38 protein-coding genes (1 of these 38 running past the window's edge) are annotated in these 43,015 nt (G+C 36.8%); 30 read left to right on the top strand and 8 right to left on the bottom strand.

The window, feature by feature from the left end:
• Together QWT87_RS12005 and QWT87_RS12000 are read left to right on the top strand one after the other, a co-directional pair.
• Positions 1-723 (top strand): RHS repeat-associated core domain-containing protein (locus tag QWT87_RS12005; RefSeq protein WP_302716283.1); only part of this gene is annotated, 723 nt, incomplete at its 5' end.
• Positions 724-1,606: 883 nt separating this feature from the next.
• Entirely contained in the window at positions 1,607-1,759 is a 153-nt protein-coding gene (locus tag QWT87_RS12000; RefSeq protein WP_302716282.1) for a hypothetical protein, read from the top strand.
• 49 nt (positions 1,760-1,808) lie between these two features.
• On the opposite strand, the gene QWT87_RS11995 is transcribed toward QWT87_RS12000, so the two are convergent.
• Entirely contained in the window at positions 1,809-2,072 is a 264-nt protein-coding gene (locus tag QWT87_RS11995; RefSeq protein WP_302716284.1) for a helix-turn-helix domain-containing protein, read from the bottom strand.
• A 362-nt stretch (positions 2,073-2,434) separates the two neighbouring features.
• On the opposite strand from QWT87_RS11995, the gene QWT87_RS11990 reads away from it, so the two are divergent.
• The 6 genes from QWT87_RS11990 (at position 2,435) to QWT87_RS11965 (ending at position 7,900) form a co-directional block, all read left to right on the top strand.
• Positions 2,435-3,253, top strand: a complete 819-nt coding sequence (locus tag QWT87_RS11990; protein WP_302716281.1) for a hypothetical protein — start codon at positions 2,435-2,437, stop codon at positions 3,251-3,253.
• A gap of 172 nt (positions 3,254-3,425) precedes the next feature.
• Complete coding sequence (locus QWT87_RS11985; protein ID WP_302716280.1) at positions 3,426-3,821, top strand: hypothetical protein; 396 nt, start codon at positions 3,426-3,428, stop codon at positions 3,819-3,821.
• Between the two features lie 7 nt (positions 3,822-3,828).
• Positions 3,829-4,563 (top strand): CsgE family curli-type amyloid fiber assembly protein, encoded by a 735-nt coding sequence (locus QWT87_RS11980; protein WP_302716279.1) that lies wholly within the window; start codon positions 3,829-3,831, stop codon positions 4,561-4,563.
• An 11-nt stretch (positions 4,564-4,574) separates the two neighbouring features.
• Positions 4,575-4,982 (top strand): curli production assembly/transport component CsgF, encoded by a 408-nt coding sequence (locus tag QWT87_RS11975; protein ID WP_087712102.1) that lies wholly within the window; start codon positions 4,575-4,577, stop codon positions 4,980-4,982.
• Between the two features lie 31 nt (positions 4,983-5,013).
• Entirely contained in the window at positions 5,014-6,378 is a 1,365-nt protein-coding gene (locus QWT87_RS11970) for a CsgG/HfaB family protein (protein ID WP_302716278.1), read from the top strand.
• Between the two features lie 10 nt (positions 6,379-6,388).
• Positions 6,389-7,900: a carboxypeptidase-like regulatory domain-containing protein gene (locus QWT87_RS11965; RefSeq protein ID WP_302716277.1), complete on the top strand. Its 1,512-nt coding sequence runs from the start codon at positions 6,389-6,391 to the stop codon at positions 7,898-7,900.
• A 213-nt stretch (positions 7,901-8,113) separates the two neighbouring features.
• Here QWT87_RS11965 and QWT87_RS11960 read toward each other — a convergent pair whose 3' ends face one another.
• From QWT87_RS11960 to QWT87_RS11930, 7 genes are all read right to left on the bottom strand, one after another.
• Positions 8,114-8,761, bottom strand: coding sequence for a response regulator transcription factor (locus tag QWT87_RS11960; protein WP_087712167.1), 648 nt, complete (start codon positions 8,759-8,761; stop codon positions 8,114-8,116).
• A gap of 229 nt (positions 8,762-8,990) precedes the next feature.
• The gene (locus tag QWT87_RS11955) at positions 8,991-9,458 is read right to left on the bottom strand and encodes an OsmC family protein (RefSeq protein WP_302716276.1); all 468 of its coding nucleotides are present in this window, start codon (positions 9,456-9,458) and stop codon (positions 8,991-8,993) included.
• Position 9,459: 1 nt separating this feature from the next.
• Entirely contained in the window at positions 9,460-10,365 is a 906-nt protein-coding gene (locus QWT87_RS11950) for a hypothetical protein (protein WP_302716275.1), read from the bottom strand.
• A gap of 100 nt (positions 10,366-10,465) precedes the next feature.
• The gene (locus QWT87_RS11945; protein ID WP_302716274.1) at positions 10,466-11,884 is read right to left on the bottom strand and encodes a T9SS type A sorting domain-containing protein; all 1,419 of its coding nucleotides are present in this window, start codon (positions 11,882-11,884) and stop codon (positions 10,466-10,468) included.
• Positions 11,885-11,964: 80 nt separating this feature from the next.
• Positions 11,965-13,524 carry an Rne/Rng family ribonuclease gene (locus QWT87_RS11940; protein ID WP_116099359.1) on the bottom strand — a complete coding sequence of 520 codons (1,560 nt, stop codon included), beginning with the start codon at positions 13,522-13,524 and terminating at the stop codon, positions 11,965-11,967.
• A 365-nt stretch (positions 13,525-13,889) separates the two neighbouring features.
• On the bottom strand, positions 13,890-14,180 hold the full coding sequence (locus QWT87_RS11935; RefSeq protein ID WP_027388329.1) for an HU family DNA-binding protein: 291 nt from the start codon (positions 14,178-14,180) through the stop codon (positions 13,890-13,892).
• A gap of 140 nt (positions 14,181-14,320) precedes the next feature.
• Positions 14,321-14,992: a LuxR C-terminal-related transcriptional regulator gene (locus tag QWT87_RS11930; protein ID WP_076392021.1), complete on the bottom strand. Its 672-nt coding sequence runs from the start codon at positions 14,990-14,992 to the stop codon at positions 14,321-14,323.
• 180 nt (positions 14,993-15,172) lie between these two features.
• On the opposite strand from QWT87_RS11930, the gene tssO reads away from it, so the two are divergent.
• The 22 genes from tssO to polA form a co-directional block, all read left to right on the top strand.
• On the top strand, positions 15,173-15,709 hold the full coding sequence (tssO, locus tag QWT87_RS11925) for a type VI secretion system TssO (RefSeq protein WP_302716273.1): 537 nt from the start codon (positions 15,173-15,175) through the stop codon (positions 15,707-15,709).
• A gap of 11 nt (positions 15,710-15,720) precedes the next feature.
• Entirely contained in the window at positions 15,721-16,248 is a 528-nt protein-coding gene (locus tag QWT87_RS11920; RefSeq protein WP_087712127.1) for a type VI secretion system transmembrane protein TssO, read from the top strand.
• A gap of 59 nt (positions 16,249-16,307) precedes the next feature.
• Positions 16,308-17,216, top strand: a complete 909-nt coding sequence (locus QWT87_RS11915; RefSeq protein ID WP_076392027.1) for a PKD domain-containing protein — start codon at positions 16,308-16,310, stop codon at positions 17,214-17,216.
• A gap of 54 nt (positions 17,217-17,270) precedes the next feature.
• Complete coding sequence (gene tssR, locus QWT87_RS11910) at positions 17,271-19,670, top strand: type VI secretion system protein TssR domain-containing protein (RefSeq protein WP_302716272.1); 2,400 nt, start codon at positions 17,271-17,273, stop codon at positions 19,668-19,670.
• A gap of 93 nt (positions 19,671-19,763) precedes the next feature.
• Positions 19,764-20,267 (top strand): DUF4280 domain-containing protein, encoded by a 504-nt coding sequence (locus QWT87_RS11905; RefSeq protein ID WP_302716271.1) that lies wholly within the window; start codon positions 19,764-19,766, stop codon positions 20,265-20,267.
• 20 nt (positions 20,268-20,287) lie between these two features.
• Positions 20,288-22,423 carry a DUF5675 family protein gene (locus QWT87_RS11900; protein WP_302716270.1) on the top strand — a complete coding sequence of 712 codons (2,136 nt, stop codon included), beginning with the start codon at positions 20,288-20,290 and terminating at the stop codon, positions 22,421-22,423.
• Positions 22,416-23,675, top strand: a complete 1,260-nt coding sequence (locus tag QWT87_RS11895) for an SH3 domain-containing protein (RefSeq protein WP_302716269.1) — start codon at positions 22,416-22,418, stop codon at positions 23,673-23,675. Before QWT87_RS11900 ends, QWT87_RS11895 begins: the two co-directional genes overlap by 8 nt.
• Before the next feature lie 152 nt (positions 23,676-23,827).
• Positions 23,828-24,355 (top strand): hypothetical protein, encoded by a 528-nt coding sequence (locus QWT87_RS11890; RefSeq protein WP_302716268.1) that lies wholly within the window; start codon positions 23,828-23,830, stop codon positions 24,353-24,355.
• A gap of 252 nt (positions 24,356-24,607) precedes the next feature.
• Positions 24,608-25,570 (top strand): hypothetical protein, encoded by a 963-nt coding sequence (locus tag QWT87_RS11885; protein ID WP_302716267.1) that lies wholly within the window; start codon positions 24,608-24,610, stop codon positions 25,568-25,570.
• A 189-nt stretch (positions 25,571-25,759) separates the two neighbouring features.
• The gene (gene tssD, locus QWT87_RS11880; protein ID WP_076392041.1) at positions 25,760-26,164 is read left to right on the top strand and encodes a type VI secretion system tube protein TssD; all 405 of its coding nucleotides are present in this window, start codon (positions 25,760-25,762) and stop codon (positions 26,162-26,164) included.
• A 258-nt stretch (positions 26,165-26,422) separates the two neighbouring features.
• Positions 26,423-28,918 carry an ATP-dependent Clp protease ATP-binding subunit gene (locus QWT87_RS11875; RefSeq protein ID WP_302716266.1) on the top strand — a complete coding sequence of 832 codons (2,496 nt, stop codon included), beginning with the start codon at positions 26,423-26,425 and terminating at the stop codon, positions 28,916-28,918.
• 48 nt (positions 28,919-28,966) lie between these two features.
• Entirely contained in the window at positions 28,967-29,839 is an 873-nt protein-coding gene (locus QWT87_RS11870) for a lytic transglycosylase domain-containing protein (protein WP_302716265.1), read from the top strand.
• A gap of 34 nt (positions 29,840-29,873) precedes the next feature.
• Positions 29,874-31,811: a type VI secretion system Vgr family protein gene (locus tag QWT87_RS11865; protein WP_302716264.1), complete on the top strand. Its 1,938-nt coding sequence runs from the start codon at positions 29,874-29,876 to the stop codon at positions 31,809-31,811.
• 3 nt (positions 31,812-31,814) lie between these two features.
• Positions 31,815-33,494 (top strand): T6SS phospholipase effector Tle1-like catalytic domain-containing protein, encoded by a 1,680-nt coding sequence (locus QWT87_RS11860; protein ID WP_302716263.1) that lies wholly within the window; start codon positions 31,815-31,817, stop codon positions 33,492-33,494.
• A gap of 55 nt (positions 33,495-33,549) precedes the next feature.
• On the top strand, positions 33,550-34,542 hold the full coding sequence (locus QWT87_RS11855) for a DUF2931 family protein (RefSeq protein WP_302716262.1): 993 nt from the start codon (positions 33,550-33,552) through the stop codon (positions 34,540-34,542).
• A gap of 369 nt (positions 34,543-34,911) precedes the next feature.
• A complete protein-coding gene (gene tssD, locus QWT87_RS11850; RefSeq protein WP_084196398.1) occupies positions 34,912-35,319 on the top strand; it encodes a type VI secretion system tube protein TssD in 408 nt (135 codons plus the stop codon).
• 232 nt (positions 35,320-35,551) lie between these two features.
• On the top strand, positions 35,552-37,591 hold the full coding sequence (locus QWT87_RS11845) for a type VI secretion system Vgr family protein (protein ID WP_087712151.1): 2,040 nt from the start codon (positions 35,552-35,554) through the stop codon (positions 37,589-37,591).
• Between the two features lie 6 nt (positions 37,592-37,597).
• Positions 37,598-38,488 carry a hypothetical protein gene (locus QWT87_RS11840; protein ID WP_087712153.1) on the top strand — a complete coding sequence of 297 codons (891 nt, stop codon included), beginning with the start codon at positions 37,598-37,600 and terminating at the stop codon, positions 38,486-38,488.
• Between the two features lie 233 nt (positions 38,489-38,721).
• Complete coding sequence (locus QWT87_RS11835; protein ID WP_302716261.1) at positions 38,722-40,311, top strand: hypothetical protein; 1,590 nt, start codon at positions 38,722-38,724, stop codon at positions 40,309-40,311.
• Positions 40,312-40,316: 5 nt separating this feature from the next.
• Positions 40,317-40,712: a hypothetical protein gene (locus QWT87_RS11830; RefSeq protein ID WP_302716260.1), complete on the top strand. Its 396-nt coding sequence runs from the start codon at positions 40,317-40,319 to the stop codon at positions 40,710-40,712.
• Positions 40,713-40,811: 99 nt separating this feature from the next.
• On the top strand, positions 40,812-41,162 hold the full coding sequence (locus tag QWT87_RS11825; protein WP_076392061.1) for an immunity 51 family protein: 351 nt from the start codon (positions 40,812-40,814) through the stop codon (positions 41,160-41,162).
• 678 nt (positions 41,163-41,840) lie between these two features.
• On the top strand, positions 41,841-43,015 hold the beginning of the coding sequence (gene polA, locus QWT87_RS11820; RefSeq protein WP_302716258.1) for a DNA polymerase I. 1,663 nt of this gene lie beyond the right edge of the window; only the first 1,175 of its 2,838 coding nucleotides appear in the window; its start codon is at positions 41,841-41,843; the stop codon falls past the right edge of the window.

The following is a 43,015-nucleotide window of genomic DNA, read 5'->3' as shown; positions in this document are numbered from 1 at the left end:
GGCATGTATGATTATGGGGCAAGGTTTTATATGCCTGACATTGGAAGATGGGGCGTTCAAGATTTATTAAGTGAACTTTACTATTCATACTCACAATATAATTATGTTGGTAATAATCCCATTATCAGGACAGATCCAACAGGAGCAGATTGGTACACAGACAAAGATGGTAATTACCAATATAATTCCAATCTTAATAAAGATAACGCAGATAAGTTCTTTAAAGACAATAAAATTGAAGAAGCAAAATATTTCGCGGCTAGTGGTAAAGCTATTTCTGGATATAATTTAGGAAAAGATAATCAAGAAATTACTTCAAGTTATAATTTAAATAGTGATGGCTCGGTAACTGATAATATTTTAGGTAAAAACATTGATGCTGGTTCAACAGGACAATTAGGAGAAACAGGTAAATCTGTGACTGCTGTGGATGATAGACCAACAGGTGATTTAAATAAGAATGGTGATAAATTTTATTCGAATGATAAAAATACATATCAATTAAATAATAATCATTGGGTTAAATTATCTGGTCAAATGGTTGATGCAAATGCTCTTCATGCTGGTGGAATGGGATCTATTTATTCAACTCACAATTCTATTACCTTAGTAGATCGTGCTATTTATAATGATAATTTAACAACCATTTTTGATTATACAATTGATTTAAAAGGATTGGCAGTTGGTATGGGTTTATCTTCTATAGAGAAAGGGGAAATTTGAAAAACCTTCTATAAAAGGTCTTGCAATTGGGTTTATTTATAATTTTTATTCAGGAACTTTTTAATCAATTAAATTCAATAAGAGAACATGATGAAAACGCTGAGAAAAATATAAATCAGAATAAAAAGTAATGATAAACGGTAGAATTATTATAAGAGTAATTATATATTTATTGAAATTTTGTGGAATTATCATAGGGATTGATATTATATATAATATTATAGTGCATCATCAATTAAAATCAGTTAATATAATATTTGATATTATTTTTGGCTTTCTTTTTTGGATACTATTTCTTTTTTCTGACAGATTGCGGTCTCATAAATTTTGATATTCCCGATCCCCCGATCTCGCGGATTTATAATCCGTGAGCAACAATAAAGAACCCACCGCTTTGCGAGGTCACTGAAAAACCTTGCATCTTACGCCAGCCTATTCATTTAGGATGAAAAATAAGAGCTTATTACAAGATTTAAAAATCCGTAATAAGCTTTTTATTTTTTTGGGAAGTTGTTTTTTTGATTTTTTTGAGTGGTGATTTTAATCTTATTACAATTGATTTTGAAAATTCGGTACAGAGATTTATTTTCTCTACAATAATTTCAGGATTCTCTTCAGATTGACTACGAAAACAGCCATTGCGCCCTGCATCTGCATGTTTTCTATGCCGTAAGAAGTGGCTCTTTGATAGCCGTGTACATTTTTCAGTTCGCTGCCGCTTTGCGGTGGGTTTTGTTATTTAACGTGAATTCGGAGAAAAACATGAGGTGCTTAATGTCTAAAATTAATATTTTAGAATTGAACAAATACTAAAACACCTCATGAAAAACAAAGATATGCTTTTTGACGAAAATCTATTGATAGAAATCCTTTAATAGAGAGTGTGAACGATATTTTTACTTCCGTCTTTGATCTGGAGCATTCCAGACACCGAAATCCCGATAATGCTTTAACCCATATGATCTCTGCCATATGCGCCTATTGTTTTTACCCGGAAAAACCATCGGTAAATTTCCCGAACTGGATAAATGCATAGATGGCAAGGACAACTAAATATAATTCAATATTTTAGAGTCGAGTTCACGTTATTTAGTGAACGCCTGTTTCGTTTTAAAATTTTGGATAATGTTATCCACGAGAAAGAACAGATGTTCTTTAGTTTCAGTATCAAGCTTGTCAATATCTTCAATGCGCTTCATTACTTCTTTATCATAAGAAGAAATCTCGCCTTCCCCAATTAAATAATCTACCGTTACATTAAAGGTTCTTGCCATTTTCATCAGTACTTCAATAGAAGGAGTATTTGCATTGCGTTCGTAGTTCCCGATGATGGTTCTGGAAACTTCAATCCTTTTGACAAGATCTTCCTACGAAATATTAAAAAGAAATGTCATGAGTCTTTACAGAATATTGGTTTTATAGTCTAAGAATACAACATCCAAATTAAGAATCATTTGAATTTAATCAAATCCTAACAAAGTTCTTATAAATTCGTTCCCCCAAAATATTAGAAATAAATAACGATAAAACCTCTATTCTTTAGCCAACCCGTATTTTCCCCTAATCAGAACCCGTGATGCAATAAAAACAGCAAACGGTGATAAAACCGTACTGTAATTGGTGATTTTTAAAATTTACCATTTTATTGTGGTTCGCGGAGTTGCTGTAGAGTCTACCTTTGTCTTACTATTAACCAATTAATTTTTATAATATGAAAAACTTAGTTACAGGCGTATTTACATTAATGGCCATGGGATTCACATTTGCACAGGCAAATATGGATATGAGTACTCAAAACGGAAACATGAACGTTGCTACAGTAGACCAGACAGGTCTGATGAACGTAAATCAATTGAATCAGGATGGTAACAGAAACACTGCGGATATTGATCAGGTGGGAATTTTAAACACCAATGAGGCAGAAAGCTTAGGAAACCGAAATGCTGTAGACGTAGAGCAGACTGGTGTCGGAAATTCAAATCTTACAAGCCAGACCGGAAATCGTAACGAAGCTACAACTTGGCAGATAGGTATGCTTAATTCTACACAGCAGACACAGCTCGGAACAAGAAACGAAACATTTTCTACACAGTGGGGAAATATGAATACCGCTGTTCAGTATCAGGACGGAGAAAGGAATGATGCTTCCTCTTTCCAGTGGGGGAATAGCAATGCTGCTACCCAGATCCAGTTAGGACAGAGAAACGAAGCTTCTTCCACTCAGGTAGGTGATGAGAACACTTTGCTGCAATATCAGCAGGGTAATGATAACAGTGCAACAAATATTCAGACAGGCGATAACAACATTGCTGCAGCCTTTCAGGTGGGAGACGATAACATGGCAATGGGAACCCAGACAGGAGACGACAACCTGTTGGTTCAACTGCAGATCGGAAATGGAAACAGTGCTATGAATACACAGACGGGTGACGGAAATCTGGCGGCGGTAAGCCAAAGCGGAGATGCACACATCCACATAGGAAATCAAATAGGAAACAATAATTCTTTAATGGTTAATCAATCAAATTAGTACTTCTGTAATCTGAAGTTTGGGAGAGACGACAGTCTCTCCTTTTTTATTTTTTAGCCGTAGTTTATAATCCGTGTTTATACGTAACTGTAAGCAGTGATTTTGACGGATTACCAATTATACGTGTTTTATAGCAAGTTACATTAGACTAACTTTATCAAAATTAATAATCATGTTTACTCTAAGATGGGTTTTCTTTACAATGTTCTTCTTCATATCTGTAAAATCTCAACAGATAGATTGGGACAGGATTAACAGCAATAATGTTCTCAGCCTTATCGCTGTACAGAATCAGGATCTTGTGGCTTCCTCGGATATTATTCAGATGGGTAACGGTAATCATGCAGAGTTTTCCATCAATGCTAAAACAGATATTGTGGTAAGACAGTCGGGAGATTATAATACGCTTTATTTTGTGAATTCATTTTCGGAAGCCGAAACAAAAACTGCAATTACAACTCAAGGTAATAACAATATTATTGATATCACAGGAAGCAACAGGATATCCGAAGGTTTGCAGATCCACGTAAAAGGAGATAACAAAACCATCTTCATGAGGAATTATTAAAAATAGGATGATGAAAAACAGGTTTCCCCTTATTTTGTGTACTTTTCTTATCCTTCTGTCACACACCACTTTCGGGCAGGAGGATAAAAAAGTCACTGCAAAGATAGAAAGCAGAATTGTGGAAGATCAGATTCAACTCAAAGCAGTGGTTGCCAACAACACTCCAATCTATGCAGAACTCAATTATCTTCTCATTTCAATAAAAAAGGGAAACGGAGGAAATCTGTCTAACAATAAGCAAAACGGTAAATTTTCTATCAATCCTAATGAAGTAAAGGTTTTGTCTGAAATAAATGTAAACCTTGAGAAAAAAGACGCTTTAAAAGCTTTTCTTTATGTAAAAGATGAAGAAACACAGAAACTTATTGCGAAAGACAGCCTCGAACTTAATGGAGATTTATTCAGAAAGAAAATAGCCGGAATTGAAGAAGATGTTTTTTTCGAGTTAAAAGGTTTAACCATTGATGAAACCAAAAGCAAAGTAGGAAAGGACTTCTATGATATGTTTTACATGACTTACAGCCAGATTAAAGATAAACTGAATGCCGCTGTAAAAATCTCAGAACTTCCCGTCCGCGGAACCAACGGACAGATCAATATCGAAATTGAAGATAAAATTATATATAGTTTTATAACCAACCCAAGCGAAGATTACCTGAAAGAACAGTTGGTTGCCACTTTAAAGTATATAAAAGAATTTAATGCTAAAAAAAATCTGATAAAGAATGAATTCATCTATTAATAACATCAGTCATGAAAACTCTTATTATTCTACTGAGCATTTTTGCGGGAATTTTCTCAGGAAAAGCACAACAGCTCGTTTACAAGCCTATTAATCCCGCTTTTGGAGGAGATACGTTTAATTATCAGTGGCTTTTGAGTTCAGCAAACGCTCAAAATCAGTTTGATGATAAAAAAAGCAACAGCTTACTTGATAATTTTAATTCTCTCGACAGCTTCAGCCAGAGCCTTAACCGTCAGGTTTTGAGTGAACTGTCCAGAAAATTATTTGCAGACCAGTTCGGAGAAGAAACTATTCAGCCGGGAAATTACCTGTTCGGCTCTATGTATTTACAGATTACCGCTACCGCTCAGGGACTGCTGATTAATATTTTGGATACCAAAACAGGTGATCAGTCCGAGATTGTTATTCCAAAATAAAGAAGATTACCAATTACTAATTTTTTTGACCATGAGATCCACAACCTACACCAGAATTTTTTTCTGGGTAACGATGCTGTGCATTCTGCAGGCATGCAGCTCTTTGCTCGGATTGCCCTCCAGTCCGGAAAAGTCTACGCTTGGCGAAAACACATCGTATACCACAGAACTTAAAAATTTACCCTTGCCCAAGGAAAAAATCGTGATCGGAGTATACAAATTCCGGGATCAGACAGGGCAGTACAAACCTGCAGAAAACGGAAATAACTGGAGTACAGCCGTTCCGCAGGGAACCACAACCATTTTAATTAAAGCATTAGAAGACAGCAAATGGTTTATCCCGATTGAAAGAGAAAATATTGCCAATCTTTTAAACGAAAGACAGATCATCCGTTCCACAAGGCAGGAATACCTTAAAGATGCCGATAAAAACACTCAGGCATTGCCTCCACTCTTATACGCCGGAATTTTACTCGAAGGAGGCGTTATTTCCTATGACAGCAATATTATGACGGGCGGATTGGGTGCACGATACTTCGGAATCGGTGCTTCTACACAGTACAGACAGGACAGGATTACCATTTATCTGCGTGCCGTTTCCACATTAAATGGCGAAATTCTTAAAACTGTCTATACTTCAAAAACCATTCTTTCCACGAGCGTTAACGGAAGTTTTTTCAGATATATCGATACCGAAAGATTGCTGGAAGCAGAAGTCGGTTTAACGCAGAACGAGCCTGTTCAGCTTGCCGTAACAGAAGCGATTGAAAAAGCCGTAAAAGGATTAATTGTGGAAGGAATTAAAGATAAAATATGGGGGAAATCAGCCGATAATATCGAGAATTATCAGGCAATACTGGATGAATACGACAGAGAGCAGAAAAATAATGTAAACAGAGCGATCGGAAATAAATTTCCGGGCAGTTACCGAAAGAATTTTGCCGTTTTCGGAAATGTTGAAGCACAAAAAATTAAAGACGATTACGTAAATCCCAAAATGAATATTGGCGGAAAACTGGGCTTTAAATATTTCATGAATCCGAATTTCAATCTTGAATTCAATTCAAATGTATTTACGTTAGAAAATGAAAACATCGTAAAAAGAACTTTCATTGTTCCCGAAATTAACATCGAATATCTGCTTTTCCCGAAATATAAATTTACACCCTACATTTACGGTGGGGCAGGAGTGATGTATTCTGAGATCAAACCTCAGTACAAAGCACAGTTTGGCGGCGGCTTCGAGTATATTTTTGCTAAAAATATAGGCTTAAGAGCATTTTCTCAGTACGATCTGGGTTTTAAAGACAAATGGGAGGGGCTTATCAACGGGCAAAGAAAAGATCAGGCACTGAGATTTTCGCTGGGACTTAATTTTTATATCGGTAACCAATAACCCCTGAACTATGAAAACAATATTTAAAATATTCAGCATCTTTCTTCTTTCTTTACTTCTTTTTTCCTGTAATGAAGAGCTTGTAGATCAGGCACAGACAGGAACGCTGAAAGGAAAAGTAGTAAAAAGGGGAACCAATGTCCCAATTGCCAATGTGAAGATTTTCACTTCTCCCAGCACACAGACTGTATTTTCCGCAGCAGACGGATCTTTTGAAATTGCAGGAATGCCTATCGGAAATTATTCTGTAAAAGCAGAACTTACCGGCTACGTTACCAATTATCAGGCAGTTAATATTCAGACCAATGATCAGGCAGTAAGTGTGGTTTTTGAAATGGATGACGACAAATCTTTAAATTTTCCTCCCACAGCTCCGGTATTACTCAGTCCTGTTGATAATGCGGTAAGCCAGCCTTTAAGTGTAGAACTTACATGGAACGCAAGCGATCCGGATACCAAAGATGAACTTAAATACAGTTTAACAATTAAAAATAATATCAATACAAATGTTGTTCAAGTAAATGATTTAACGGTAAAACATTACACCCTTTCCAATCTTAATTACGGAGTAAGCTATTTCTGGCAGGTTTCTGTTTCAGACGGAATCCATCCTCCGGTGATGAGTGCCATCGGAAAATTTACCACCAGTACAGTTCCGACGAACAGATATCATTATGTTAAAAAACTCAATGGGAATCTTGTGATCGTTTCCAGTGATGCCTCAGGAACGAATTTTCAGTTTACCAGTTCTTCTTTCAACAGTTGGCGTCCTAGAAAAAACAATAATTCTGGGCTGGTTGCTTTTTTAAGAACAGAAGGCGGCAGCAATCATATTTACACTGCAAATCCCGACGGTTCCAATCTTTTTAAAGTAACCACAGTGCCGGTTGCAGGCTTCAGGAATGATGAGCTGGATTTTTCCTGGAGTACAAACGGACAGGAGCTTTTATTTCCAAATTTTAATAAATTATACAGAATTAATAAAGACGGAAGTGGTCTCAGTCTCGTGTACACCACACCCGATGGCAGCATGATTTCCGAATGCGACTGGAGCTACGACGGATCTAAAATTGCTTTAAAAACAAATGATTACAGCGGTTATAATTCAAAAATTTATGTGATTGATATGCTGGGAAATGTTCTTAAAACTGTTCTCACAGGACTTCCCGGAGCCAGTGGCGGACTGAATTTTTCTGTAGATGGGCAAATGCTGCTTTACTCTCGGGATATTTCAGGATATCAGGATACTTCCGGAAATTACAGACAATTGGATTCCCATGTTTTTGTCTATAATCTCACAACAAACACAAACCACGATATTTCGGCAGAAAGCGATAAGATGATGGGAACTAATGACCTTGATCCCAGATTTTCGCCGAACAATGCTCAGGTAATTTTCATGAATACTTCTAATGATAACATCTCCCAACGGAATGTTATGGTTATTGATCTGAACAGCTCGATGACGGATCTCACTAGAGCTGTTCTTTTCAGTAACGCGGAAATGCCGGATTATGAATGATATTGATGAGGTTACTTTTTGTGAATAGCCAATGAATTCACAGGTACAGAATGGTTAGCTGTCAGTCCTTAATTACCATTTGTCTGTGTCGCAAAATTGGCTGTTCACCTTTTTTTAAGAGATAACATTTTTTTGATTTTTTCATTGTTCTTAAAAGGAAATTCCAAACCCGTAAGTTTGGAATTTTTTTTAATGAAAAATTGGAGCTGCTGTTTAATCTATAATATGATTTTCCAATGCATATTTTACAACTCCTACCGAATTTTTTACATTCAGTTTAAGAAGAATTCTTTTTCTGTGTGTTTCTACCGTGTTTATACTTATGAAAAGTTTTTCAGAGATGTCTTTGCTGCTGAGTCCGTCGCAGATAAGCTTCAGGATTTCCATTTCGCGCCTCGTTAACGGATCTTTTATTTGGTTTTTGCCCGTGTCCTGCTCATTGCTGATGAAGTTAATCATTCTGTCTTTTGCATGATTGCAGACATAGATTTCATTGGAAAGAAGTGCTTCTATAGATTTTATAAATTCATCGTAGCTGCTGTTTTTATCCAGATAGCTTTTAATTCCTTTGTTGAATAATTTTCGGATATCGATCACGTCATAATCGTTTCCTATAATAATAATCTTAATCGCTTTATTTTCGGTGGTAATATTTTCCACAGATTTATACAGTTCCGTAAAAATCAGCATATTGGCACTGATCATGAGAAATTCCGGCGGATCGTCCTTCAAAAGTATTTTTAATGCTTCCGGGCAGTTGCAAATATCAATTGTTGTGAAAATTCCACTTTGTTCGAGAAGTTTTGAGAGCCCTTCCGTATACAACAGAGGCTCGTCGAAGATGGTTAATCTTGGTCTCATCATGATTAGTTTTAGTTTATATAAAAATAAGAAAAAAACTTAATATTTATATAAATATAATCAAAAAATATCTAATTACATTGATTAAATTGTTAAAATAATACAGTTATTTATGATTATTTGATAAATAATTCCCTTTGGTTTGATTTTTAAGGGCTATTTTTAGAGTTATTGATTGTAAATGCCTTTATTTATCATGCTTCTCAATGGTCTGTTTTAATTTGAAAAATTATTTAACTAACACTTTTGGGATATGTTTTATCGGAAAATTTACAGAATTGGCGATGAAACAGAATTCATTTGCTTTTTGATGAAGTTCTGTTGCTTTTTCAATCATAGACTCTTCCAAAACCGTAACTTCTGGATGAAGAATTACTTCCGTAAAATGTCCGCTTCCGTTTGCCAGTTCTGTCATTATACCTGTAGGAAAATCGCTATAATCCGTCACTACAACTCCCGCTTCCGAACAAAAGTGAAGATACCAAAGCATATGGCATGAGGAAATTGAGGAGAGAAGCATTTCTTCGGGATTATATTTTGTCTTGTCACCACGAAATGCCGGGTCGGATGAAGCCTCGATTAGAACTTTATTTTCTGCAGAAATTTCATGACTTCTTTCGTAGTCTCTGTAAGAACTGGTTCCTTTTCCTGTATTTCCGGTCCAGCGAACGGTTATTTTGTATTGGTGATTTTTCATTTTAGTTTTTTAAAAAAGCATAGAATTTAGAATCTTTAAGAATATTTTTTACTATTTCTGCCCGATCTTTTTTAGTTGTTGTATCATACAGTTTCCAATACGGCAGTGTTACATTTCTGTCTAAGAATTTAATGCTGTATGCAGTATACTTGTTTGTCCCGCTCATTTTCTTTTCTGAAATCAAATTTTTAAAAGCCTTTTCAAATTTTATTTTTAAATCTTCTTTTGTATTATTTTTTAAAAGAAGATCATAAGCTTGCTTAATGATTTCAGAATTATCAGCCAAACCGTTTTCTATCAATAATGGGATTAAAATATCCAGTGCTTTTTCATTTTCCTTTAGTCCGATATAACATTTACTGTATTTTTCTGCCATGAAAATCTCCCTCATTGCAATAGCATTACCACAAAAAGACTGAAAAGGATGTTCATTCGCTTTGTCCAGAAATTTTACTGCCTCTGTAAAGTTATTATTTTCAAGTTCAATGTCTGCAAGGTTTTTATAAATTTGATTTAGATATGAATTTTTAGAAGAAGAGAGAAATTGGTTGTCATGCTCTTTACCGTTTTTTTGATCTTCTGTTAATTTTAAACAAAAAAGATAGGATTTTTTTGCATTATCACGTTGATTTAGACCTTGCTCATTCGATGCTTTGCCTAAAAATGCAGTAAATAAATATTCAGAATTCGGATAAGTTGCAATGAACTGATCATATTTTAAAAGAATTTCGCTTTGAATATGCGAAATACTTTTTGAATCAATAGAAATTGTATCATTTTCAGAAATAATTTTATTCAGTAAAGAATCTTCAATTTTAAATATTTCGCTTATCGCAACAGAATCTTCCTTCTGCCCAAAGGCAAAAAATGAACACAGTAGTAAGAGTAAAGAGAAAATGTTTCTCATTTCAGGTATTAGTTTTTATAATAAGCGTGTAAAATTATGAAAATCAGTCCATAAAAAATCTCCGTATTTTTACGGAGATTTTAAATTTTATGCGTTAAAATTAATTTTTGATAAGTTTTTTTGTTAAGATTTTTCCATTTTCAAAAGTGGTTTTTGCAATATAAACACCCTTTTGAAGCTCGGAAACATTAGAATTGTTTTCTCTAACGGTCTTTAGAAGCTTTCCGTCAATAGAATAAATGTCTATTTTGCCTATTTTTTCTTTCGATTTATAAACTAAATTTTGCTTTACAGGATTCTCAAAAGAAATATCATTCTCAGCTTTTGTAATATTTAGAGTTGATAATGTAGTCATATTAAATAAATATTTTACAATACTTCCGCCGACATTTGAAATAATATTATTGTTGTTGACTATTATTTCTTCAACACTAGCAAAAGAGCTGTCCTCATAAAAACCAAAATTAGAAGCTATTGAGCCGCCTTGAGTGAGTTTTGTGAAAAAAACAGGAGATTCATCTGATCCGTAAGGAATATATGGATGAGAAGATTGGTTTCCTCCAATGTAATAATGCCCATCTTTTTCAATAATGCTTTTTGCTAAAGCAGTGGGATGTATTGCAGATAAAGCACAATTAAATGTGGTATCAAGAGCTCCATCAGGGTTAAGTCTAAAAACTTCATTACCGGCAGGATTTGATTTTGAAATAACAATCTTATTATTGCTGTCTATAATTGCTGTACTAAAAGGAGCAAAATCTAAATTAGACTGTAAAACACCATTATTTCCAAAGTTCATTAGCGGCTGTCCATTCGGATTGAATTTTTCAATGATGCCATTACTGTAGGGTGAGTTGATTTTAGTAAGACAAATAATATTAGATTGATTATCTAGTAGTACAAACGCGCCGTAGTAAAAGTTTCCCTGAATTGCTACGGAACCATTAACTCCGAATGAAGTATCCATACTTCCGTTAGCATTAAGCCTGTAGATAGCAGTAGAATTATAAATGAGTATTTTTCCATTTTGTAAGAGTAGTCCTAAAGAACGACCATTTGTATCACTGTTAAAATCATTAGATATAATAGAGACTCCATTAGTTCCGAAAGTGGTATCTAATTGTCCGCCTGGAAGTATTCTGTATACAATTTCTACATTGGCAGAACCGGAAATTCCCCCACTGACATTACCGTAACCAAAAATTACAAGCTTTCCATCAGGTTGCATTTTGGATTGACATTGATAAGTGTAATAAGGTAACTGAATTTTTCCATTGTTTCCAAAATTCGAATCCAGAATTCCATTATTTGTAAGCTTATATACAAAGGTTTCGTTACCATTCGGCACAGAATAAGATGAATAAATACTGCCATTGGAATCTTGAGTCATAGTCCATGAATAGCTGTAATTGGCAACATCAGATAGTCCGTTTGAACCAAAAGAAAGATCTTTGGAAATAATCTGTGCAAAAGTAAGATGTACTACAGTAAGCAGCACAAGAAATAATAGTTTTCTCATTTGTGTTTAAAATTCTTTTGTGTAATCTGATACAAATATATAAAAAAACCTCTGGTTCTCCAGAGGTTTAAAATTTTGTATCAATTAGAATATCCTATCAATTCTTCTTTGTTGGAATTGTAAATTCTGTATTCTAAATATTTAAAAGAATCCCTTGGAATAACGGTTACCCACTTTTTGTATTTCATAAACCATTTCATCTGGATGCTTTTTATTCCTTTCGTAAGGTAAGCTTCCACAAACGGATGTACATGCAGGTAAAGTTTTCCTTTTTCCTTCTGCATAATGGTTCTCAGGGTTTCTCCCATTCTTTCCACAATAACGATCGGAGCTACGATTTCTCCGTCTTTATTCGGGTTTTCTTCTTTGGTGTCGATCTGTTTTTCCGGACGGTTTCTTTGTCTGGTAATCTGAATGAGCCCGAATTTACTAGGCGGAAGAATTTTATGGCGGGCTTTATCACGCTTCATCTCTTCCTTCAGATGTTCGTACAGATCTCTTCTGTGTTCGGGGTTTGGCATGTCGATAAAATCGATCACAATAATTCCACCCATATCACGGAGACGCAGTTGTCTTGCGATCTCGGTTGCTGCCATTTTATTCACCTTTAAGGCGTGTTCTTTATTTACGGCAGTTCCGGTTGTGATGTTGTTTCCGGAGTTTACGTCGACTACGTGAAGTGCTTCTGTGTGCTCTATCACCAGATAAGCGCCTTTTGAGCTTGGGATATTGACGTGTTTTCCAAAGCTTTGTTTGAGCTGTTTTTCAACATTGTAATATTCCAGAAGAGGAATATGGGAATCGTAAAAATGGACAATGTTTTTCCTTTCCGGAGCGATAACTTCCAGATAGTTTTTCATCTCTTCCACCATCTGTTCGTCGTCGCAGGTAATGCTCACGAAATCTTGGTTGAAGTTGTCTCTTAAAATAGCTGAAGCTTTATCGTCTTCGCTTAAAACTCTGGACGGAACTTTATTCTTCTGTATATTTTTGAAGGTTGTTTCCCACTTCTGAATCAACTGATTCATGTCATTGTGCAGGTCTGCAACTTTTTTACCTTCGGCTACGGTTCTTATAATAACCCCGAATCCTTCAGGCTTGATGCTTTCGATTAACGTTCTCAGTCTCTCTTTTTCTTCGGAACTTTTTACTTTCTTGGAAATTGAAACCTTGTTATCGAAAGGGATGAGTACCAGAAATCTCCCTGTTAAAGAAACCTGAGTGGAAATTCTCGGTCCTTTGGTAGAGATCGGTTCTTTGGTAATCTGCAGCAGCACAAGATCGTCTTTCGCGATTACCTTGTCTACCGTTCCGTTTTTGTCTATTTCGGGCTGTATCTCGAAATTTTTTAAGCTTGAAGTATTTTGTTTCTTGGAAATCGTATCCCGTAAAAATTTTCTGTACGTGAGATATTGCGGTCCCAGATCCTGATAATGCAAAAAGGCATCCTTTTCGTATCCTATGTTTACGAAAGCTGCATTAAGGTTTGGTGCCAGTTTTTTTACTTTCCCAACAAACAAATCTCCAACTATAAAATCGCTTTTGTCCTCTTGCTCATGAAGTTCACATAGTCTTCCGTCTTCCAGCAGTGCAATCTTTGTAAGATCATCCTCATGCGAAACTATTAGTTCTTTCTTCATTTTGTTGTAAGATAAAATTGTTAAGATTGTAGGAAAAGAGTGTTTTTTTCATCAAATAAATTTTAACCTTAAGTTAAGCATAACAATTGAATGAATGATATTTTTTTTGATAAAATATAAAACGTTCTTTTCCTTAGACATCTTATAGTTGCAAAACAAAATATAGTCGGTGAGGCTTTAAAATTTAAAATCACCAACTATATCTTTATATTGTAAATCCCGAGAAAAAGAGATTATTTCTTCTTATGTCTGTTCGCTCTTCTTCTTTTCTTTCTCTTATGAGTTGCAACCTTGTGTCTTTTTCTTTTCTTTCCGCTTGGCATAATTATAATTTTTTAGTAACTAGTTAATATTCAGTTAATTTCTTATTTTACTGTAACTTTCGTTTTTACTTTCTCCACAAAAGATTTTGATGGTTTGAAAGCAGGAATGTTATGAGCAGGGATTTCAATGGCAGTGTTTTTAGAGATGTTTCTTCCTGTTTTTGCTGCTCTTGTTTTAATGATAAAAGATCCAAAACCTCTTAGATAAACGTTATCTCCATTATACATAGAAGTCCTGATTTCTTGCATAAATGCCTCTACAACTTTCTGTGTTTCATTCTTTTCGGTTCCCAACTTATTTGAGATGGTGTTTACCAATTCTGCCTTTGTCATTTCCTTATTTTAATTTTAAATTTTAGGTGTGCAAATTTAGTTAAAAAAATTGAATATTAGCAAATTAGTGGTAAAATATTTTTTGATAAGAGGTTGAGAACTTAGTATTTATTCTGTAAGCATATTATATTAAGTCACCATTACATACTGGAATTGTAGTAACCATTCTCCACACAGAAGCGGATGAGGTGAAGTTTTGTCTTTAATCCGAGCTTTTCTGTAAGACGGTTGATGTACGTATCAATTGTTCTTGTGCTGAGATTCAGTTTTTCTCCTATCTCCTTGTTACTGAAGCCTTCATAGCAGAATTTCATCAGTTGAATTTCGGTAGGAGAAAGCTCTTCCTGGCTTTTTTTCTGGCGGTTCATATAATCCATTACCGCCAAAGGCTGTTGTTCCCACTGTTTTGTGTACGCTTCATAATCGAAGCTGTCTGAGGTTATTTTTCCTTTGATAATTTCTTTAATAATCGTACTTTTTTTCTGGCAGTAAAAAGTATTGGGAATTTTAGAAAGAATTTCCGCCATATCTTCCTGATAAGTTCCGGAATACGTAATAATCGGGGTTTCAGAATCGCTTTTCCGGATGTATTTAATGGCTTCCAGCCCGCTGAGAACAGGCATAAAAAGCTCTACAATAAATACATCTTCCTGCCTTCTGTAATTCCTGCTGATCAGTTCATGCCCGTTGTTGCAGTCGTTCAGCAGCATGTAGAACGGATTTTCCGTCAGCGTCTTGATCATTATTTTTTTAAAATAAAAATCACTGTCGGCAATAGAAAATCGCACAGTATTGGTTAATATTTTGCTCACTTTTAATATCGATTTGGTGGATGATAATTAAAATTCAGATCACTAAATTAGGAAAATATGCTGAAAGTGAAAATTAATCTTAATTTAATTCGAAAAATAGAATTATTTAATGTAAAAACTTAAATTTTGTGCATAAATTATTTTTTTATAATTTCACAGAACCAAACCAAATCACAAAATATGTCTTCGATCAGGGAGAAAAAACTAAACAAAGCAGACGTTAGGGTAGGCATTTGGAAATTTGTTCTATCATTCATTGTCTTATCAGGTGTATCCTTCATCTGTGTCTTTTTCTTTTTTAAAAGCTATGATATCCAGCGGGAAGGAATCAAAAAACAGGCGGATGACTACCGCGAACTGCTCACCAGAAGCGACCTTCTCAGAATTCATGTAGACAGCATCCTCTATCGTATGGATCAGCTCGACATCAATAAAGTGGATAACGATATTTTCCTCCGCAACTACATCATGGATAACGTAAGAGATGCCAAAAACATCATGGGAAAAGACAGTGCCAATAATTTTAAGCATTATTCCATTCTCATGAAGCAGATTGAGCCAATGCTTGCCCTGAAAAATCAGATCGTGAACGTTTCCTATAAAGAGCAGAATGCTTTACGGGATCTCAGCGAATGCCGCGGTAAAGTAGGCATTGTAAACCACGAACTCAGGGTAGATCCTACAAGAAAATTTTCGGGAAGCCGACGAAGAAGATAAAAACTAAAATTATGCAGGGACAAATCACACTATCTAAAAAAGAAAGGCATTACCAGTTTTTATATTTAATTGTAATGCTTTTTGCAGCACTTATTTTTCTGGGAATTATCTTTTTAAAAGGTTTTGAATCTCCGTTTTCAGACGAAGACATGATCTCGGTACAGAATCTTGAAGAAAAGGCAAAATTTGATCAGAAGCAGAAATTTTCTTACAAAACTTTAGACAGTACCTTTTCTATGATTAATAAGCTGACAGACGAATCGCCGCAGCCTTTCGTGGAAAGCAATATCATGTACGGAATTAACGACGTTGCCAATTACTTCCAGAACGGAGATAATATTTCAGACATCAGAAAAGATGCATATCCGCAGATTGCGAAATTCTACAAAATGTATTTCAACGATAAAAAATTAATTTCCAGCAAAACAGAAAACATTAAAAGCTTCGAAAAACAATTTGAAGAATGCTCCATTGGCTTTAAAGAAAAGAAAAGTCAGCTTTTTCAGAGGGAAACCGCTTTAAAAGCAAGAACTCAATAAATTTTATCTTTTCATAACAACACACCAAATAAAACACATCCATCACACAATCATTAACTATGAATTATTTTCAAAAAAACAAAAAAAACATTATCATCGGTGTTATTGCGACGCTGCTCATTGCAGCACTGGTTGCATTGTGGCTGCAGAAAAAGGTAATACACTCCGCAGATGATATTGTAGGAGTTGTTTATCCCTCTTCCCTGAAAGTAGGAGACACCCTTTTGTTTGAAGACAAAACCCAGTTTGCGAAAACCAAAAAATGGATCTTCGGAGACGGAACTTCAAGCGATAAAAACAGCGGCTTCCACTTTTACAACAGACCGGGATATTATCAGGTAACGTTGATTATTGATAACAAATATTCCAAATCTTTTCCTGTAATGGTTTCCGCGAGATCAATTCCGAAGCCTGTAGATTCTGCAAAAACAAGAACTTTAATCGACGCGCAGACTCAGGCAATGCAGTTTGAAAACGTACAGTTCCGCGCGATTTCCGATGCCAAACAGTTTACCTGGAAGTTCGGGGAAACCGGAAATATCGATTCTAAAGATAAAATGGCAATCTATTCCTACAAAAAACCGGGAGATTATGTCGTAACACTTTACACCGACGAAAGTGCAGAGCCGATTCTTCATCAGATTAAAATTCTTCCCGCTTATGATGCGCTTGAAGAAGAGGTAAGTGTAGAAGACGCCTATGCTAAAATTGATAACGATTTTAAATATCATCTTCAGCAGATCGCCAACGGAAACAGCTTTAATATGCATTACAATTATTTACTGAGAACCTATCTGTGCAACAATGAAAATACCGTGGTAAAGGTAAGTGACAGCAAAGTCAATAACTTTTATATGTACTGTGCAGGTCTTCAGTTTGATAAAAATATGGTCATTCAGACCGTAAAGGTAAACTTCGATGATGCGCAGAACTGTGTAACCAAAGTTGATATTAACCAAAGTAAATAATTTTCCGTTCAGAAATTTTCTTGAACCAACACACCAATCATTAAATAAATCAGGATGAAAAATAAACTTCCTCTAGCAGCATATTATATCGGAGTTTCAGTAGTACTAATAAGCTGTCAGGTAAAACTGCCGTCGAAAAGAACTCCCGAACCCACCCATTACGGACAGGTTGATAATTCACCGGTCGTCAACGGTTTTCCTAAAAAATCAGTTCCGTGGATTGCCATATCCGACAGATCCAGAAATACCGCATATCTTGATAAAAGCGATGAAAAATCCTATAAGGAAGTTAAATTTTTAGAGCCTTTAATGGTGTTAAAAAATCGCGACGGAATGGTAAAAGTAGCAGAATACATTCCGGATGCGCTCATGAAAAAAGTATCTTCCAAACAGATTAAAACCTATGGCTGGATTCCTGAATCTGATCTTCTTTTATGGAGCAATTCCTTAAAAAGCGAAAAGACAGGCTTTCCGGTAAGAGTGGCCATTGTTCCGAGCAACAGTGAGGTCATCAAAAACTCAGAAAGATATTACAAGAACGATTCTATTATGGTTTTTAATTCGCCAAGTCTTATTGAACAGGCAGATGTGAAAATTCCGAACGGACAGATCGTATACGTCTACAAACAGGCAGAAAACAACAAAAGATTTCTGGTGGGTAAAAAACCAAACATTGATATCGACAGCATCGGTACAAGTCTGTACGGATGGGTAAGTTCCAATGTGGTTTCTACATGGGGAGAACGTTCTGCCGTAAAAATGAAAAATACCACAGGAATTACAGAAACAACGCTGGGAATTCATGAAGGTTCTCCGGGAGGAAACGATACCGAAAACAGGACTGCTGTTTTGTTGACAGACGTAAACAAAAGAACGCCGCTTGAAAATATTTTTCCTGTAACATTACCCTTAAATGAACCGCTCACTCCGGATTCTAAAACAAAGTATTTTACCAATATTTTAGATTACAGTAAAAATTACGTTTTCAATGTATTGGGAGAGCCGATTTATTTCGACCGTTATCGGGAAATTACAGAAAAAAATAAAAAAATAAATATCGTATTTGCTTTAGATATCAGTGCTCCGAATGCACCTTATGCTCCGATTGTGAAATCTTTATTACAGGATTTACAGTTGAGATTCGAGAAACCATCTTACTTTAATCAGGTAAAATACGGAGTTGTTTTGTACAAAAATAATTCCTGTGGAGACAATGTTGCGGTTTCAAATTTAAGCACAGATTACAGCAAAATCACCACCTTCATCGATCAGAAAAGCAATGAGATGAATTGTGTAAGCAACAGTGGTTATCAACCGGTAAATGAAGGTTTGATGGCAGCCGGAAACCTTTTGTCTAACGTTCCGGATGAAACCAATATTGTCATAACGGTGGGAACATCGTCCAGTCAGGGCGGAAATATGTACGGAGTCATCAATTCTCTAACGCAGGCTCAGGCGAGACTGATCATGTTCCAGACCAGCGCGAGATCATCCGATACCTACAATGATTTTGTTTTGATGGCAGAAAATGTGGTAACCAATACCGCAAAAAATATTGCTGAACTGAAGAAACAGAAAATTATTAATCAGAATGATGTTTTAACGAAAAATAATTTCAGTCTTATTGAAGGAGATGAAGGCTTTTTCTCACTCGATTATCCGAAGCAAAGTATGGCACAGGGATTTGTGATTTTTCCTAAAAAAGGAGATATCGCGAAGCCGGGTTATCTTAAAAAATCTGTCGACAGCCTGATTGCACAGGTTACTCTCGATAATACGACTTTGGATAAATCTTTAAACGATTATTTCCATTCATCAGTAGGAGCAGGAAGAACGGATGTAGATGTAAAATACAAATATCTTTATCCGGGACTTACCAATCCCGTTCCGGCAGGAATTGCTGCACAGCTTATCAATTACGGAAATCCGTTTCTGGTGAAAGGCTACATTCCGAAAGAACTGAAAGATTACAAACCGGGATTAGAGAAAGGAATTTTAATTTCCGAGAAAGAATTTGACAATTTAAAACTTTTCTACACCGAAGTTTATCAGAATACAGGAGCGGAACGATCAGATTTTAGCCAGTCTAGAGCGATTAACGAGTATGTGAAACTGCTTAAAAAATACAACCCTACTCTGAAATTTTTAGACAAAAGTGATCTTTACAAACAGCCGATGTCTTACTCCGTGGGAATCAGCACAGGTTTTGATAATTCTGATGAAGAACTGATGTCGAAATACATGCTGAAAGGCTGGAAAAAATCTAAAATTGTGACCAATGAAACGGTAAAAAACTATTTTAAACATTACAAAGATTTAGCCGACAGAATGTTGTCTCACAGAAATGATCCTGCGGTGAAAATCGAGCAGAACGGACAGACTTTCTACTGGCTGAATGAATATTTCATGCCGACCATGATGCCCGTTGAAGAACCGGAATATACTCAACATTAATTCTTTATAAACAGAAAAGCGGAAAATATTTTTCTGCTTTTTTTATTTTTTAATGTAAATTTTTTATCTTTGGATTACCCAAATCACGTAAATATGTCACAGCAATCATCACCTCATGACGGCAAATATTTTGTTGTCCGCAAAGGCAAAGCCCAGTGTAATCAGGGTGATCAGTTCCCGCAGTACAAAGTTACCTCCCATCAGAAACATTTTTGGAACGATTCCGATGGTAATGCAGATTTTCTTGGCGTTACCGAAGACGATCTTCAGTTTAATCCATCCGGTCCCAGTTTCGGAAAATGTAAACTGAAACCTACTTCAGGAGGTTATCTGCCATGTTCTTATGCACCTGCCGGAAAATGGCAGAAAACATACGACAAAGTAACCATCATGGGTAAAAAGATCGTCACCGAATTTTCTGAACTGCAATGTGTAATCGGAGGTAAAATTACCATCAAAGATCACGGACAGCGGGGAGAAATGAGCAAGCAGAATGTGAAAAATGCGGATAACAAAACCGTTCAGCACATCAATCCTTTAGTGAAAATGCAGGATTTTAAAGAAACCGTTCTTGAAAATGAAATTGATGCCTATTAATTAATTCCAAAAAACATTCTATGTCTAAACAAGGAGTTTCAAAGATCTCAGGAAATCCAAATCCTGTAGTTGGCGAAAAAACAACTTATATGGTTACGGACTGGTATCCTGCTACACCTTCAGGAGAAAGAAATCCTGCTGTGGTTACCTGGGAGCTTTTTAAAAAACGTCCCGACGGAAGTTTTACCACAACAAACATCAAAAAAGTGGGGGACGGAAGTTTTACCTTTGGAGAAGTTGCAGCCAAAAATACCTATCGTCTGGAAGCTTATCTTCATAGTCCTGAAGGAAAAGGGAGTACCACCATTGATATTACTCCGCAACCAGGAGAAATTCCAAAGATCAATAAAGTGGAACTGCGCTATGCAGACGATTCTACGGGAACCGTTTTCAGTTATCAGGAAAAGCTTATAGCCAGCGCGCAGTGCGTAAATCTTGCAGGTAAAAAACTGCTCTTCACGCTTTGGGAAGATGATGCAGCCGGAGAAGGACATAATTCTAAGAATAAATTTGTAGACAGCAAAGAAGCGGTTGTAACCAGAACCGGAACGGCAACCGCAGAATTCATACTTACTAAAGCTTTGATGCAGAAAGCTTCACAAGGGGAAAGAGATCCCAAAGAACTGGAATTCTATGTAACAGTAGAATATTACAGAGACAGAAAACACGCAAGTGAAAATAGAGTGATGAAAAATCCTGAATACAAACCGCCTGTTCAGCCGTCTCAGGCTCCGAAATCCACGCCAAAAGCCACCGGTTCACCCGCCGCTTCAAAACCAGATTCTAAAAAAGAAACCAGCGGAGTATTTGATTCCTTCACAGAAACCGTAAGAAGTGCGTGGAATGAACTTTGGGACTGGGCAGAATCCAGAGGAACGGTAAAACCTGATAAAAAACCCACGGCTCCCAAACCGGAAGGTAAAACAACGAGTGTGGTAGATCATACGGAAAAACAGGCTTCAGATAAAAAAGGAAAGTGTTTTTGCAACAGGGATTTTACCGCTGAAGAATTTGAAAAAATTATTAAAGGACTTAGAGATAGTGAGCCAAGAGTTAAAAAAGACAGCGGGTATGCACTTTTCGGTGCCAGTAATTGTGAATTGCCTGAAGAAGATAAGACGATTGAAAAATTAAGAACTCAGTTGAATAGCCTTTTTACAAAATATCAGATTAATACATGTTTAAGAAAGCTTCATTTTCTGGCGCAGGTTTATCATGAGACAGACCGGTTAAGAACAACTTTAGAGTATGCTACTAAAAAAGATTATAAACCTTATTTTGGAAGAGGCTTAATGCAATTAACCTGGGAGAGTAATTATAAAATCTACAAAGCATACAGCGGAATTGATTGTGTAAAGGACTATGAGAAGATTGCAAACAATCTTTCCAATGCCTGTGATTCTGCCGGTTGGTACTGGAAGCAGGGAAAAGTTTTAGGAGTAGGAAAAAGATGGAAAGGACCTGCCGATCCTCCTGCATACGTAAAGATTCAGAATCCGGATTATCCTAAAGAAACAATTACTTACACAGACGGAAAAACAAGCGGAAAATATGGTACCGTAAATTTAGGATTAATTGCAGATGACGATAAAGTAGATTTAATAAGTTATTTAGTAAATGGAGGTTCTAACGGACTGCATGAAAGAAGAAATTATGTATTAACTTTAAAGAATATTTTTAAGTATCCTCAGGATTGTGTAAATAAAGACCAGAAAAAAACGGCTGCATCTTCAGGAAGTACTTCTGTAACGATTAGATTAACCAGAAAATGGCAGACGGACAAATCTACAATCGGAGAATTTACAATTGATAATTCGGAAATTAAAGGTTATATTCTTGAAGAAAAAGGTCCCGATACTACCGTTTCGGGAATCGAACAAAGAGTTCCCGTCGGTACATACAATTTGGAGTGGCATGCCGGAACGAAAATAAAAAAAGGGTTAAAATTATATAACGATGTAGTATCAAAATCAAGAGCAATTTTAATACATTCCGGAAATACAGCGGATGACACCGAAGGGTGCTTATTGCCGGGTTCTACCAAATCCAAAGACTTTGTGGGAGGTAGTAAAGTAAAATTAAAGGAAATATTTGACTATGTAGAAGAAATTGGCATAAAAGATGCTAAAATTATTATTTCACAAGCGTATGAATAGATTTTATTTATTGATGTCATTTGCCGTATTATTTTCGTGCAAAAGTCCGTCTCAGGAAAATGCTAATAAAGATATTAGTGAAAAAGTTACCACCCTTACAACGTCACTCGAAAATAAAGAAGAATCAGCTTTTCTGAACAGTTTTCCTAAAGATTTTACAAGTTTTAAAAATACTTTTGGATGGGATGATGAAAAAGATACTGCAGAACCACTTTATAATAATGCCAATAAATATATTGACTATTTGTTCTCGCTTATTAAACAGCCAAAATACAATAAATACGAAAGCCAGATCATTGATATATCAAAAGGAGGTATTTGGCAGGCTGATGCAGTTGCATATTTTCAGAATAGTGCCGTAAAGTATATTAAAGAAAATAAAAGATATAATCTTATCAATTCTCTTTCAGATAATGATGCAAAGTCTGTTTTGTCGTTTTTATTTGATAGCGGATCAGGATTTAAAAAAGATTCGGATTTTATTTCAAATTTAAATAAAGAAAAACAGCAGCTTGCCAATAGTTTTTTATCTGCCAATATCTCTTCTGAAAAAAAGCGGGGATCGTTTGAAACCTATGAAAATAACAAAAATTATTTCATAAAAACTTTCGACGTAAACAAAGATGGAATTCCGGATAAATTAGTAAGCAGTACAGCTTATCAGGGCGAAGATTTATTTGTTTTTTTAGGAAATAAGGCAGGAAGCTATGATCTGAATTTGGAGACAACGAATTTTTCTGAAGACGGAGGAAATATCATCAGAGATATTACACCGATCGCCAACAGTAAAGGTTTTACAGTGAAAACTTACTTTCCCGATCGTGGCTTTTATGAAAAGGAATTTAATATTATTCCCGAAAATAATACATGGATTTTGAGAAATACGATTTATAAAACCATGTCTGATGTTTCAGAAAATGCTGTAAAGTACATTTGTGATGTTTCTCAGAATATTGATATTACAAAATCCGGCTGGTCAGACAGATTAAATTCTATTCCGGAAGAAAATGAAAGAAGCAAAAAATGCAGGGTAGAAAAAGTTTCGGAAAATGGGAAGCAGTACCTTATTCAGGATCCGGATGGTTATACGAATCTACGGAAAGAAAAAAATACATCTTCACAGGTTTTACAAAAAATAAATTCAGGTGAAAATGTTGAGGTTCTGGATAATTCCGGAGACTGGTATCTTGTAAAAACCAGACAGGGCACTAAAGGATATGTGCATAAAAGCAGGATAACATCTGCTCATTAATAATAAAATTAATAAAAATAAAGGAAGTTATGTACCCATGACTTCCTTTTTGTTTTAAAAGATCGGATTTTTGAATTAAATTAAAATAAAAATATTTTCGGATTAAAATTTATGGTATTTTTGATCTAATAAATACGTCAAAAGTATACCTTATGATTACAAAAAAAATCATTGGAATTTGTTTACTGATAGGACTTTTTACCATTTCCTGCTCCAAAAATGAAACAAAGAACAAAACGGCAACAGCAGACTCAATGTCCGTTTCTCAGCCTGTTGAAAAAACGGCAGTTCCTGTTGAGAAAAAAGATGCTGCACAATCTGATGAACAAACAGAAAGTCAGGAAGAAAAAGATACAAAAAAGACCGTCTCCAAAACTTCTGTTGAAGGGAAATTTATCGCAACAACCTGTGAAGGTGCAAGATTTTCAATAGAATTTAAAAATACCGACGGCAATCCAACATTTAAAATTTTAGATAAAACAAAAGTGATTGCTGCCGGAAATGTCTCTGCAGAAACCGACGAAAAAACAGGAGCAATCACCAACATTATGATGGGAGAAATTGGCGGTGTCTATGAAGGTGACAAAATTGTGATCCAGAATTACGGAAACGCAATGAACGAATTCGAACACTTCACGCAATGCGGCGACAAATATCTGGAATTTACAAGACAGAAATAATCAAAAATTAATGATTGAAATAGAAACAGCATCCATTTTCGGGCGCTGTTTTTTTGTTAGTTAAATTTAAAATGGTTTTAAAAAAGGTTGCATTTTTGGCTGAGTAGAACGCCTTTGCAAACTTAAAAAAGTGATTCGCATTAAAAAAACTTGTGAACTTTACGTTAAATTAACAGGATAATCAAAACGGCAAAACTATTTTGCTGACTAAAATTTTTCCTCTAACTTAGTTTTAGCCAAAAAACAAAATATATGACCGTTCATTTTATCCTTTCCGGTGAAACGCTGGAAAGTATAGCTGAAGAAATTAATCTCGAAAATCCAAAATACCTTAAAGAATTTCACAATACCCATTGTGCAAGAGAAGATTTTATAGATGATGACCTTGTTCCGCGGAAAAAACTTCTTATTCCTGATATTCATAAAATAAAGGAATACAACAGCCGTAACGATGCCGATTTTAAAGATCCTAAATTAAATCCCGAAATCCCTTTCCATCCTGAAAATTTGGCTAAAATTTATACTGTCGAAAGCCGGGAAACCGAAGAAAATGTGCTTGAAGAAAAAAAGAACGCACTCTCTTACACCGTTTCAGTAAAATGGATTCGGAAAGAAGACAGTGTTCATATTTTTCACCTCTTCAAAAATAATTTTTCGGAAAAATCGGGAAGTATGATGGCAGATCTCGCTTCAGAATCCATCCGTTCGCTGAATCCTGTTGAGGTAAAAACCGATGATAAAGGCAGAATTGTACTGATAGCTTTACCAAAAGAAACATTGGATAATTTCACTAAAATAAAAGAACGTTTAGAAGATCTTTTCCCCGATAAATACGCCAAAATATATCTTGATGAATTTGAACGGATTGTTCTCAATCCTTCACTTTTCCACAGCAGAATGAAGGACGATATTTTCATCAAAAATTATTTTGCCGACCTAAGAAACAGCTTTAGAAACGGAAAATCTTACTTGGCTCAGTCAATTGGAGAAGAGCATACAGAAGTTCAGCTTTTGCAACAGGTGGAAAATGCGGATTATGACCGGGAAATTATTCTTCAGCAAAGAATAAATCCATTGGAAAATGATAAAGATTTCAAAGGAAAATATGTGCTGTTTACTGAATCGGGATTAGTGAAAGAGATCGAAATCAAATATACTATTTCTCAGTTTGGTGTAAAAAATACGAGTCTTTTTGTGTTAAAAGAATTTTCGTAAACATTTTACAGTAAAGAATTGTTAAGATTTTATTAAATCTACAATCGTAGAATTACGACATCAAATCGTAGAATTACGACAAATTTTAAAATTGCTGTTTAAAAACTTTCAGAAAAAAAATTGCCGTGCTACCTTTGTTACACAATCACCAAATCACAAAATATTATTAACGATTAAAATTTACCTATCATGGCAGCAAATTCAAGAGGAATCTTAAAATTCAATGGCGGAGAAGGGCAAAAATTACTGAAACTGAACTACAGCGTTTCAAGATCTACGGATGTTTCCGGTAGAGTAGCTTCAGATCCTTCCAATGCGCTCATCAAAGTAACCGTAGAAGCAACTGAAAAATCAGACATTCTGGAAAGTTTACTGAACGGAAAATATAAACCGACAACAGGAGAAATCACCTTCAATAAATCTCATGAAGAAGGCACATTAATCACACTTTCATGGAACAACGGATACGTTATTCAGCACGAAGTTGAGTTCGATGCGGTAGACGAAAACAGTATGCTCATCAGTTTCGTGGTAAGTGCAGAAACCATCGACTACGGAAACTCCAAATACGAAGGTCTTTGGCCATCAAGCTAAAATATTCATTTCATCGTATTCATACAAAAGACTGTCGTGCAAGGCGGTCTTTTTTTACCATTTTTAATTAAATTTTGTTAAAATAATCATTCTAAATCACATTATTAAGACATAATTTTCCGTTTTTAAGAAAAAACAGTTAACTTAGTAAACAATAAAAATTCAGACGGTTATAGATTCACTCCAGTTAAAAATAAGGAAAATCCAAACCCGAAGAACACCAATCACCACACACCAAATATTAATCTGAATAGTACAATGGGAGTATTAGTTACCAATGAGACTGTAAAGCAGCTATTTCATATAGCACAATCCATCGCGAAGGAAAATTACAATGCAACCTATGGAGCGCCGCACATTTTGCAGGCACTCATGCACAAAGACATCGGACTGAACGAATTCCTTAAAAGCATCGACAAAGATCCCGGATATTTTTACGAATGGGCAGATGTGCGCATTGAAGATTATCCTAAAACCACCCATCTTCCCAACGAAGCCGGAGAAGATGAAACCGTAGATCGTATTGTGGAAGAAGCAGATGATATCCGTCTGAAATTAGGTCTGGATGAAATTACCCCGATCTGCATTCTAACGGCAATTGTAAAACCTCAGGTCGCTTTTACCTTGCAGCAGCTCAAATCTCTTCCTCTCAGAGAACATGAAATTTTCAATCTGTACAGAAAAGATACACCTTACGAAAGTTCGGAAAACGGAGAATTTTCTTCCATATTTTCAAACGGTTCAGACTATTCAGACCCGTCTTTTCCTTCCATAAAAAGCTATTGCACAGACAGAACAGCTCAGGCGAGAAAAGGAGAGCTTGAAAACATCATCGGAAGAGACAAAGAACTCAGAATGCTGGTCGAAATTCTCTGCCGGAGAAGCAAACCCAACGTCATTATTATCGGAGAACCCGGAGTTGGGAAAACCGCTTTGGTAGAAGGTTTTGCCATTGAAATCACCAAAGGAAACGTTCCTGAGATGCTTAAAAACGGAACTTTGCTGGAATTAGACACCGGAGCATTACTGGCAGGAACCTCTTACAAAGGGGAAATTGAAGACCGTCTGAAAAAAGTCATCAACGAATGTAAAAAGATTGAAAAAGCCATTCTTTTTATTGATGAAATTCATACCCTTTTAGATCCCAAAGGAAGCATTGGAAACGTTGCAAACCTGCTTAAACCTGAATTGGCAAGAGGTGAAATTACCGTCATCGGAGCCACCACTCAGGAAGAATACAGAAAAATTATCGAGCCGGAACAGGCTTTCAACCGACGATTCGAAGTGTTAACGGTAAATGAGCCGGACGAAAAAACCTGTGTTAAAATGATCGACGTTTTACTCGAAGGTTACAAAAAACACCACGGAATTGAAGTAGAGAAAACCGCTCTTCCCGAATGTGTCCGTCTGGCAAAAAGATATGCTAAAGGGAAAAAACTTCCCGATGCAGCCATCGATCTCTTAGACAGAACCATGGCGGCGATTAAAATGCTCGACGAACTTTCAGAGAAAGAACTGGAAAGCTGGAAATTAACCTACGAAAAGCTTCAGAACGAAGATTATTTCGATGAAAAAGACAAAGCAGATGAACTGATCTGGAATTACAATCTGCTGAGAGACAAAATAAGTCCGATTTTGTGGGGATCTTTAAGTGAGCAGCCGCAAATCGATAATTCCATGCCGGTGGAACAGATTCAGAAAATTATTGAAGACAGCTACACCGAACTTTTGCAGCACGCCTCAAAGAAAAGAGAAAAAGTAGACCGTCTGGAACTGGCGGCAGTAATGGCGGCAAAAACAAACATCCCGATCGGGAAAATTCAGGCGCAGGAAAAAGAAAAGCTTCTGAATATGGAATCGCTTTTAATGAACCGCGTTGTAGGGCAGGATCATGCTTTAAAAATCCTTTCCGATGCAATTGTTGAAAACCGAAGCGGACTCAATAAACCGGGACAGCCCATTGGATCATTCTTCCTTTTGGGACCCACCGGAACAGGAAAGACCGAATTGGCAAAATCGATGGCAGAACTCCTTTTCAACGACGAAAAGGCAATGGTTCGTTTTGATATGTCTGAATTTAAAGAAGAACATTCAGCCGCTCTCTTGTATGGCGCGCCTCCCGGATACGTCGGTTACGAAGAGGGAGGAATGCTCGTAAACAAAATAAGACAGCAACCTTACACTGTGGTGTTATTTGATGAAATTGAAAAAGCCCATCATTCGGTTTTTGATGTCTTTTTACAGATCATGGACGAAGGAAAAGTTCATGATAAACTTGGAAAAGAAGGCGATTTCAGCAATGCGCTGATTTTATTTACTTCAAATATCGGAAGCGAAGAAATCGTAAAACAGTTTGAAGAAGGAAAAATCCCGGAATCAAAATCACTAATGCAGATTATGTCGAATTCCGGACGTTTCAGACCCGAATTTTTAGCAAGAATTACAGAAATTATTCCTTTTGCGCCAATTACAGAATCCATCGCCGAGAGAATTTTTAATATTCAGTTAAAATCACTGCACAACTCTTTAGCGCGACTGGGAATGAGTCTGGAAATCTCCGATGAAGCCGTGAAAAATCTTGCATTGGGCGGATTCAGCAGCAAATACGGAGCAAGACAAATCTCAGGAGTGATACGTTCTCAATTGTCAAGACCGATCTCGAAAATGATCGTAAGAGAAGAAGTAAAAGCCGGACAGACCATTCATGTCAACTGGAATTCCGAAGAAGAAAAACTGAGCTGGAAAGTAGAGTAAGAAAATAGTGAATCTGTTTAAAAAACTTTTCACAAAAGCATAAAAACAATGAACCCAAATCTCAAAAATATTTTTCTAACCGCAATGGTATTGTTGTGTTCTCATTTTACGAACGCACAGTTTCTTGCTGCTTCCGATACTTCGGAAAGCAGTGTGAAGAAATACAAAGGTATCATTAATGCCAACAGAGAAATTGTAGATTTTATCGAATATTCTCTGGTTCAGAAAGGTTTGCCGAGACATTTGAGAAATTTAGCCTTAATAGAATCCCATTTCAACAGAAATATAGCTTCCGGAGCCGGAGCAGTGGGAGTTTGGCAGTTTATGACCGCTCACGCAAATCAATACGGATTAACCGAACAGAACAGAACGGATCTTTACAAAAGTACAAAAACGGCAACAGTTTCCTTAGCCAATCTCTACAAAAAATATAACAACTGGATCACCGTAGTTGCCGCTTACAACTGTGGAGAAGGAAATATTGCCAAAGCCATGACCGCTGCAAACTCTACTCAGTACCATGTTTTTTATAAGTTTTTGCCGGAAGAAACCATCAATCATGTTAAAAAATATCTGAATGCATGCTACGCAACCGGAGAATTGCAGAGTGTTCTGGCAAACTATAATTCCTCAAGGATGAACACCGTTTTCTTCGTAAAAGGAGGAAGCGGAAAAAACAATGCACAACTGGCAGAAACCGAGATCAATGCAGGATTCAATCTCAACATCATTGCCGATGAACTGGATGTGGAAGTAGACAAACTCCTCTCCTGGAATCCCGGAATCAGCGATGAACTTCAGAAAAAGGGAGAAAGCACATTGTATCTTCCTACCGATCTGATGCCCGATTTTTTATTGAGAAAAACTAAAATTCTTTCAAGATCCGTAAAAGAAGGAATTACACAAAATACCGAACACTAAGCGATCATGTTTAACCTACCAAATCACAGGAAATATGAAAACAGAATCACAAAATATACTACAGAATCCTTCCTTCCGCCCATCGCAGAATGCAGACGGAATTTCTCAGAATCATCACACAGGAATCAACCGTCTGGTAAAACTTTCTCTCGTGATCGAAGGAAAAGTGATTAAATATTACAAGCATTTTCAACTCACCCAAAGCACAAAACGCCATCACCAATTCAGCGTGACATTGGCTCATGATGCTTTAGGTGACCGACAGACTCATACCCTGGAAGAAGCCAATAAATTTCTCGGAAAACGTTTAACAGCCGTTATTTCCTACAAAGATATTGAAAGCAGCCCCGAAAGAACCTTTGTCGGAGTCATTACAGGAGTAGGTTTCAGTCAGGAAAAAATGAGCCTTGGAAATATTGTGTTAACAGGGTACAGCCCGACCATTTTACTCGACGGAGCGCCGCATATTCAGAGTTTTGGAGGAAGTTCACCGGTTAATATGGGAATTATTGCCAACGAAGTCATCAAACAGGGGATCGATTCCGGCCGTTTTGATGTAAGAGTGGATACCAACGATTATTCACAGATTATCTACAGCAGCCAGTATGATGAAACGCACTACAATTATCTGGCGAGAATGGCTGAAGCCTATGGTGAACAGTTTTACTATGACGGCGAAGTTTTGCATTTCGGAAAACTTCCGCCTCAGAACAAACCGATCAAATTAACCTACGGAAGCAGCGCCAATGATATTAAGGTTGAATTAAAAGCAGTACACACAAAACCCCAGTTTTACGGTTACAACAGCAGTAAACATGAAAAACTGACTTCGGGTGAAACGCCGGTTCAGCATGTGGGAGATTTGGCAAAAACAGCATATTCTCACAACGAAAAAATATATAAAACTCCTGCATTACAGGTTGCCCCCATTAAAGCTTCCACTCATCTTGATGTGGAATATTCTCAGAAAAGTGCGGCGGGAAGTGAAGCGGTGAGCGTATTTTCATTTTCAGGAAATACAACCGTTCCTTTTTTGCATCCGGGTTGTGTGGTGGATGTTCAGATGAGAAAATTAGACAGCAACGAATCCGATTATTTTACGAGAATCATGGTGACGGAAGTTACTCATGAAATTGATACCATCGGTCATTACAAAGGAAGCTTCGAAGGAATAGCTTCAGACACCGGATTTTTACCTAAACCCGAATTTAAAATTCCAAAAGCCGAACCGCAGATTGCTACCGTAATTTCCAATACAGATCCGGAAGGACAGGGAAGAGTTCAGGTAAGATTCGACTGGCAAACCAATGATACAACGCATTTTATCAGAATGATGAGTCCCGATGCGGGAGGAACCGATCAGGTGAACCAAAACAGAGGATATGTCGCAATTCCCGAAGTCGGAGATCAGGTGATGGTGAATTTCGTTCACAGTCATCCCGACCGACCTTTTGTGATGGGCGGAATGTTCCATGGCGGAATCGGTCTCGGCGGCGGAGTGGATAACAGAGTAAAATCTATCCAGACGAGAAGCGGTCACAGAATTATTTTTACAGAGGATGAAAGCATCGTCATTACCGATAAATCGGGAAATAAAATTCATTTAGACACCACCGGAAGCAACATCACCATTACAGCTCCTGAAACCATGACGTTCAACTGCCGGAACATGAACATCAACGTCGGCGAAAATATGAGCACCAATGTCGGAATGAATAAATCCGACACCATCATGGCAAACCATACCGAAAGCGTAGGTTCCATGAAATATCTTTCCACCGGAGCTGACTTCATGACGAATGTTGTCGGAAAAATGAGTCATTACGTAAAAGGTGATATGGAAGTGTATGGCGAAAAAGAACATAAATTAACCAGCCTTAAAGGCGTTGAGGTCAACAGTCAGGGAAAAGTGGAACATCACGCAGAAAAAGAAGTTCAGAACAATAGTGGCGAGAAATCTAAAAATCACTAAAAAATGAGCATTGAATATTTTGTAGAAGGTAAAGCGGTCACCCGTTTTGATGGAGATTCCAGAACTTTTGCCAAAGAAGGCATCAGTCACAACAGTGCGGCAACCGTGGAACAGAAAGGAAACGGAACGGGTGTAAGCTATAACAAAGCAGAAACCATTAATCCCGATGATAAACCCGTTAATACCATTGATATAAGCCTGAATCTTTTTTTTGACGGAACCCAGAATAACAAAACCAATACCCGGCTTGGCGGAGATTTTAAAGAAGCAAGCAGCGATAAAGACGACAGTTACAACAACGAGTTCACGAATGTCGCCCGTGGTTATGATACGATTGATCCGAATGCACAGAATCAGGTTTCATGGTATATTGAGGGAATCGGAACAGAGGACAGAAAAAGCGACAGCATTTTAAAAGGCGTTGCACAGGGAACCGGAGATACAGGAGTGGTGGCAAAAGTGGCAAAAGGCTGTAAAAAAGGTGCTGAAGCCATCGTAAATAAACTTAAAAATAACACGAAACCGATCGGGGTTCTTACCGTAAATGTCTTTGGTTTCAGCAGGGGAGCTGCGGCGGCGAGACATTTTATACACGTTGCAAACTCTCCGGGAATAATTTCTTATGCTTTGGGAAAGGAAACGTTACAGGTTTTTCCTCCCGAATTCATCAATAATGAAACGGTTACAATAAAGGATAAAGATGGCTCCAAGTCGCAGTTCATCATGCGGCACGGATATTTCGGAGCCTGTCTTCTGGCGCAGGATCTGGATGTGAAGGAAATAAAATTCCGTTTTGCAGGACTGTACGATACCGTTGCTTCTTACGGACTCAATCACAGAGGAGGTTTCGGGATTGATAATGATACCAAACAGCTTGGTTTAGACACCATCGGAGGCGGAAAAGTAAATTTTGTGCTTCAGCTTGCTTCGGATGACGAATACAGAGATAATTTTGATCTAACGAATATCGACAGCACAGGTTTATACGGACTGGAGTTTACCCTTCCCGGAGTTCATTCCGATATTGGCGGATCTTACGGAGAAGGAGATGAAATTTCTGTTTTATATTGTGATTCTTACGATCCCTACAATAATGTATTTACCCACAAAGAATGCGAAGCATTTAAAAAAATTGTAGTAGAGGAAGGGTGGTATCATGATGAGCAGCTGGAAATTAAATCTTTCAGGCAAAAAGATGTGAACTACGACCGGTGGTGGAATAAAATATCGATGTATTATGGCTTGGTGGGAACCAGAAACTTATCCAATAAGTATGATAAAATTCCCCTAAACCAGATGTTTCATTATTCCAGACAGCATGAAGTGAAATATCTTGAAGATCTCATCAACGAAAATCATAAAATAACAGATTCTTTTTTAACAGGAATTTACAGTCAGCTTTCTACTTACACAAACGCATGTAACCAGCTCAGAAATAACTATGTAGAAGATTTTAAAGCCGGAAAAAAACCTTCAGTTGCCAAATACAAACAGGATATCAAAGCGATTTCGTATTTAGGTCACATTCAGGAAGAAGATCTTAAAAAATTAAGAAACGAATATCTTCACTGGTCTGTAAAAGCCAACCAGATCGGTCTGGATGCACGACCCAACGACAATGCCCCCAAAAGAAGAGGCGCATTGGCTGCACAATACCGCAAAAGAAACATACAGAATGGATAGAACAATAAAAATAATATTTTTTTTAACCCTCTTTCAGAATATAAGTTGCCAGAAAATGAAAGAAGAACAATTGCCGGAATTTAACGTAGAAATAAGCAGTCCGAATAACAATATGATTGTAACGCCAGTGGAAGATAAAATTATCACTCTGGAAGGCATTCCTGCAAGTCTGCCTTATGGAAGTTCGTCGGGAACGTGGGGAAATTCAGGGAAAGGCTGGACAGAACAGCAAGGAACTCCCATCGGAATAGATGTGACTTATTTTTCCAGATACGAAGATACTTTTTATCATCTGAAGGCAGATTTTTCGGTGGAAAAAATCAAAGACTACATGCAGCGTGCGTATGCGCAGCGCGAAGCTTCTCTTTACGATAAACCTTTGGAGGAATATAAAAATCTGGGAAGGAATGAAAAATACAGCAGCGCAGAAAATCCTTACAACAGTTTTACAACGTTGGTTTTTGGTTTTGCCCCGAAAGGAATGGTGGTTGTTTGGCTCAGATTCCGGGCTGTTCAGATTGAGTTGGGAAAATTTCAGGCTGAAATCGTAAAAGATGATCAGCAGCTTGAGCAGAAGTTTTTCTCGAAACTTTCCGTAACGCGTGAAGAAATGAAAAAGAACAGATTTTTGGATGCGGAATCTAAAGAATGGGAAGACTACAGAAAAAAATACAATTGGAAACCGCAGATTACTTCAGAAAATCCGGCTTTTAAACTATTTGAATCCAATATCAGTTATTACAATGCGGAAGAAGAAGTTATTCTCCGTTCATGGATCGATAAAATTCCTTCAAGAGAAAGAGCGGTTCCGAAAGAACTGAATTTTATCTGGGAAACCGCAAAAGGCGAACAGTTTATCGGAAGAGCGTATTTCAATTGGGAAAGGCTCAACAGTGAGTTCGAAAAAGCAGGAAAAGACTTTCAGTTAGATTTTAAAGTAGCAAAAGACAACAGCAGTTTTGATATTTTCATTAACAATCAGCCCATTAAAGCAGACAGCATAAGAATATTCAGGGCAGAAAGAGAATTTCACGACTCCTATCAATAAAAATAATTCAATTCTCAGTTTAGTTTATAGAATTCCGGTGAAAATTTTTTTTCATCGGAATTCTTGTTTTAATTTCAATTTCTAACCGTTAAGAAATAGTAAAAATATCTTAATTAAATCTTAATATTTCTCTTTTTAGTGTGTAAATTTGTTTGATTTTTATTGCGTTTTAAGTATTTAAATAATTGATTAATAGTATTTTGATTTAAAATATAATTCTTTAATCGTAGAATTACTACACGAAGTCGTAGAACTACTACAAAAACTGAGATTACTGTTTAATTCCTTTTGGATTCAGAAAAGGTGCCCTATCTTTGGAATACCAAATCAACCAAATCACAAAATATTAACGATTAAAATTTACGAATCATGGCAGCAAATTCAAGAGGAATCTTAAAATTCAACGGCGGCGAAGGACAAAAATTATTAAAACTGAACTACAGCGTTTCGAGATCTACGGACGTTTCAGGCAGAGTAGCATCAGATCCTTCCAATGCACTGATTAAGGTTACAGTAGAAGCTACAGAAAAATCCGACATCTTGGAAAGCTTACTTAACGGGAAATACAAACCGACAACCGGCGAAATTACATTCAACAAATCCCACGAAGAAGGAACCTTAATTACTCTGGGCTGGGAAAACGGATATGTAATCCAGCATGAGGTGGATTTCGATGCAGTGGATGAAAACAGTATGCTCATCAGTTTTGTCATCAGCGCAGAAACCATCGACTACGGAAATTCCAAATACGAAGGTTTATGGCCGGGAGCTAAGTAATTCAAAACACAACAATCATCTTAGTAAAAATAAAATTGGTTACAGAATAGCATGGCTCAAAAGAGTAGCTATTCTGTTTTTTCTTTTTTACACTGAATTATTTCATCTTTTTCAATGAATTCTTTAAAAATAGAAGTTACATTGAAATTTGATAACAAAAATTTATTTGATGTAAAGTCGGATAAATTTTAGCATTTAAAACAAAACACATCAAATCACAAAATATCAGGCTATGTTTAAGGATGAAAATATACCCAAAACGCCTTCTTCAAAAGGAGAATCTTCAATGCTGATGAATGAGAATTTACAGCCGAATAAACCTGTTATAGTGGATGAAAAGTTCTGGTCTCAGCAGCCGACTTCGAAAATACATAATGCAAAGGCAATTCCCGAAAGTCAGATTCAGGGAATTAACCGTGTGGTAAAGCTGGATATTATTGTTGAAGGAAAAGCAGTAAAACATTTTAAACACTTTCAGTTAAAACAAAGTGCGACAAGACATCATGAATTCAGTCTTTTATTAGCACACGATACTTTAGGACGCGCAGAAAACCATAATCTGGAAGCGGCTCAGAATTTTTTAGGCAAAAGAATTACCGTAGTTTTTAAATATAAAGACCTCGAAGACGGTCCGGAAAGAAGTTTTGTAGGAGTTATCACGGAAGTTGGTTTCAGTCAGGAAAAAGGAAGCCTCGGAAATATAGTTCTTACAGGATGCAGTCCGACGGTTTTGCTGGATGCGGCTCCTCATATTCAGAGTTTTGGCGGCGCACAGGAAATCAGCCTGAACAGCATTGCCAATGAGGTGATTAAAGAAGGTTTCGGGCAGGGGAAATTCGATTTTCGCGTAGATGCACAACACGGAAATGTTTCTTACAGCTCTCAGTATGAAGAAACCCACTACAATTATCTGGCAAGAATTGCGGAAGCTTATGGCGAACAGTTTTTTTATGACGGTGAAGTGCTGCATTTCGGAAAACTTCCTCCACAGGAAAAACCTGTAAAACTCACGTACGGAAGCAGTGTAAATGATGTGAAGATCAAAATGAAAGCCCAGCACGTAAATCCTACATTCTACGGCTACAACAGCAGTAAAAACGAAAAATTAACAACAGGAAGTTCAAAAATAAATCATACCTCAGATATTGCCAAAAGAGCGTATGAAATTTCAGAAAGAACGTTTACGACGCCATCCTTAAGAGTTGCTCCCATTAAAGCAGCCTCTTTTATGGATATTGATGCTTCACAGAAAGGAACCGCCGGAAGTAAAGCTTCTGATGTTTTCATTACTTCGGGTGAAACTACCATTCCCTTTCTTTATCCGGGCTGTATTGCCGATATCGAGATGAGAAAAACCGATACGAACGCGACCGCTTATTTCACCAAATTAATGATTATTGAAGTTAATCATGAAGTAGATGCAAGAGGATATTACACCGGAACTTTTGAAGCGATTGCTTCAGACACAGGATTTATTCCGCGTCCTGAATTTCAGTTGCCGAAGGCGGAACCTCAGTTTGCCAAAGTGATTTCCAACTCAGATCCGATGAATCAGGGAAGAGTAAGGGTACAATTCGACTGGCAAAACGGCGCAACTACTACAGAATACATCCGTGTAATGACTCCCGATGCGGGAAGCAGCGATAAAGTGAATAAAAACCGTGGTTTTATGGCAATTCCGGAAGTCGGGGATCAGGTGATCGTTAATTTTGTTCATCAGCATCCCGATCGACCTTTCGTGATGGGTGGAATGTTTCATGGTGCAATTGGAGCAGGTGGTGGTGCAGGAAATAATATTAAAAGTTTAAGCAGCCGAAGCGGTAACAAACTGGAACTGGATGATGGAGCAGGTTCTGTTTTTCTTACCGATCAGGGTGGCGCGAATATGAAATTTGACGGAGCAGGGAATGCGGTTACCAATGCGAATCTCAACAAAACCGTCAATGTAGGAACTGCCAATACAGTAAATGCGGGAAGTACCAATATTATCAATGTCGGAAGTAAAGAAGGTGGTGGTGCAAATTCCAAAATATCGATGGATAAAGCCGGAAATATCAGTTTGGAATGCGATACCAATGTAACCATTAAAACCGGAGCAAGTTCAATTACATTAAATTCGGACGGAACCATCATCGTAAAGGGAAAAATTATCGGGATCGGAGGTGAAGGAATCGGAATTGCGGCGTCTCAGGGAATTGATGTCTCTTCACCGGCAAACCATATTGGAGGAGGCCCTACGAAAATCGATGGTGGAGATGCATTTATAAATTAATTTTTTATGGATAGCTTATTTAAAATAAAAGATAAATTTTCTGAACAATATACATTAACAATCGAATCAGATATCAAGGCAGTGAATGTTCATATGACTTCAAAATCCCAATTGAGATGGGATTTCAGTGTTTTGAAAATCGAAGAGGATTTTGTTGAGGTTAAAATTATTCAGCTCGATCATATTTTATTGGAATCGAATAATCCTTTGATTAAAGAAATTGCGGCACTAACGAACGCTTTTTCAAGATTATATAACGAATTATATTTAAAAATAAATTCGGAAGGAAAAGTAACAGAAGTGCTGAATATGGAGATCATTAGATCCAAATGGCATCATACAAAAGCCGAAATGGAAGCTATTGCAGAGAATAATCCGGATATAAAAAATGCAATTGTACTGAATGATAATATTTTTCAAAACCCATTAAAATTAATAGAAGGAATTCAGAATAATGAATTTTTTCTGATGTTTTTCAATAAAATTTATGGGAGAAAAATCCCCGGAAGTTACAAGGAAAATGCGTTGAATTTATTCAATTCTGCTAATGTGCATTGGAGCTACAATCTTAAAAATGTAAGCAATCCTTTATTGTCATCTGATGAAATGATTGCTGAACTTTCAGGAGAACCCTCTGTTTTGTTGAATATTGGTTTCTACAACAGAGCTTATGTACAATTTGCCAATCAGATCGATACCAAAAAACTCAATACTTCACTCAACGAAAGAGGAATTTTCAGAGTAGATCAGACTACGGGAAGAATCATCGAAGCTTCTTTAAACAGAGAAGAAATTGCCGATCCCGAAAATCTTTACAACAAATTGAAATATACTTTCTACAGCGATGAAATATTAAAATTTAAAATGTCTAATGAAAACGTTACCGCAGAATCTTAGCATAAAATCTTTTGTTAAAAGGTTTTCATTAAAAAATTACTACATCGAATTTAATTTAAAATTGGATCGTAAAAATTCTGCCCGAGGTTTATTCATTTTAATTGAAAAAAAATACCGCGAAAATCAGGAAGATTATATCAAAAGAATCGGTTATGGTTTAGAACATCAACTGATTAATAAAAGAAATAAAATAACTACCCATACAAGAAAGCAAATACTTAAAAAAACATGATATGGGAAATAAAATTATCACAGAGAAAGATTTCTGGATGTGCTCCAGTGGCGCAATGCCCGCTCAGTTACAGGGAACCAGAAAAAGTAATAAAAAAAGTTCTGGAGATGTCTACATCACCGTTGCAGATACTGCAACAAGCAGTTGGATAGACTTCGGATGCACCAAAAATATGTTGTTGGCGGCTCTGATAACGGCAATTGCTGTTGTAGTTGTTGTGGCTCTTATCGTCGGAACAGGCGGTGTTGCAGCCATCGGATTAATCGGAATGATGGCAATTGGAGCAGCAGCCGGAGTTGCAGGAGGGATTGTTGCTGCCGTTGACGGAGCTTTGAAATGCGGACAGAAAAATGCTACTGCAAGAACTTGGAGTGACAGCAAAGGAAATCTTCTGCTAACGGGAACTCCTGCTATTACTGGCGATAAAACCATGACTTGTTCTATCGGCGGTGTTGTAAAATTTGCCCCTGAAATCAAAAGCTGGACTCATGCTCTGGCTTTGGGAGGATTTAATTATGTTACTCAACTTGCAGGCTGTGCTTTGGGGGGAGCTGCAGTCGGAGCGGGAGGATTTTTGGTTTCTGGTTTAGCGGGAGGTTCACTTGCCGTTGCTGCGCCTACATTTTCGAGTGTGCTATCGAATGTTGCAGGAAGTTTTACAGGAATTTGGGGAGGAAGCAGAGCACTTTTCGGACTTAATTCCTTAGCAAATGAACATGCTTACGGAAATGTTCAGGATGCGGGAGACGCAGGAGCAGCGTTGGTAAATGGAGGTGTTCCGGAAATCGGAATGGGACAACGTATTTTTACCGGACAGGCACATCCTTCTGATTATCTTCTTTTCTTATATTTGTTGAACATTAGAGCTAAAGGTTCGTCAACTCCTCATGTAGAAGAACCGAATACAGCAGGAGATAAAGATGGAAATACAACCAGTAAAGAAGAGGCAAAACCTGCAGAGGAAAATAAAAAACAACCTGCAGAAGAGGAAGGAACAGCAACGAATAAACCCGCATCAGAATCTCCTGCAAAAACTAAAAAAGATGGAAAAGGAGATGCATTTGCGGAATCAGACGGAAAACCTATTAAACCGAAAAAGCCAAAAGCCGAAAAACCAAAACCAGGATCGCCCGAGCATAAGGCAGCAAGGTGGGAAGCTTATCAGAATAATCCGAAAATTAAGAATAAAAAATCTTACGAAGAATGGAGTAATCGCTACGAAGCGAATATGAAGAATGCTAAAAAAGGAAACAATTCTGCAGACGAATATCAGAAACAGCTCGGTTGGGGAGACCGCGAAGTACCGATGAAAATAGATGAAAACGGAAATCCACTGCAGGTGAAAAAAGGTCAAGAAACCCGAAATCTGGATATCGGAGATGTTCCGAATAAAAAAGCAGTAGAAGTAAAAGATTATTCCAGCAAAAAGGTACCTTACGATAAAGATATCAAAGCTGAAGTAGATTTTGATAAAAAACTGGCAGAAAAAGGCTGGGATGTAGAATGGGTATTTAAAGACAAAGGGCCGTCTAAAGCTCTTGAGGAAGCCTTGAACGCACCACCACCAATTAAAATAAAAATTATAAAATAAGAACTATGGAATTTGAAGAACTTGAACAGGAATTGCAGTCGGAAATTGAAAAAGCTGAAGAAATTGCAATAGAAAATATACAAAACGGAGTCGATTTTTCTCCATTTATTTATTTTGGAGAAAAAAATATCAAAAAACTAAAAGCAGATTCTCTGGATGAAGCTATTGAAATGGCAGAAGAAGAGATCGAGGATATTGAGGAAGAAACAGTTGTTCTGATCTATAAAAATAACATTCAGTTGAATGACGGAAACTTCGATGCTATTGTTTCCCAAGTTTATAATGTTGATGAAGACTCAGGATATTCCTTCGGATTAGTTTATAAAATTGAAGATAATAAAATAAAGTTTCTAAACAAAAGAGTATTCTTGGGAAATATACGGAACTGTCTTATTTTTTAGCATAAAATAAAAAGGGCAAAAGTTAATAAATGTTATAAAAAATAAATGAGCTCAGAAATTTATTATCTTTAATATTCAATTAATTTTAATAAAAATAGTATGGAAGCCTACAATTTTGAGACTGCTATTAAGCCCTTTTTTTGGGTATCCTCAGAAAAAACATATTCAGTATGTTTAAACGCAGGAACGTACAAACCTGAAATTTTCGAATGGAGAAAAGACGAAGGTTTCGAAGGAAACGGTTACGACTGGACTTCACTGGCAAAAGTTTTTGTAGAAGAGAAAAAACCGAACCTGTCGGACGACATTAAATTCGATCCGGAAGCAGATATGTTCTGTGCCTATTCCAGCAATCCGGAAAGCCTGAAAGAATTTATTTCTGAATTCAAAAAAGCCTGTGAAGACGAAATGCTGATTCAGGATCTCTTTTCAAAGGCAGAAATCGATTAAAATTATTTCTAAAATATTCAAAAAGATCTCAATTTGAGGTCTTTTTTATTTGTAACATTCCGACTGTTTAAACAATTTCGATCCAAAATCTGTTCTTTCTTATCCTGTGAATGAAAATATTTTAAGGAGCTGTTTCTCGCTTTCCGCACTCGCTATTTCTTTAGTTCCGGCTGCGGCGGCAAAGCCGCCGCAGCCGAAACTAAAGAAATGAGCTCAGACAAATGCTGCAATCGAGGCTAGGACAAAGGAACCGTTGAAATTTTCTGTAAGATTAGTACTCATTTGTCATTCTGATTGGAGTTTTGCGAAGCATTATGGAATGAAGAATCTTTACACAAGTAGTTAATTGAGATTCTTCCTTGGTCAGAATGACAGCTCATATTGCTTGAAAATCGACTTCGGAAGCTGAAGCGTTAATAAAATGAATCAGATGAACGTTAAAAAAATTCTACTGTCTGAGCGCGACAGAATTTTAAACCGAAGAACCAATTTACCATTCGCGCGAGTTTTAGAATTTTTAGAGAATATGATTCATTTTTAGCATTCAGTTTCCAGTCTTGAATTTTTGTTTCTTTTGTTTCAGGACAAAAGAAAATATCTGAAACAAATTCGGTCTGCTTGTCATCAAGACAAAGAAAAAAGAAAAGTAATTTCTTATCTTTGTTCCTTATGGAAAATATGGACGCAACACAAGATAAAAGGTTATTTCTCATCGATGCTTATGCGATGATTTTCAGAGGATATTACGCATTAATCAGAAATCCGAGGGTTACAAGCAAAGGTCTGGACACTTCTGCTATCTTCGGATTTACGAATTCTTTAATTGAACTGATCAGAAGAGAAAAACCAACCCATTTGGCAGTGGTTTTTGATGTAGGAGAGGCAAGTATAAGAACGGAAGACTTCTCAGATTATAAAGCGAACCGAAGCGAAACGCCTGAAGCCATTAAAAATGCGATTCCATACATTCACAGGATTTTAGAGGCAATGCACATTCCCATTTTGGGAGTTCCGGGATATGAAGCAGATGATGTAATCGGAACCATTGCCTGCAAAGCAGAAAAAGAAGGCTACGTCACATTCATGGTAACGCCGGATAAAGACTTTGCACAGCTTGTAACCGATAAAATCAAAATTTATAAACCGGGACTTAAAGGCGGAGACATTGAAATTTTAGGCGTTGAAGAAGTCAAAGCCAAATACGAAATCGAAGATCCGAAACAGGTAATCGACTTTCTTGCGATGATGGGAGATGCAGTCGACAATATTCCCGGACTGGAAGGCGTTGGTGAAAAAACAGCCATGAAATTCCTGAAAGAATTCGGAAGCATAGAAAATCTTTTAGCCAATACCGACCAGCTTAAAGGAAAGCTGAAAGAAAAAGTGGAAGCTTCAGCCGAAAGAGGAATTTTATCCAAAAAATTAGCGACCATTATCTGCGATGCTCCTGTAGAATTTCATCAGGAACAGTACGATCTGGAAACGCCTGATTTCGATAAAGTAAAAGAAGTTTTTGAAGAAATAGAATTCCGTAGATTATACGAAAATCTTTACCGAGCTTTTGCTCCGGCTGCAGCGCCAAATGTAGTTACAGAAGTTGAAGTAACGGTTACAGAAACGACTCCTCAGCAAAAAGTTGCACAGGCAGTCGGACAGTTGGATCTTTTTGCCACTTATGAAGATCTCGATCAGGCAACTTCCACAAAATCGACGATTGAGCAGAATGATCACCTCTATCAGTTTGTAGATAATCCGAAAGCACAGAAAATTTTAGTCAATAATTTATTAAAACAAAAAGTAGTCTGCTTCGATACCGAAACCACCTCTCTTAATGAACTGGAAGCAGAATTGGT

Source organism: Chryseobacterium urinae, assembly GCF_030518295.1.
GTDB lineage: Bacteria > Bacteroidota > Bacteroidia > Flavobacteriales > Weeksellaceae > Chryseobacterium > Chryseobacterium mucoviscidosis.
Note: the sequence above shows the minus strand (reverse complement) of the source record. Positions and strands in the feature narration are given on the sequence as shown.

What these genes read in the sequence shown, in the direction of transcription:
- QWT87_RS11980 (WP_302716279.1), top strand. Translation starts at nt 3,829, where the DNA reads ATGATGAAAAACAGGTTTCCCCTTATTTTGTGTACTTTTCTTATCCTT.
- QWT87_RS11960 (WP_087712167.1), bottom strand. Translation starts at nt 8,761, where the DNA reads ATGAGACCAAGATTAACCATCTTCGACGAGCCTCTGTTGTATACGGAA.
- QWT87_RS11985 (WP_302716280.1), top strand. Translation starts at nt 3,426, where the DNA reads ATGTTTACTCTAAGATGGGTTTTCTTTACAATGTTCTTCTTCATATCT.
- tssD (WP_076392041.1), top strand. Translation starts at nt 25,760, where the DNA reads ATGGCAGCAAATTCAAGAGGAATCTTAAAATTCAATGGCGGAGAAGGG.
- QWT87_RS11860 (WP_302716263.1), top strand. Translation starts at nt 31,815, where the DNA reads ATGAGCATTGAATATTTTGTAGAAGGTAAAGCGGTCACCCGTTTTGAT.
- QWT87_RS11935 (WP_027388329.1), bottom strand. Translation starts at nt 14,180, where the DNA reads ATGACAAAGGCAGAATTGGTAAACACCATCTCAAATAAGTTGGGAACC.
- QWT87_RS11835 (WP_302716261.1), top strand. Translation starts at nt 38,722, where the DNA reads ATGGGAAATAAAATTATCACAGAGAAAGATTTCTGGATGTGCTCCAGT.
- QWT87_RS11950 (WP_302716275.1), bottom strand. Translation starts at nt 10,365, where the DNA reads ATGAGAAACATTTTCTCTTTACTCTTACTACTGTGTTCATTTTTTGCC.
- QWT87_RS11965 (WP_302716277.1), top strand. Translation starts at nt 6,389, where the DNA reads ATGAAAACAATATTTAAAATATTCAGCATCTTTCTTCTTTCTTTACTT.
- QWT87_RS11840 (WP_087712153.1), top strand. Translation starts at nt 37,598, where the DNA reads ATGGATAGCTTATTTAAAATAAAAGATAAATTTTCTGAACAATATACA.
- QWT87_RS11845 (WP_087712151.1), top strand. Translation starts at nt 35,552, where the DNA reads ATGTTTAAGGATGAAAATATACCCAAAACGCCTTCTTCAAAAGGAGAA.
- QWT87_RS11905 (WP_302716271.1), top strand. Translation starts at nt 19,764, where the DNA reads ATGTCACAGCAATCATCACCTCATGACGGCAAATATTTTGTTGTCCGC.
- QWT87_RS11915 (WP_076392027.1), top strand. Translation starts at nt 16,308, where the DNA reads ATGAATTATTTTCAAAAAAACAAAAAAAACATTATCATCGGTGTTATT.
- QWT87_RS11875 (WP_302716266.1), top strand. Translation starts at nt 26,423, where the DNA reads ATGGGAGTATTAGTTACCAATGAGACTGTAAAGCAGCTATTTCATATA.
- QWT87_RS11865 (WP_302716264.1), top strand. Translation starts at nt 29,874, where the DNA reads ATGAAAACAGAATCACAAAATATACTACAGAATCCTTCCTTCCGCCCA.
- QWT87_RS11955 (WP_302716276.1), bottom strand. Translation starts at nt 9,458, where the DNA reads ATGAAAAATCACCAATACAAAATAACCGTTCGCTGGACCGGAAATACA.
- QWT87_RS11940 (WP_116099359.1), bottom strand. Translation starts at nt 13,524, where the DNA reads ATGAAGAAAGAACTAATAGTTTCGCATGAGGATGATCTTACAAAGATT.
- QWT87_RS11975 (WP_087712102.1), top strand. Translation starts at nt 4,575, where the DNA reads ATGAAAACTCTTATTATTCTACTGAGCATTTTTGCGGGAATTTTCTCA.
- QWT87_RS11900 (WP_302716270.1), top strand. Translation starts at nt 20,288, where the DNA reads ATGTCTAAACAAGGAGTTTCAAAGATCTCAGGAAATCCAAATCCTGTA.
- QWT87_RS11870 (WP_302716265.1), top strand. Translation starts at nt 28,967, where the DNA reads ATGAACCCAAATCTCAAAAATATTTTTCTAACCGCAATGGTATTGTTG.
- QWT87_RS11890 (WP_302716268.1), top strand. Translation starts at nt 23,828, where the DNA reads ATGATTACAAAAAAAATCATTGGAATTTGTTTACTGATAGGACTTTTT.
- QWT87_RS11830 (WP_302716260.1), top strand. Translation starts at nt 40,317, where the DNA reads ATGGAATTTGAAGAACTTGAACAGGAATTGCAGTCGGAAATTGAAAAA.
- QWT87_RS11855 (WP_302716262.1), top strand. Translation starts at nt 33,550, where the DNA reads ATGAAAGAAGAACAATTGCCGGAATTTAACGTAGAAATAAGCAGTCCG.
- tssO (WP_302716273.1), top strand. Translation starts at nt 15,173, where the DNA reads ATGTCTTCGATCAGGGAGAAAAAACTAAACAAAGCAGACGTTAGGGTA.
- QWT87_RS11945 (WP_302716274.1), bottom strand. Translation starts at nt 11,884, where the DNA reads ATGAGAAAACTATTATTTCTTGTGCTGCTTACTGTAGTACATCTTACT.
- QWT87_RS11895 (WP_302716269.1), top strand. Translation starts at nt 22,416, where the DNA reads ATGAATAGATTTTATTTATTGATGTCATTTGCCGTATTATTTTCGTGC.
- QWT87_RS11990 (WP_302716281.1), top strand. Translation starts at nt 2,435, where the DNA reads ATGAAAAACTTAGTTACAGGCGTATTTACATTAATGGCCATGGGATTC.
- QWT87_RS11970 (WP_302716278.1), top strand. Translation starts at nt 5,014, where the DNA reads ATGAGATCCACAACCTACACCAGAATTTTTTTCTGGGTAACGATGCTG.
- tssD (WP_084196398.1), top strand. Translation starts at nt 34,912, where the DNA reads ATGGCAGCAAATTCAAGAGGAATCTTAAAATTCAACGGCGGCGAAGGA.
- QWT87_RS11920 (WP_087712127.1), top strand. Translation starts at nt 15,721, where the DNA reads ATGCAGGGACAAATCACACTATCTAAAAAAGAAAGGCATTACCAGTTT.
- QWT87_RS11825 (WP_076392061.1), top strand. Translation starts at nt 40,812, where the DNA reads ATGGAAGCCTACAATTTTGAGACTGCTATTAAGCCCTTTTTTTGGGTA.
- QWT87_RS11885 (WP_302716267.1), top strand. Translation starts at nt 24,608, where the DNA reads ATGACCGTTCATTTTATCCTTTCCGGTGAAACGCTGGAAAGTATAGCT.
- tssR (WP_302716272.1), top strand. Translation starts at nt 17,271, where the DNA reads ATGAAAAATAAACTTCCTCTAGCAGCATATTATATCGGAGTTTCAGTA.